We start from the raw sequence: 55,688 nt of genomic DNA on the forward strand, positions 1-55,688 counted from the left end.
CACCACCGCGGGGCGCGCCGTGAGCGGCGACGCGTCCGCCCGCAGCCGGGCGCCGGCCTGCCGGAGCCGGGCGTTCATCGGCACCCCGGCAGCCTCTAGTGCGGCCGCCGTACGGTCGAACACCTCCCTGGCGGCCACTCCGCGGCCGGCGGTGACCAGCGCCTCGATCAGCAGCGCGGCGAAGTTCTCCTGCGTGGGGTCGGCGGTGAGCCGCTCGGTGAGCCCACTGATCGCCTCGGTCACCTCACCGAGCGCGATGTCGACCTCGAACCGTTGCTCCAGCGCGGCGAGCCGGCGTTGCTCGAGCAGTCCGGCGTACCCGGACAGCAGCGGCCCGCGCCCGGTGTCCTGCAGCGCGGAACCGCGCCACAGGGCCAGGCCGGCGCGAAGCTGCCGGCTCGCCTCGGCGAGGTCGCCCCTGGCTGCCGCGCGCTGGCCCGCCTCGGTGCGCCGGAGGAACTCGGTGGCATCGAGCTCGTCGTCGCCGAGCACCAGCGTGTAGCAGCCCTGCCGGGTTCGGATCACCTGCTCGGGAGAGCGGGCCGGCACACCGGGGCAGCACAGCTTGCGCAGCGTCGACACCCTGCCCTGCAGGACGGCCCCCGCGGACTCCGGAACCCGGCCGGACCACAGCTCACCGGCCAGTGTCTCCGTGGTCACCGGCTGGTTGGCCTTGCTAAGCAGCACCGCGAGCACGGTGCGGACCTGGCGGGGGCCGATCGGCGACCCGTCCACGAGCATGGACCCGAGAATGCTGTACCGCACATGCACCGCCGCGAGTAGTTGAAGACTCACCAATCAGGTGCGGGAACGGTGACGTTCCCCCAGTGGCAGTCAGCATCGGCCGTGCTCGATGGGAAATCAAGCGAATCCCGTCAGTGCGGACCGAAAAGGAAAGAATGTTCACCTTTTCGGCCGGAGGTGGCTGAGCCGGGCGCGGGAGCGGGTTGCCCCCCACATGGGAGGTCCGGTCAGGGGCAGGATCCCTCTCCCGGCTTGGGGTTGGAGCACTTCGCCCTGCTCCAGATCGTGGCGAAGTTGTCCGCGAAGCCACGGCCCACCACCGGGTTCTCGATCTTGGTGAGGATCTCGTCGTTGCTGCGCAGCGCGGCGCCGGACAGGTTGTGCGATCCGCTGAACACGATCGACCGATTGGCCGTCTCGTTGTAGTGCCCCCGGTAGATCATGTACTTCGAATGGATGCTCACCTTGCGGCCGTCGATGTTGTCGGCGTCGTTGTCCAGGTACCGCTTGAGCGAGATGTTGGCCCTGCCGCGGAGCTTGCCCAGCGCGTCCGCGCCGATCGCGTCGTAGACGATCCGCACCTTGCAGCCGAGCCGGGCGATCCGGACGATCTCGTCCACCACCGGGGTGCGGGCGTCGCTGATGTGCGCCTGCGCGATGTCCAACGCGCAGCCGGGCTCGGCCCGTTTCACGTAGGACAGGATCTGTGCGTAGGTGTCGGTGCGGTGCTCCTCGGACCGGCCGCCGCGGGAGTCAGCACGCGGCGACATGTAGGTGGTGACCAGGCTGGCCGTCGACTTGTGGTAGCCGCCGTTCGAGAAGTAGCCGTTGTCCTTGCGCTGCGCCAGCATCCGGTCCATGTGCTGCCGGTAGTAGCCGTACAGGCCGGCGTCGCCGGACATGATCACCGCGTGGTTGAACAGGTTGCCCTGCGAGTTCGTCAGGTTGTGCGACGACACCACCACCACGTCGGTGAGGTTCCCGGTCTTCGAGAACATCCAGAGCTTGTTGTGGTTGATGGAGTGCGGTGTCCCACGGTTGGCGATGCACGCCGTGTTGTCCCCGCCCGGCCCGCAGAAGACGAGCCTGGTGAACCCGGCCGCTTTGAGGATCTTGGTGGGCTCGTTGGCCGGGTTGTCGTCGGCGCCGCCGTCGATGGCGATGCGCACCCGCACGCCGCGCTCCCGCGCGCGTTTCAAGGCCTCGGCGACCGGGTTGCGGGTCCACGAGTAGACCGAGAAGTCGATCTGCGCGCCCGCCGGCGTGCCGTCGATCAGCCGGATCAGCCTGGACTCGATCCGGTGGTCCCGGTCGCCCCGGTCCGACGGCTCGTTGAAGACGGTCTCCATCGTGGCCGCCGCTGCGGCCTCGGTGGGCTCGGCGGCGGGAGCGAGCAGGCTGCCGGCGGCGAGCAGCGTGGTGACCCCGAGCACGAGGCCGCGGGCCGTGCGAATCCTGGTCATCGTGCTCCCCGGACTTCCGCGGGCAGGGACGACCAGGAGCCAACCACGCCGCACAGCGCCGGGACCAGACCGATCCCGGCGGCCAACGAATCGCCAACGAAACCCTTCAGCGCCGAGTCGCGTTCTTGCGGGTCCGTGCGGATCAGTTCGGTCAGCGCGGTCAGCGTGGGTCAGTGCGGCCCGGCTCGGCCCAGTAGAGCTCAGCGCCCGCCGGCCAGCCAGCCGACGCCGCGGCAGAGCAGGCAGTCCTGGGCGCTCCGCTCGCCGTACGCCGCGACCATGAGCCCGGTGCCGCCGCAGTCCGGGCACCACCGCCAGCCCAGGCCCACGGCCTCGCCGGTGTCGTTTCGGGTGGACGTGTCGGTACGGGTTGCCATCCACGAACTCCCTTCGCCGTCTCCTCCTCCCGGCCGCGCGTCGCTCCCACCCGAGCTCGGTCGATGCCGGGCGGTCGTCACGTGGCCGGTCCTGCTGGCCGCGGGTGATCCGGTGCCGACGGCGGTGGTTCGCCGGGCACCGCCCGGGCGGGTGCCGGTTGGCCTCCCCAACCGTTATAACGCGTCGTCAGGACGTTGACAACAACGAATGTCGTCCCGATGATGACGTCATGGGCTCGGTGGAGGATCAGGTGTACGGCGACGTCGGCGAGGCGCTGGACCGGGTGCGCGAGGTGGTCCGGCGGGACCTCGGCGAGCTCGACGTACCCGAGGTGGTCACGGCGCTGACCCTGCTGCACCAGCTCCGTTCGGAGCTGAGCGGCTGGGAGCCGGAGCTGATCGGCCGGGCTCGGGAGCTGGGCGCGAGCTGGGCGGAGCTCGCTCCGGCGCTCGGCGTGGCCAGCCGGCAGGCCGCGGAGCGCCGGTACCTGCGGCTACGGCCGTCCGAGAAGGGCGGCGCGACCGGCGAGCAGCGGGTACGCGCGGTCCGGGACCAGCGGGCCGGCGACCGCGCCGTCGGCCAGTGGGCCAGGGACAACTCGGCGACGTTGCGTGGACTCGCCGGCGAGGTGGGTGCGGTGCGCGGACTCTCCCCCGCCGGCCAACGCTCGACCAGGGCAGTGCACCGGGCGCTCGCCGCGGACGACGCGACCGCGCTGCTGCCGCCCCTCGCGGAGGCCCGCCGGCACCTGGCCGAGAGCCACCCCGAGCTCGCCGAGCGGATCGACAGCCTGAGCGACGAGGTCGACCAGCTGCGGCGGAGCGCCACCACCCGGCGCCGCGGCCGGTGAGGACGGTCGCCGCCGAGGTGAACCGCGACGCGGGTGGCCCGGATGCCCGGGCCACCGGCACGCCGTGGTTCGCCGGCCGGGGTGCGGCCGGCACGCCGCACCGGGCGAGCGCGGTCGGCTCCGCCCGCGCGGCGTCACCTCCCCCGGACCCCCAGGACCGGGGGAGGTGACTTCCACCGAAGTGGATCTACGAAGCGCCCATCCGCTTCACACGAGTGGAGCCAGCCATGTTTGGAGCCTAGACTGGAGTCACGTAGGTTTCAACTGGCAAAGAACGCATCGCCCGTGCGGCCGTTTCCCTGAGTGGAAGCTCGCCGACGATCTATGGGGAGGTCGCGATGGTTGAGCAGGGAAGACAGGGCCGCGCACTGGCCGACAAACTCAATCACCTGTTCGTCTACAAGACACCGCGTGACGGGCAGGAGTACAGCAACGAGCAGGTCGCCAACGCCATCTCCGCCCAGGGCGACGTGAAGATCTCGCAGAGCTACATCTGGCAGCTCCGCAAGGGCAAGAAGGACAACCCGACGTTCAAGCACCTGCAGGCGCTGGCCGCGTTCTTCGGCGTCCCGGTGAGCTACTTCTTCGACGACGAGGTCACCGACCGCGTCGACCAGCAGCTCCAGGCGCTGAAGTCGGAGCAGCGACGGCTCAACGAGATCGCGGCCAGCAGCGAGGCGCAGCTCATGGCCATGCGGGCCGGCGAGCTGTCGCCGAGCCGGCGGCGCCTGGTGATGGAGCTGCTCGACGTCGTGTACCGGGAGGAGCAGGCCGGCAGGTCCGACACCGAGGACTAGCACCCGCTCCGGTGGTCCGCACGGCGCGGACACCGGCTACCGTAGTCGGTGCGGTTTGTCCGGAGCGGGCGCTGGGAGTGGTGACCGGTGCGAGAGCGGGAGTTGCGCCGCCGGTGCCGGCGGTTGCTGAACGAGCTGGACATACGTCCACCGCTCGACGTGGTCGAGCTGTGCCGGAAGGTCGGCGAGCAGCGCGGTCGGCCGATCCGGCTGATGGCGCACCCGATTCCGGTACCGGGGCCGTTCGGAGTGTGGATCGCGACGAAGACCGTGGACTACATCCTCTACCAGCAGGAGACCAGTAGGTCCCACCAGTGCCACATCATCCTGCACGAGCTCGGTCACATCATCGCCGGCCACCGCAGTGACCAGGACGACGACGCGCTGATGAGCGAGCTCTACCCGGACGTGAAGCCGGCCACGCTCCGCGAGAGGTACCCGGACCTGGACACCGACGCCGTGCGCCGCGCGCTGCGCCGCACCTCCTACGACACCGACCAGGAACGCGAGGCGGAGACCGTCGCGACGATCATCCTGGAGTGGGCGTCGGTGCTCGACCGGGTGGCGCCGGAGACGTCGGCCGAGGCCGCGGCGCAGCGCATGGAGACGGCGCTCGGCGATCGGCTGGGCTGGCTGTGAGCTCCACCACTCCCGCGGTCGTCATGACCGCCGCGCAGGGCGCGCTGCTCTACGCCGCCCTGTTGTGGAAGCTCTACCAGCTGGTTCGGGCGCCGCGGGACGTGCCGCTGCGAATGGTGACCCTGTGCCTGGCCTGCGCGGCCGCCGCGTTCCCGTTCGGCATCGCGGCCGGCAACGTCGTGCAGCCGGACACCGGGCCGATGCCGCTCACCTATGCCCAGTACGCGCTGCTGGCGCTGGTGGTCTACATGCTGGTCTGCTTCTTCCTGTTCGCCGAGGGGACCAGCCCGCGGGCGGTGTCCGCCGCCCGGCGGCAGGGAGCCGTGGTGGTGGCCGCGCTGGTGGTGATGACGGCCGCCGCGCTGACCGTCCCGCTCGACCTGCCACCGGAGGAGTACCCGGCCGGCAACGTCGCGGTGTTCTACCTCGCCGCCAACGCCTACCTCGGCTTCGGGCTGGCCAGCGCGTTCGTCGGGGCGCGGAGGTACGCCCGCGGGGCGCAGCCGCGGCTGGCCCGCGGCCTGCTGCTGGCCTCGGCCGGCATGGTGCTGATGGTGCTCGGCACGGCGGTGCTGCTGGTGGTCAACGGCGCCACCTGGGCCGGAGCGACCGTGCCGGCGGCGCTGTTCCCCGCGGTGACGTTCACGTTGCTGCCGGGGATCCTGCTGTTCATCGTGGGCGTCAGCTATCCCGGCGTGGCCACCCGGCTCGCCGCGGCGCGGGTGTGGCTGCAGCATCTGCGCATGTACCACCGGCTGGCGCCGCTGTGGCGGGAGCTGAACGCGGCCTTCCCGGAGGACGCGCTGCACCGGGTGCCCGGCCCGGCGTGGCGGGACGCGCTCAACCCGTTCGCGATGAACCGGCGCTACTACCGGCGGGTCATCGAGTGCCGGGACGGGCTGGTGCGGCTCAGCCCGTACCTGCCCGGCGACGAGCCAGCCACCGATCCGGTGGAGCTGGCCCATCGGCTGCGGGCGGCGCTGCGCTCGCGGGCCGAGGGGCGGGCGGTGCGGCCGCGGGCCGTCGCACTGGCGGTGCCGATGAGTGACGCGCTGGAGGACGACGTCCGAGAGCTGGCCGCGCTGTCCCGGGCGCTACGGACGGCGTGATCGGGGACCATGACGCACGCACTGATCATCGGCGGGGGCATCGCGGGACCGGTGACCGCGATGGCGCTGCGGAAGGCCGGCCTTTCCGCCACGGTGTACGAGGCGTACCCGACCGGGGCCGACGACGTCGGCGCGTTCCTGACGATCATGAGCAACGGGCTCGACGCGCTGCGCGCGGTGGACCTGCACGAGCTCGTGCTGGAGCACTCGTTCCGGGCCCGCAGGGTGGAGTTCCTCAGCGGCAGCGGCAAGCGGCTCGGTGAGATGCCGCTGACCGGCGAGGAGTCCGGCCGAATCGGACCGAGGACGTTGAAGCGGGCCACGCTCTACCGGGTGCTGCACGACGAGCTGCGCCGGCGCGGGATCCCGATCGAGCACGGCCGGCGGCTGGTCGACGCGGGGAGCACGCCCGGCGGTGGGGTGGTGGCGACGTTCGCCGACGGCGGCACGGCCGAGGGCGACCTGCTGGTCGGCGCGGACGGTATCCACTCGGCCACGCGGGCACTCGTCGACCCGGCGGCGCCGCGGCCCCGGTACACCGGGCTGCACTCGGTGTACGGCTACACCCGCGACACCACGCACACCGCCGAGCCGAACACCTACCGGATGATCTACGGCAAGCGGGCGTTCTTCGGCTACACCACCGACCCCGACGGGGAGACCTGGTGGTTCGCCAACACGCCGGGACCGGAGCGCGACAGGGCGAGCACCACCGCCGCGCAGTGGCGGGAGTTCGCGGCCGGGTTGTTCACCCGCGACCGGACGCCGGCGGCGGAGATCATCCGGTCCAGCGGCGAGGACGTGATCGGCAGCAACGCCTACGACCTGCCGTCCGTGCCGGCGTGGCATCGGGACGGAATGCTCGTGGTGGGGGACGCCGCGCACGCCGCGTCGCCGAACGCCGGGCAGGGTGCGTCGATGGCCGCCGAGGACGGCGTGGTGCTGGCGCAGTGCCTGCGCGACCTGCCCGACGTGCCGAGCGCGTTCCGAGCCTACGAGCGGCTGCGCCGGGAGCGGGTGGAGCGGCTGGTGGCGGCCAGCGCCAGGATGGGCGACAACAAGATGCCGGGGCTGGTGAAGCGGTTGGTGCGGGACGCGCTGATGCCGCGGATGCTGGCCAGGGGCGGGTCGGACAGCGCCGCGTGGTTGACCCGGCACCACATCGAGTGGTCCGAGCCGGTCTCCTAGGTCTCCTTCTCAGGTCTCCTTCCGCCAGACGTAGGCGGCCGAGACGGGGTGGTGACGGAACCGGGCCCACTTGGGCTTCACCGCGAGCCACGCGTCGTCGACGACGCCCTCGCGCAGCTCGGCCAGCCGCCAGCCGGCCGCGAGCGCGGCGGTGACGTGGTCACTGACCAGGTGGACGTGGGTGGCGATCGCGATCGGCTCGCCGGCGGCGTTGGTGTAGTGGGTGGGCATGCCGGCGACCATGATGAACTGCGGGTGGAACGCGACCAGGGCGAGGACCGCCTTGGGCGCGGCGATTCGCCATGCCTCGCGGTAGAGCGGGCGCAGGTCGGGGAGGTGCTCGTCGATCAGCGAGGCGACCAGCAGGTCGTAGCGGCTGGCGGGCAGGCCGGTGGCGGTGACGTCGGCCTCGACGAGGCGGTCGTGCGCGCCACGGCCACGGGCGGCGGCGAGCATCTCCGGGGTGAGGTCGACGCCGTCGATGGCGGGCACGCCCTTGCCCCGCAGCCAGGCGCCGGTGCGACCGGTGCCGCAGCCGAGGTCCACGGCGTGGGTGGCGTCGGCCCAGGCCGGCTCGGCGAGCCGCTCGAGGAGCGCGATGTCCATCGTGTCCTCGACGGTCCGCTCGTAGGTGGCGACCCACTCGCCGTAACCGGTGCGGACGTCGACGGTCGGGTAGCCGCGGGCGTCGAAGTGATCGAACTGCACCCGGCCAGTATGGGAACGCCGACGGGGACGGCCAACCGGTTTACCCGCCCGGCCCCCTCCGGCCGGCGGTGGGCTGGGTCCGCGACCAGGTGTGGTCGCCGGCCGGGGAGGAGTGGGCGTTACTTGCAACCTCCGCAGCAGCCGCACCCGGGGCCACTGCAGGACGCGCAACAACCGCAACCGGCCATCGGAACCACCATCTCCTTCATTCGCGGGCATACCGCCTTCCCACGGTAGGTACGGCATTCGGTGCCGCACACCGCTTCCCGAGTGACACATGTCGAATTCACTACATGACTGTCTGTGATCGGCGGGCTCGTCCTGTTCGAGGTTCAGCCGAGGGAACGCCAGGACGAAACGCCGAGAAGCTGGTCGACGCCGGCATCCTGACCGAGGTGGAAACGCTTGGCCGCACTCGTCGGTTCGTCGCGGTGGAGATCGTCCGAACGCTCAGCAGCGAGTCGTGAACCACGACAGAGCCGCGAGGGGAAGGCCAACCGAGCCCGACGACCGGCCAAGGCACGAGAAAGGCCCGAGCCGTGTCGACTCGGGCCTTCTACGGAAGCTCTGAGAGAGTGGCCAGGGCCGGGGTCGAACCGGCGACCTTCCGCTTTTCAGGCGGACGCTCGTACCAACTGAGCTACCTGGCCGGAAACGCCGGCAAGGAGCCGAACGCTCTGGCGACCCTGACGGGACTCGAACCCGCGACCTTCGCCGTGACAGGGCGACGCGCTAACCAACTGCGCCACAGGGCCTTGCTTGTACCGCGCACTCCCAACGGGATTCGAACCCGCGTTGCCGCCTTGAAAGGGCGGAGTCCTAGGCCGCTAGACGATGGGAGCCCAGTCGGATCGGCATGCCGGTCGACCGCGCCCTCCAGGTCCCCCTGGGAGCGAACACAAGCATAGGGCACGCCCCGCGGGCACTTCAAAACGGGTACCCCTCACCTGTTTGGATCCCCTCCCACCAGGGCAGACACCTCGACATGTTCGACGGCTTCACTCTCACCCACATCAACGTCGGCGAGGTGACCCTGCGGGTCCGCCACGGCGGGCACGGCCCCGCCGTCCTGCTGCTGCACGGCCACCCGCGCACGCACACCACCTGGCACCGGGTCGCGCCGCTGCTCGCCCGCGACCACACCGTCGTCTGCCCCGACCTGCGCGGCTACGGCAAGTCGACCAAGCCGCCCACCACGTCCGACCACGCGCCGTACGGCAAGCGCGCCATGGCCGGCGACTGCCTTGCCCTCATGCGTGCCCTCGGCCACGACCGGTTCGCCGTCGCCGGTCACGACCGCGGCAGCTACGTGGCCTTCCGGCTCGCCATGGACCACCCCGACGCCGTCCGCGCGCTCGCCGTGCTGGACAGCGTGCCGATCGGCGAGGCCCTCGCCCACTGCGACGCCCGCTTCGCCCGGGCCTGGTACCACTGGTTCTTCTTCGCCCAACCCGACCGGCCCGAGCGGGTCATCAACGCCGACCCGGACGCCTGGTACGACGTCGCCACCAAGAACAGCCCGGAACGGCTCGGTGCCGAGAACTTCGCCGACTTCCACCGCGCCATCCACGACCCCGCGACCGTGCGCGCGATGCTCGAGGACTACCGCGCCGGCCTCGGAGTCGACCGCGCCCACGACGACGCCGACAAGGCCACCGGCCGCCGCCTCCACTGCCCCCTGCTCGCCCTGTGGTCACTGCGCGACGACCTCGGCGACCTGTACGACGACATCGGCGCCATCTGGCGCGAGTGGGCCGACGACGTCCGCACCGGGACCATCGACAGCGGGCACCACATGGCCGAGGAGGCTCCCGACGAGCTGGCCGCCGCGCTCCGCGCCTTCCTCCGGACCACCAAAGAGGACACGTTCACCGAGCGAGAACCCAGCTGGTAATCGATTGTCTGCCAGCAGAATGGCAAGCTACCTTTTCCCGTACTGCCCAGGTGCACAACCAGGGGTGCGCACCTGGGCAGTGCCCTGCACGGGAACCGCCCGCGTGCGCCAGCCCCGAGACCTCCCGACGGTCCCGCCCGATGCCACCGAGACCCGCTGGTGGCATTGAGCGCTCCCCGACCGCGCGGGCTCCACCCTTCTCGCGCAGCGGTGCCCGAGGGGCTTCGGCGGCGGACGTCAGCGCTGCACCGGGCAGTCGCCGTCCTCGTCCGGCACCAGGCCCAGCATGTCCAGCAGCGTCGAGCAGTCCTCGACACCCGTGGCGCCCCGCGCCACCGCCAACCGAGCCCGACGCACCTGGTCGTCCGAGATCCGTGAGGCGTCCGCGGCACCCGACCGCTGCGCCGGCACCCCGCCCGCGTACCCGCCGGGCCCCTCGGCCTCGTACCGCAGGAGGAACTGTCGAACTTCGAGAGAACCGCTCATGACTCCTCCACACGGCTTCCGGGGATCACGTTGGCCGCGAGGCTAGCGAGCGGGCCGAGCCACCCACAGCCCCCCGCAGAGTGAACCTCCCAATACTCAACGTGCACTCGTGCCGCCATCCGGGCGTGGACGCCCCACCGGGGGCACGAACGCCGGATTAACCTCCGGCAACGATGAGATGACAGCTCACGAGGTTTTTTCCGGCCGCCCACTCGCTTAATCCGCCCGTCTCGTGTAACAATCAACGTGCTGACACACCCCCGGTCAGCGCCTGTGGAGATCCCCTCCGGCCCCCGCGTTCCTCCCCCTGGCGCGGGGGCCTCTCCATTGGTGCTCGACGCCTTTGGCGTCTTCGCACCCTCGTGTCTCGATGTGGGGGGCCGAGCCCCCCACACCCCCCACGGTGCGAGCTCCTCGCCTTGGGCGAGCGCTGGTGACGTTGGTCGTGAACCAGCGATGTGCTTGGTCGCTTCGCTCGCTGCGCTCGCTCGCTGGTTCCGCCCGTGGGGGTGGTGGGCGGGCCGGCTGCGTTGGCTGCGGGGTGTGCGGGGGTTGGCTTTGGGACTTCTCGGGCGCTTCGCTCGCTGCGCTCGCTTGCTGGGGCCACGCGTGGGGTTGGGGGGGCTCGCTGGGCTCGCTGGGTGGGTTGGCTGCGGGGTGTGGGTGCTTGGGCTTGGTGTCTTCTTGGTCGCTTCGCTCGCTGCGCTCGCTCGCTGGTGGTGCGCGGCGGGAGCGGTGGGCGGCTGGGTGTGAGTCCTACGTTCGGGTCGGCCAGATCTTCGTTCGGGAGCGCGAGGTTCGTGTTCGGGTTGGCGAGTTCGTTCGGGTCGGGAAGGGCCGCGCTCGCCAGCGTGGGCGCTGGCTGCGGGGCCGAGGTGGGCATGGGTGCGGATGTGGTGCGCAAGGTCGCCTTCGGCTCGCTCAGGGGTGGCTGCAGCCGTTTACGCGCCAGGTCGGGACACGCCCAATCGGGCGCGGGGCACCATCGCACCCGGGTCGGGGCACGCCCCACCCCACGGGTTGCAAGCTCCAGCCATTCCCCCTCCCCACCCCGATCCGAAGCCGCCTTGCGGTCGGGGGTGGCGTGTCAAGGCACTCTTTCCCGCCTTGACACGACGCCCCCGACCGTCAACCCAATCGGGCTTCGGGGTGGGGACCCACCTGGGACGTGGGGGACCACACACCTGGGACGGGGTGGGACCGCACACCCGACAGCGCGGGCAACCTGGCGCGGGCCGAGGCAGCGACGGGCTTTCGGGTGGGACCAGTGGCCGGCTCCGGGGCACTGCGGTGGCGGACTCCCGGATGCGGCCCGCGTACCCAGCTCGCGGCACTGCGACGGCAAACTCCCGGACGGGGTTCGCGTGCCCGGCTCGCGGCGCTGGGCGGCGGACTCCCGGACCGGGCGCGCGTGCCCCGAAGCCCCGCCGCCCACGTGTTGCCTCCGAGCGCGGCGACACGTGGCGCCCCGAGCCCGGGAAGTTGTCCCCATCCACCGGTAGTGATCCACAGATTTCGCGCAGCCCGTCCCAACACCCCCACCGGCGATACGCTGGATCAGCCGCGGGCCCCAGGGGTGGGCGGGCCGTGAGCCGGGACGGGTTCGTCACTGTCCGCGAAGTCGTGGTGTGCTCAGGGGAGTTGGTTGCCCTCCGGGTGGAGTAATGGAGGCACCGGGATCGCGACACGCCGTGTGGGTCGGGTCACATGCGCTGGCTCGTCGAAACCGAACCGTTATCGTATGCCTGTGCCTCTTCCCTCCCTGAGTCGACGCAGCAGCCGGTCCTCCGCCAAGAGCGCGGGCCAGGGCCGCCACCGCGACGCCAAGGACATCGAGCCCACGGTCGACGACCACGAGCTCACCAGCTACCTCGCCGCGCTCGCCCCCGACTCCGACCCGGAGAGCACCGGCAGCGGCCGCCGCTTCGGCGACGCGCAGGTCTACCAGCTCCGGCTCAACCTCATCGCCAGCGAGCAGCTCAAGGAGATCGCCCGCGAGCGCGACACCTCCCCGCAGGCGCTCGCCCAGGAATGGATCCTCGAGCGCCTCTCCTGGGAGGCCCAGGCATCCGCCCAGCAGCGGCACACCGCGCGGCGTCGGCAGCGCGACGACGAGCCGCGCACCGAGGAGCACTTCTTCGACCAGCGCTGGCCCCAGCCGGTTGGCAACGGGCACTGACCGTCCGCGCACCGACCCTCGCACCGCCGGCCCGCCACACCCACCCGGCCCCGAGACCGACGCGCGTGGGGCGCCGAACGACAACCCGGCCGCCGGTACCAGCGGGGCACCAGAACGCCGAAAGGCCCCCGGTGCGGGCACCGGGGGCCTGACGTCAGCAGTCGGTAGCGGCTACAGCGCGCGAACCTTCTGCGCCTGCGGGCCCTTCTGGCCCTGGCCGACCTCGAACTCGACGCGCTGGTTCTCCTCGAGGGTGCGGAAGCCGCGGCCCTCGATCTCGGAGTAGTGCACGAACACGTCGCCCTCGCCACCGTCCTGGGCGATGAAGCCGAAGCCCTTCTCGGCGTTGAACCACTTCACAGTGCCTTGCGCCACCGTCTTTACTCCTCGTTACAGATCCGCATGGCCGCCGCCGAAGCGCCGGCCGGGCCGTCCCGGGCGGTTCCAACGAGTCGAGCAAAGAGCACGCTTTCGGCTCCGGCCCGCGTCAGAAGTTCCGCGAGTGTGAAGCCACGAACACGCAAAACGACGGCCTGACGGCAGCCTACCGGGAAACCCCCGAATCTGACCCCTCCATCCAACCGGTTGGACCAACGAGAAGAAGCCGCCCACTCAGTGTGACCTGAGTCACCCGCACGGTGGCCAACGCCGTCACCCGGTCGGGCGTCAACTGGACGGAACTGGGGAGAAGAGGCATTCGGGGTTCACCGTGACACACAAGGACATCGCGGGCCGGCGGGCAGGACCCGTCGCCCTGCTCGCACTGGCACTGGTCGCCGTGCTCGGGCTCGCCGCCTGCGGCGGCACCGAGTCGGGCGACAACGACCGCGAGTCGGACAGACCACCCGCCGCGGCGGTGGTCGCCCAGCCCGCCGACGGCAGCACCGGGGTGGCCCCGGCCGAGCCGGCGCGGGTGTCGATCACCGACGGCACGATCCAGCAGGTCGCGCTCACCAACCCCGACGGCAAGGCCGTGGAGGGCCAGCTGAGCGAGGACAAGCGCAGCTGGGCCACCACCGAGCCGCTCGGTTACGGCAAGACCTACACCTGGTCGGGCACCGCCGTCGACGCCGACGGCGGCACCGTCCCCATCGCCGGCTCGTTCACCACCGTCACACCGAGGCAGCAGCTGCGCGCCACGGCGAACGTGGGCGACCACGAGACCTACGGCGTCGCCATGCCGGTCGCCATCACCTTCCGCGACGGCGCCAACAACGCGGTGCCGGTCAAGAACAAGGCCGCGGTGGAGAAGGCACTCTCGGTGACCGCCACGCCGAACACGGAGGGCTCGTGGGCCTGGCTGCACAACGACACCTCGGTGCACTGGCGGCCCAAGGAGTACTGGCAGCCGCACACCGAGGTCCACGTCGAGGCGAAGCTGTACGGCGTGGAGCTCGCCGACGGCGTGTACGGCAAGAACGACCTGACCGTCGACTTCACCATCGGCCGGTCGCAGATCGTCAAGGGCAACACCCAGACCCACCGGATGGTCGTCATCCGGGACGGCAAGCAGGTCGCCGACTACCCGGTGAGCTACGGCCTGGACTCCGACCCCGGTCGGGTGACTCGCAGCGGCGTCCACGTGGTGATGTCCAAGCACCCGACCTACTTCATGAACAACCCGGGCTATGGCTACGAGGACTTCGAGGTGCAGTGGGCGGTGCGGATCTCCAACAACGGCGAGTTCACCCACGCCGCCCCGTGGTCGGTCGGCGACCAGGGCAGGCGCAACGTCTCGCACGGCTGCCTGAACCTCGCACCGCGGAACGCCAAGGAGTACTTCGACAGCGCGATGGTCGGCGACCCGGTGGAGATCGAGGGCAGCTCGCAGCGGCTGGGACCGAAGGACGGCGACTACCTCGACTGGACCTACTCCTGGCAGGAGTGGACCGCCATGTCGGCGCTCAACGGCTGAACCTGGTGAGCGCTTGTTCACCTCGGCCGCTTCGGACGAACCGCCTCGGTTAGCGTGAACGGGTGACGAAACAGGCACAACCGTGGCCGCCGGCCGGCGCCGAGCCGGCGCCCGCGCACCCCAAGGCCCCCGGCCCCGGCAGCGAGCTGGGGGTGCACTTCACCGAGTGCTTCGGCTGCGGTGACGAGCTGGAGGGCGGGCTGCACCTGCGCTCGACCGTCGCGGACGGGCTCACCGTGCGCTCCCGGTTCACCGTCACCAAGAACCACCAGGGCGCTCCCGGCCTCGCCCACGGCGGGCTGCTGGCCTGCGCGTTCGACGAGGCGCTCGGCACGACCGTCGGCAACCTGCTGCGCCGGCCGGCCGTCACCGGGCGGTTGGAGACCGACTTCCGCCGGCCGGTGCCGGTCGGCTCGACCCTGCACATCGAGGCCAGGGTGGACGGCGTTGGCGGGCGCAAGATCTACGCCAGCGCGGACGGCCGGCTCGACGCCGAGGACGGGCCGGTGGCGGTGCGGGCCCGCGGGCTGTTCGTGATGGTCGGCCTCGAACACTTCACCTCCCACGGTGACCCCGACGCGATCGAGAAGTTCCGCGAGCAGGGCCGGCCGGTGCGGGAGGACTGGGACATCAACCCGTAGCCCATGTTCCTGGTCGTCCTCAGCAGCCTGGTCGCGCTGCTTCACCTCTACCTGTGGCGCCGGCTGGTCCTGGACACCACCCGGCCAGGGCCGGCGCGGAGGGTCGGGACGGTCGCGCTCGTGCTGGCGGTCGCGGTGATGTTCGCCGCGCTGGCACTGGGCACCCGCACCGACCCGGCGGTCGCCCGCTGGTTCGCCTGGCCCGGCTACCTCTGGCTGGCCGTGTTCTTCTACCTCCTGCTGATCCTGCTGGTGCTCGAGGTTCCCCGGCTCGCGCTGCGCAGCTGGGTCCGCGCGGAGCCGGAGCCGACCGGGCCCGGCCTCAGCCGCCGGACGCTGCTCGCCCGGGGCTCGGCCGCCGTCGCCGGGGTGGCCGCCGCCGGGCTGGTCGGCTACGGCACCGCCGTGGCGATGGGCCCGCCGACCGTCACCCGCGCCCCGATCGCCCTGCGCCGGCTGGACCCCCGGGTCGCCGGTTTCCGGATCGCGCTGCTCAGCGACATCCACCTCGGCCCGATCATCGGCCGGGACCTCACCCGACGGATCGTGGAGATCGTCAACGCCGAGCGACCAGACGCGGTCGCGATCGTCGGCGACCTCGTGGACGGCAGCGTGGCCGACCTGGCCGACGCCGCGGCGCCGCTGGCGGACCTGCGCAGCACGCACGGCACGTTCTTCGTCACCGGCAACCACGAGTACTACAGCGGCTATGCCCAGTGGGTCGAGCACGTGCGGACCCTCGGCATCACCCCGCTGCGCAACGCGCACACCGTCGTCACCCACCACGGCGGGCGGTTCGTGCTGGCCGGGGTCAACGACGCCACCGCGTACCAGTGGCAGGACCCGGCCGACGTGGGCGCGGCCCTGCGCGGGCGCGACCCCGAGCTGCCCGCGGTGCTGCTCGCCCACCAGCCGGTGGACGTCGAGGACGCGGTGCGGCACGGCGTGGACCTGCAGCTGTCCGGGCACACCCACGGCGGCCAGCTCGCGCCGTTCGACCTCGCCGTGCGCCTGCAGCAGGGCGTGGTGGGCGGGCACTACTCCTACGGCGACACGCAGCTCTACGTCACCAGGGGCGCCGGCTTCTGGGGCCCTCCGGTGCGGGTCGGCGCCCCACCGGAGATCACCGTGGTCGAGCTGCGGCCGCTCAGGTGAGCGTGCGCGGCCGCACCGCGTTGGCCCGGTCCACCAGGTCGATCCTGGCGTCGGTGTCGTCGGCGAGCCGGGCCAGCTCCCGATAGCGGCGCTCCAGGCCGAACCGCAGGTCCCGCTCGACCAGCTCGCGGCCGAGCACCCTGGCGCCGGGGTGCTGCCGCGAGCCACCGGCACGCACCCAGTGCAGCGCGACGTCGAGCACCTCCGCGGACAGCCGGGCTCGCCGCTCGGGGTCCAGCGTCAGCCGCTCGAGCCGCTCGGACGCCTCGACCAGGTCGCGTTCGGACAGCGCGGCCAGCTCCCTGCCGTCGTCGCCCACCCTGACCTTGATCTTGATGGCGGCCACCTGCGCGGCCACGTGGTGGGTGGACGACGGGGGGATCGACTCCAGCACCTCGATCGCCCCGGCCCGGGCACCCTGCGCCAGGTACACCCGCGCGAGGCCGAACGCGGCGCTGACGTAGGAGTGGTCGGTGCGCCACACCAGCTCGTAGAACCGCGACGCGGCGAAGTAGTCGCCGTTGGTCTCCGCGCTCACCGCCAGCGCCAGCTTCGGCGCGATCTCCCCGGGCAGCTCGTCGTACACCGCGTCGAACGCGGCCCGCGCCACCCGCGGCCGGCCGCCGGCCAGCTCGATTAGCCCGCGGTACCAGTCGATCCGCCAGTCGTGCGGGAAGCCGGCCTTGATCGCCAGGTACTGCGCGGCCTGCAGCTGCCGGTTGGCCTCGGCGAGCTCGCCGAGCTCGATGCGCGCCCGGACGATGCGCAGCCGCACCTCGATGGACTCGCGCGGCGCGCCGGACAGCGCCTCGATCGCGGTGCGCGGGTCGGTGGCCACCGTGGTGGCCAGCACGCCGGCGGCGGCGTCGGTGGTGTCCACCTGCGGGATGGGCAACCCGGCGATCACCTCGGCCGGATCGGGCAGCGGCACCCGCTGGCCGGGCTCGGGCACGACCATGTCCACGCCGAACGTCCGGGTCTCCGGGCCGAACACCGTGGACGCGCCGGGGCGGGGCTTGCCGGTGCCCAGCGCCATGATCTCCCGCAGCACGCCGGTGAGCTGGTCGGCCATGTCCTCGGCGGAGATGAACCGGCGGTCCGGGTCGGCGTGGGTGGCCCGCTTGAGGAACCGGTGGTAGGAGCCGAACAGCGCGAACAGCGGCACCTCGTCCGGGCCGGGCAGCGACGCCTTGTACGTGTTCGTGTAGCCGGTGAACTCGAACGACAGCACGGCCAGCGTGCGGCCCACCGTGTAGAGGTCGGAGGCCACCGAGGCGCCCCGCTTGGCCAGCTCGGGGGCGCTGTAGCCGGTGGTGAAGAACAGCGGGCTCTCGTAGTCGTCCATCCGGCGCACGGCACCGAGGTCGATCAGCTTCAACTGCTCGTGGGTCTGGATCACGTTGTCCGGCTTGAGGTCGCAGTAGAGCAGGCCCTGGCCGTGCAGGTACCCCAGCGCCGGCAGGATCTCCAGCCCGTAGGCGATGACCTGGCCGATCGGCAGCGGCTCGATCCGTCCGGTGGCGCGGTGGTGCTCCAGCGCGAGCTGGCGCAGCGACCGACCGCCGACGTACTCCATGACGATGTAGCCGACCAGGTTCCCGGTGTCCGGGTCGGGGTGCTGGACGAAGTTGTAGATCTTGACGATGTTCGGGTGCTCGACCTCGGCGAGGAACCGCGTCTCGTTCATCGCGGCGGCCAGCGCCGTGGCGTCCCCGGTGTCGATCAGTCCCTTGAGGACCACCCAGCGGTCGCTGACGTTGTGGTCCTGGGCGAGGTAGATCCAGCCCAACCCGCCGTAGGCGAGGGCGCCGAGCACCTCGTACTGCCCGCCGACGATCTCGTGCGGGCGCAGCTTCGGCACGAACGAGTACGGGGTGCCGCACTTGTCGCACACGCCCTGCGGATCGCCGGGCTTGCCGTCCCGGGTGCGGCCGACCTTGGCGCCGCAGTTGCCACAGAACCGCTTCTCCTCGGCGACGACCGGGTTGGCGAGCACCGCCTCCGTGGGGTCCCGGTAGGGCACCGGTGGGACCTCCACCAGCCCGGCGCCGAGTCGCCCGCGGCGCGACCGGCGGGAGGAGGTCCGCCGGGACGTGCCGGGGAAGGCTCCCGAGCCGGTCCGCTCGCCCGTACCGGTGCCGGTTCCCGGGCCGGTGCCGCGGTCGGAGCCGGGATGCATGCCGTCGCTGGTGCTCCGCGGCAGCACGCTCGCGGTGCCGGGGTCGGGCAGCGGCACGTCCTCGCTCGGCTCCGGGCGCGGGGGCGGCGGGGTGATGGTCTGGGTGTGCGGCGCCGGCATCGCGAGCACGCTGGTGGCCTGCGGCTCGGCCGGGTGTGCCGGCTGGTGGCGAGCGGGACGCTGCTCCCCGGGGCGGGAAGGGGCGCCGCCTTGGTCGGGCGGCTGTCCGCCGGCCGCCGGCCGCGCGGGGCTCGGCTCGGCGGGCCGTTGCCCCGAACCGGCCTCCGGCGGTCGGGCGGGCTGGCCGGATGGCTCACCTGGGCGCGGGCCGGTTCCCGGCCCCACCGACCAGTCCGGCGCCGGCTGGTCCGGGGGCCGGGCGGAGGTCGCGCCCGAGCCCGGGTGGACGGGCGGCTGACCGGTCGCCGGCGGCGCCGGCGGCGCGGGCGACCGGGGCGCGGAGCCTGACCCTGCCTCGGCGGGCGGGCGCCCCGCTCCCGCGTCGGACCGCTGGCCGGGTCCCGGGTCAGCCGGTGGAGTGGGCCGCTGGGCGCCGGCCTGCTCGGCCGGTGGCGAGGCGGGCCGGGACGCGTCCGGGGGCTGCCACACCTGGGGCTGCTGCTGCCGGGGTGCCGGGCCGAGCACGCCGGGCGGCTGGGTCCAGCCGCTGCCGGTCTCCTCCTCGAACGGGCCCTCCCCGTCCGGCGTGGCGTGCCGGGGGCGGCGTGGTTCGTCCGTCACTGCTTCCTCCCAGCCGGGTGCGGGACGTGTGGCGGTGCCGTGGGGCGCACGGCGGTCACCGGTAGGTCGGCGCCGGCGGGGTCGCCGGCCCGAGCCGCGGCGCGAGCCAGGTGTCGTAGCTGCGCTGCCATGTTCCCGCACGCACCTCCTCGAGCACCGCGTTGACGAACCGCACCATGTCCTCGTCGCCCTTCGGGATGCCGATACCGTAGGGCTCCTGGGTGAACTTCTCCCCCACGATCTTCGTGGTCGGGTCCTGCTGGGCCATGCCGGCGAGGATGGTGTCGTCGGTGGAGATCGCCGCCACCTGGCCCTGCTGCAGCAGCACCAGGCAGTCCGACCAGTCGTCCACCTGCACCGGCACCGGTTTGGCCGGCGAGCGAGCGATGTTCTTCAGCGAGGTGGACCCGCGGCTGGCGCACACCCGCTGCCCCCCGAGGTCGGCGAGGCTGCCGACGTCGGAGTTCTCGTGCACCAGCACCCGCTGACCGGCGATGTAGTACACGGAGGAGAAGTTGACCTTCTTCAGCCGCTCGCAGTTGATCGTGTAGGTGCGCACGACGATGTCGACCTCGCGGTTCTCCAGCATCGGCTCGCGCTGCGCGGAGGTGATCGCTCGGAAACGGATCTTCTCCGGGTCACCGAAGATGGCCCTGGCCACCTCCTTGGCGATGTCGACGTCGAAGCCCTCGAGCTTGCCGGTGGTCGGGTTGCGGAAGCCGAACAGGAAGGTGTTCTGGTCCACCCCGGCGATCAGATGACCCCGCTTGCGGATCTTGTCCATAGTGGATCCGGCGGGAATGCCGGGCTGGGGCGGAAGGCTCGCCGTGGCGTCGCAGTCCTCCGCCGCCGTGCCGGACACGTCCACTGTGGCCACTCCAGCGTTGGGCGGCATCGGCCGCTGCACCGACCCGACCGGCGCCGGGTCCACCGGAGCGCCCGGCGAGCCGCAGCCCGCGACGACCAGGCCCAGCGCGGCGAGCACCGCCGCCGTTCGCAACCTCATCGGTACTCCCGAAGCCGTTCCCGAATGCCCATGGTGGCGCCCAGCGCCGCGACCACCGCCAGCACCGCGAAGCCCGGTGCGAGCAGGGTCAGCGCGCGGGAGCCGTTGGTGGTGTCGTCGAGGAAGCCCTGCCGGCCCACCGCGATCGCCTCGGCCAGGCTCGCGTCGAGCCGGGAGAACGCGGCCGCGGCACTGGCCGGGTCCTGGACGTCGATCGCCAGCGCGACGGCCTCGGCGTGGTCGCCGGTCTCGTCCCGCTCGCGGACCTCGCTGTGCGCGGCCAGCCACGCGGCCGCGCTCTCCGCGGCGTCCTCCACCGGCTCGGCCAACGCGGACCCAGCGGCCCGCTCGCCCGCCTCGCCGAGCAGGCCGCCGCGGCCGTCCGGTCCGGTGAGCTCCTCCGCGAGCCGGGCGAACTCCTGCTCGTACTCCGCGCCGCCCCCGCGGGCGACCAGGGTGAGCGTCTCGTCGGCGCGGGCCTGCAGCGCGGCGATCCTGGCGCGGACCAGCACGTCCACCTGCTCGGTGCCGTCCTCCGCCCCGTCGTCCACCAGCACGCTCTGCACGGTCATCGCGACCGCGCTCCACAGGATGGCGACGCCGACGGCGACCGTGGCGACGCCGAGGCCGACGTTGAACAGCCGGTTGGTCTTCCTGCGCAGGTACACCTGGGTGTAGAGCAACGCCCCGAGCAGCGCGAGCGACAGGATCGTGACCAGCCACGGGAATCCGGAGGCGTCGTCCTGCTCGGCGGAAAGGCGCTCGGTGTCGACGCGGTAGAGGTCGTGCGCCGCGGGCAGGATGGTCGCGCGCATCAGCTCGGACGCCTCCCGCAGGTAGGACGCGCCGACCGGGAAGCCCTGTCGGTTGTTCGCCCGCGCGGTCTCGACCAGGCCGGTGTAGACGGGTAGCCGCTGGCTGATGACATCGACCTGCTCGGCCGCCTCCGGCACACCGGCGGAGTCCGAGGCGGCCTTGGCCAGCGCGGCGCCGGCCTTGGCGAGGTCGAGCTCGTAGCGCTCGCGCAGCTCCGGCGGCTCGGCGCCGGTGGAGAGGAAGGCGCTGGCGGCGGTGGCGTCGGCGTCGGACAGCGAGCGGTAGACCTCCTGCGCCGCGGCGGCGAGGGGCTCGCGATGGTCGATGAGGCCGTTGATGGTGTCCTTGCGGTCCTGCACGGCGAGGCCGCCGGCCAGCGCGGTGAGCAGGGCGAGCGCGACCAGCCCGACGGCGATCAGGGACAGCCGGCCGGGGGTACGCGCGGCGGAGCGGACGATCTGGCGGTAGGCGTTGGCCGGAAGGTCGAGCAGGCCCGCGAGTCCGGAGCGGGAGTCACGCCGCGGCGCGGGTGGGATGCCGGGCGCTGCGTGCCCGACCGCGTGGCCGGGCCCCGGGCTCCCGGCGCGCGTCGCGGTGCTCGTCATCGTGTCCCTTCCTCCGCTGCTGTGCCAGGGCAGAACGCGCGGGGCGTGCGCCGGCCGCCCGCGCGGCACGTCCTCCCCACCGTCACACCCGGAAGAAGGTAGTCGAGTCGGACCCGACACGAACCAGATACCTGCGGATCGGTCCCCCATGCGTCCGGATCGTTGCAAAGCCAGCGAGCCCAACGACCAGGACCACGAGAGCTACGTCCGGGAGCGCGGAACCTCACGTTGGGGATCTCCACGCCGACGGGAACGGCCAACACGCCGACGGGGACGGCGAACACGGTGCCGGGGACGGCCAACACGGGCGCACAGGGTGCGGACGCGCCGGAGCCGCCACCTCGAGGAGGTGGCGGCTCCGGGCAAGTGAAGCGTTGGGGTCGGGTCAGATGACCGTGACCGAGGTGGCCTGCGGGCCCTTCTGGCCCTGGCCGACCTCGAACTCAACGCGGGCGTTCTCCTCCAGGGAACGGAAGCCGTTGCCCTGGATCTCCGAGTAGTGGACGAAGACGTCGCCACCACCGTTGTCCGGGGTGATGAAGCCGAAGCCCTTCTCGGAGTTGAACCACTTGACAGTGCCCTGCGTCATAAAAAATCTCCTGTATCAAAAATATCGACAACGCCGATCTGTAACCGGCGTCCAGTTCAGTTAACCACAGCCGGCCGGAAAAACCAACCGAGATCATCCGAAAGTGGGGCGGGTTACTTCTTTTCCGCCCGGCCGGCGAACGCCGGCGGGGTGAACGGTGAGCGACTGGCCGGCCGGCCGGCCAGCTCGCGGGTCGGCCAGACCGGCTCGGCGGTCTCGGCCGCGCTGAAGCGCACCGGCGCCACGCGCGAGCGGCCGCCCGTTTCGGTGGATTTGTACTCTGTGGACGTAGGCGTGGACATAGGTCCTCCCAGTGTGTGTGTTGATTGTCGGCACCAAGGCCGGAGTCAGTGGCTCGCCGTGATGCGGTGGAGCCGGGCCGGGGTCGGCCAGCGGACGTTGGTCGCCCAACCGAGCTTCTCGAAGATCCAGATCAGCCGCGCGGAGATGTCGATCTGGCCGCGCAGCACGCCGTGTCGGGCGCAGGTCGGGTCGGCGTGGTGCAGGTTGTGCCACGACTCGCCGAAGGAGAAGATCGCCAGCGGCCAGAAGTTCGCCGCCTTGTCCCGGCTGCTGAACGGGCGCTCGCCGATCATGTGGCAGATCGAGTTCACCGACCAGGTGACGTGGTGCAGCAGGGCGACCCGGACGAACCCGGCCCAGAACAGCGCCGTGACACCGCCCCACACCGACCACGTGGCCAGCCCGCCGATCAGCGCGGGCAGCAGGAACGTGGCCGCCGTCCACACCGGAAACAGCCGGTCGACGGCGCGGATGTCCGGGTCGGCCACCAGGTCGGGGGCGAACCGCTCGGCGTTGGTGACGTCGCGGTTGAACAGCCAGCCCATGTGCGCGTGCCAGAAGCCCTTGGCCAGCGCCCTGGCGCCGGTGCCGTACCGCCACGGCGAGTGCGGGTCGCCGGCCCGGTCGGAGAAGGCGTGGTGCCGCCGGTGGTCGGCGACCCACGTGGTGGTCGAGCCCTGCGCGGCCATGTTGCCGGCGATCGCCAGAGCGATCTTCAGCGGCCGCTTGGCCTTGAACGACCCGTGCGTGAAGTGCCGGTGGTAGCCCACCGTGACGCCGAGCCCGGTGAGCACGAAGAAGGCGACGCCGAGGCCGATGTCCAGCCAGCTCAGACCCCACCCCCACGCGAAGGGAACCGCGGCCGCGAGCGTCAGCAGCGGAAGGATGACGAAGATCGACACCGTCACGTGCTCGGGGAGCGACGTGCGGCCGGACAGAATGGGTTTCGGCCGCCGGGCGGTCGACGGGTCGGGCTTGGTCGGGGTCTGGGTAGCAGACATGCACACCTCGTATTGGGGGGTCTGGCGAACAGGAAACAGGCTTGGGGGAACCGGCGTCAAGAACGGATTCGGCCCGCCGCCGAATTGCGGGTAGCACGAAATCGGGTACCGGGAAAATGAGGAAAAGCCTCGGCGACCGCGCCGGACAACAACTGGGACGTCGCGGGCGCCGGCAGCTACGCCGGGGGCGTACACCGCGCCGCGGGGAACTCCGATCTATCTCCAGCGGTTCCGCCCGAGAGGTTCCGTCTCCCACCGGCCGAGCCGCAACTGCTTACACTCCTGACGGTACCCGACGCGGGGGCCGGGCGCCATGCGGCACCGCTGCGCCGGCAGGGTGAGACGCACGTCACGCCCACCGCCGGCGTCCCTGCCGGGACACTGCCGGCATGTCGTCGACCGACTACCCGCACTGGGAACGGGTGTCCACCCGGTGGAAGGACAACGACGTGTACGGGCACCTGAACAACGTCGTCCACTACTCCCTGATGGACACCGTCATCAACAACTGGTTGATCCGCCGTGGTGGGCTGGACATCCACGACGGCGCGGTGATCGGCCTGTGCGTCGAGTCGCGGTGCAGCTACCACCAGGCCGCGGCGTACCCGGAGGCCCTCGAGCTCGGGCTGCGGGTGGGGCATCTCGGCCGGTCCAGCGTGCGCTACGAGGTCGGCATCCACCGGGCGGACCGGGAGACGCTCGTCGCCGAAGGGCTGTTCACGCACGTGTTCGTCGACAGGGCGAGCCGCCGGCCGCGGGAGATCACCGGCGAGCTGCGGGCGGCGCTGGAAGAGCTGCGGCCGCCCTCGGCGGGGTGACCGTTTCCCACGCCCGCATGAGCTCGGCGTAGCGGGCCGAGCGGCGGAGCAGCTCCTCGTGGTCGCCGAGCAGCGTGTCGCGGCCGTCCAGCACGAGCACCCGCCGCGCCCGCAGCGCCGAGCTGAGCCGGTGCGCGATCACCACGAGCACCCCACCCCGCGCGGCGAAGGCCCGCTCCGCGGTCGCCTCGGCGTGCGCGTCGACGTGCGCGGTCGCCTCGTCGAGCACCACCACCCGCGCCGGGCTCGCGTACACCCTGGCCAGCGCCAGCAGCTCGCGCTGGCCGGCGGACAGCTCCGCCCCGGAGTGCCCGATCCGCCCTTCCAGCCCGCCGAGCCGCCGCACCAGGTCACCCGCGCCGACCGCCTCGGCCGCGCGCAGCAGCCGCTCGTCGCTCGCCGCCGGGTCGAGCAGCGCCAGGTTCTCCCGCACCGTGCCCGCGAACAAGTAGGACTCCTGCGGGGTGAACGCCACCAGCCGGCGGCGCACGTCTGGGTCGAGCCGGGTCACCGGGACGCCGCCGAGCAGCACCCGGCCCCGCTGCGGGGCGAGCGTGCCGGTCAGCAACCCGGCCAATGTCGACTTGCCGATTCCGCTCGGGCCGACGACGGCGAGGTGGTCACCGGGCACCAGGTCGAGGTCGAGGTCGCGGAGCACCGGCTCGGCATGCTCGCCCCACCGGTGGGTGAGGCCGCGCGCGGTGACCGTCCCGTCCGGCGGCGCCGGGGCGGTCGGCTCGGCGCCGACGTGGTCCGCGGCGCCGGTCTCGTCGAGCCGGCGCAGCGCCACCAGCAGCCGCAGCACCACGGTGCTGGCCGTCGCGGCGAGGCCCTGCAACGCGGGCTGCAGGGTGCCGGACAGGTAGACGAGCGTGCCGAGCGCCGCGCCCGCCGTGAGCTGCCCCGCGGCGATCCGGCCCGGCGCGAGCAGCAGCACGAGCAGCAGCGGGAGGAACCCGCCGACCGAGATCACCAGGGTGCGCAGCGCGGTGGCGGTGGCCATCCGGACCGCGGCGGTGGCCTGGGCGTCCACCGTGGTGTGCACCTGCCCGACGGCGGCCGGCTCGGCACCGCAGGCCGCGACATCGCGCAGGCCGGAGAGCACCTCGCCGGCGGACTCGGCGGTGCGCTCGTCGGCCAGCGCCAGCGCCCGCTGCCGGGTGGCCAGGGTGGGCAGCAGGGCGGTGAACAGCAGCAGCGCCGCGACCACCGGGCCGGCCACCGCCCACGCCAGCGTTCCGGCGACGGTGAACACGCCGGCGAGCGCGCCCACGGTGGTCACCACCATGCCCCTGGCCTGCACCAGCAGCCCGGCGGTGGCGTCACGGACGGTCTCGACGTGCTGGGTGATCCTGGCGACGCCGCTGGCGTCCGGACCGGTGCGCCGCGGGGTGGTGTCCCGCAGCACGCCCCGCACGACGACGCCGACCAGCGCGTCCCGCAGCGGCTCGATGATCGTGCCGAGGCGTTGCCAGACCAGGCGGGCGCCGAACGCGCCGAGCGCCGCGACGGCCCCGAACACCAGCAGCCAGGCCACGCCGCGCACGGGGTCACCCGCGGCGAAGCCGCCGTCGACGGAGGCCTGCACCAGCCGCCCGGACAGGAACGCGGGCAGGCTCTCCAACGCCGAGCAGCCGAGCAGCACCAGCCAGCCGCGCCACTGCCCGCCGAGGGTGCGCCAGTACAGCCGGGGAACGCTCACGCCCCCTCCTCGCTGGCGCTCGTCGGCGGCGTTCGCCAGGGCTGCTGTGTTCAACGGTTCGCTCCGCACGCTCCGCTCACGCCGCCGCCTCCCCGGAATCAACCCTGTTGGTCGCGTTGGGCAGTGAGCGTTCGGCTCGGTCACGTACTTGTGGCCGGGTTGCGTCACGTTCCCCTGAGGTGACGGTTCCCGAGGTTGACAGAAGGTGTCTCACCGGAGTTCCCCACCGTTGCCCGGCGCGCTGCCGTTCGGGGAGGAGGCCGCGCGCTCCTCGGTGAACACCGCGCGGTAGTCCGGGTCCGTCCACAGCACCGCGTGCGGCGCCACCGCGCGCAGCCGGCCACCATCCAGCCAGGCCACCAGGTCGGCGCGGGCCGCGGTGGCCACCCGATGGGTCACGATCACCCGGGTCCGGTCGGGCAGCGCCGTGGCGAGCGCGCGATCCACCCTGGCCTCGGTGATCGTGTCCAGGCTGGCCGTGGCGTCGTCCAGCACGAGCACCCGCGGCCGGCGGACCAGCGCCCGCGCCAGCCCGAGCCGCTGGGCCTCGCCGCCGGAGAGCGGGGTGCGGGACAGCGGGGTCTCGTACCCCTCGGGCAGCCGCACCACCAGGTCGTGCACCTGCGCGGCCCGGCACGCCTCCCGCACCGCCACGGTGCCCGCCCAGCAGCCGTAGGCGACCGCGTCGCGCACCGTCTCACCCAGCAGCACCGGCCGCTCGAACGCGTAGCCCACCGCGGCCCGCAGGTCCTCGGCCGGCAGCAGGCGCACCGGAACGCCGTCGAGCAGCACCTCGCCGCGGTCCGGCTCGACCAGCCCACCGAGCACCGCGGTCAGCGCGGACTTGCCCGCCCCCGACCGGCCCACCACGGCCAGCACGCCGCCACCGGGCACGGCGAGGTCGACGTCGCGGAGCGCGCCGTCGAGCCCCACCCCGCGCAACCGCACGGTCCCCCGCCCCCTCGGCAACCGGAATGTCCCTTCTGGACGGACCTGGGCGGCGAGCACCTCGGTGATCCTGGTGGCGCACGACCGGGCCCTGGACAGCGCGGTGAGCAGCGGAACCTGCCGGACCATGCCCATGCCGAGCATCGTGTAACCGAGCGCGGCCAGCACGTCACCGACGCTGAGCCGGCCGGCGAGCACGCCGAACCCGGCGGCGACCAGCACCGCCAGCTGCACCGCCGGCAGCAGCAACCCGGCCCGCCACACCATCCGCGCCTGCGTCCGCCACATCCCGGCGCCGGCGGCGCTGAGCCGGGGCAGCGGGCGCAGCACCCGCGCGGCCTCCTGGTCGGCGATGCCGGCGGCGGCGATGGTCCGCAACCCCGCGACGGCGTCCAGCAGCCGCGCGCCCAGCTCGCCGGACACCTCCTGGTAGGTGGTGACGTCGGCGGCGGTGCGGCGCAGGTGGGACCGGGCGAGCAGGAGCCCGACCGGCACGCTGGCCACGAAGACCACGGCCAGCCGCCAGTCGAGCAAGGCCAGCGCGGTGATCGCACCGGCGGAGATCAGCAGCGCCGTGCCGAGCTGCACGACGATCGACGCGACCTGGCCGGCTCCCGTGCAGTCGCTGGTGAGCCGGCTGACCGCGTCGCCAGGGGCGAACTCGGAACGGGTGCCCAGCCGCACCAGGTGCCGGGACAGCCGCCGGCGCAGCCGCGCGGTCGCCGCCGCGGTCAGCCGCGCGGTGAGCAGCACGCCCACGACGTCGGCGCCGATCTCCGCCACCCCCAGTAGGAGCAGCCACAGCACCGGTCCCCACGCCGACCCTCCGGAGAGCACGGCGTCCACCGCCCCGGCGAGCGCGCTCGGCAGCAGCAGCCCGGCCGCGGCGGCCACCAGCGCGGTCAGCACCAGCAGCGCCACCCGACCGCGGTCCTCGGCGGCGACCGCGCGGAGCAGCTGGTCACCGGACTCGGCCATCGGCCACCTTTCGTGACGGTGTCGACCCTTCGGTGGCGCCGAGTTGCTGCCGGTGCCACCGAAACTGGCGGACAATGGGGGAGCGCGGGAGCGGCGCACCAGTCCTGTGCCGCTCCCGCGCCCTGTTCAGCCGTTCGTTACGGCCTCAGTGGCAGGTCAGCAGGCTGACCGTGCTGTTCGCGCAGGAGGCGACCAGGCTCAGGTTGCTGCCGCCGCCGTTGCTCGGGTCGCCGTAGGACATCTCCTCGGGCGCCTCGAGGCTCTGCAGTTCGAGAACGTGCTCCATAGCGTTGTTCCCTTCTCGTTGTTTCTCTTGTCCACCGGCCGGGGCCCGGCCGGAGGTCAGTGGGACGGCGCCGGCCGCGATCCGCCCAGGAAGGGCAGCACCGCGCCGTGTCCGTCGAGGGTCGCGGCGAGGGCGAGCAGCACGCCCGCGCCGCCGGTGTTGACGTCCATGGACAGCCGCAGCAGCTGGTTGCCGGGCACGGCGATGCCGCCCTCGCCATACGGGATCGCGTACAGCGCCAGCCGGGACAGGTGCAGCGCCACCGCGTCGGCGAGCGCGGGGTCGGGGTCGCGCCGGCGCGCCGCGGCGAGCGCCGCCAGCAGTCCGCACCGGCCGAAAAGCAGGCCGGGGTGGATGACGAACTCGCCCCGGCAGGCCCGCAGCAACGCCGGCTGGTGGGCCAGGCTCGGCGCGTCCGGCGCGTGCGCGGCGAGCTCCTCGGCCACCAGCGCGATCCCGGCGCTGCCGACCGCGGCGTACGGCAGGGTGCGCGCCCCGCCGTCGCGGACCTGCAGCGCGCCGTCGTCGGTCTCGACGCACTCGGCGACGTCCCTGGCCAGCGCCCGGTCGGCGTGCTCGAGCCAGGCACGGTCGCCGGTGTGCTCGTACAGCCGGACGAACAGCAGCGCGGGGCCGGACCAGCCGCCGAGCAGCCCGGCGCGGCCCACATCGTCCGGCGGCGGCGCCGTGCCGAGCGCGCCGAGCAGCCGCTCGCCCAGCTCGGTCGCCCGCGCGGCGTACTCGGGGTCCCGCCGGGTGCCGGCGAAGTGCAGCAGGTTCAGCGCGATGCCGGACAGCCCGCCGCCGAGGCCGTGGTCCCGGGTCTGCTCGACGAGGGTCGCGGCGCCGGCGAGCAGCTCGTCGGCCGCGTCGTGGTGACCGAGGTTCTCCAGCACGTGGGCGATGCCGTGCGCGCCGTCGACGAAGCCGGGCCGGGTGGGCGGCTCGCGGTGCACGGCGGCCAGTAACCACCGCTCGTGCTCGGGGTAGCGGCCGGCGCCGGCGACGTCCAGAGCGTGCAGCACCCCGGCCGCGCCGTAGCCGAAGCCGGCGCCGCCGACCCGGAACTGCTCGATGTCACCGGGGAAGAGCCGGTCGGTGCGGTGGGGCGTGGCACTGGCGAGGATGGCGGTGGCGAGTGACTTGCGCACCACGCCCCAGTCCGGGTCCGGCTGGTCGAGCTCGGTGGTGGCCGGGGGCACCGGCTTCCTCGGCGCCAGCTCCCGCAGGATCTCCGCGCCGTAATCGGCGGGCAGCGGGAAGCGGCGCTCGACGAAGTCGACCAGTGCCGGCAGCTTTCCCGGGGCGAGCTCGAGCAGCGGGTTGAGTGGCAGGAAGATCCACAGCTTGAGTGCGGCCAGCGCGTGGTGGTCGATGGCGAAGCCGGTGCGGTCCCGCGGGGCGCGGAAGCCGGGGGCGCCGAGCGCGGGCCGGCCCGGCGAGTCGACCGGGAAGGCCATCTCGAAGTCGATCAAGGAGACCGAGCTGACCGTGTCGTCGCCGTCCTCGTCGACCAGGATGTTCAGCGCGTGCAGGTCGCCGAAGACCACGCCGCGCTCGTGCACCCGGTCGAGCAGCCGGGCCACCCGGTCCACCAGCGCGAGCGCCCTGCGGGTGTAGTCGGCGATCTCCCGCTCGCCGGGCTCGTGCCGGATGAGCGGGTAGTGGCGGGCCAGCCAGGGACCGAGCGCCCGACCCTCGACCTTCTCCATGGCCAGGAACAGGTGCTCCCACACGGCGAACAGGTCGTGGGCCGCCGGGATGCCGGGGATGCCCCGCAGCCGGTACAGCACCTCGTACTCCCGGCGCAGCCGGGCGACCGCGTCCGTCCGGTCGCGGTCGAGGCCGGCGTAGGGGCGGGCCTCCTTCAGCACGACCTCCTGATCGTCGGCCAGCCGGCGGGCCAGGTACACCCCACCGCCGTTGGAGAAGTGCAGCGACGAGGTCACCCGGTACGGGAACGCGGCCGGGTCCCCCGCCCTGCGCGCGGCGACGTGCGGGGCGAGGCACTCGGGCAGCTCGACCCAGTCGGGCACGGAGAAGCGGGGCTCGCGCCGGTCCGGCACGAGGGTGCCGTCCGGCCTGCTGATCGCCAGCACCCTGGCGCCGTCGGCCTCCATCCAGCGCTGGAGGAATCCGCCGTACCGCACGAACAACGGCCCCGCGCCGTACCGGAGATCGCTCAGAATGTAGGGTCCCGGCTCGCCGTCGAGCGCGGCCGACAGCTCGGCGAGCACCCGGGAGAACTGCTCGTCGTCCACCGGGTAAATGGTGATCAATTTTCCACTGGCCGCTCGCGGCGCGTATTTCGAGTTGCGGGACAGCAGGATCGACCGGGTGCGGAGATGCTTGAAAGCGATGCCCCGATCCAGGCAATAGCGATGGGCCGTACGGAGTACCCGATCGGCATTGTCCAGTCCCGCGGAAACGTGGATCTTCCAACCCTGGGCGGGCAACGCGGCCGATTCGGGGCGTAGCGACCGCCAAATACCGAGCTGCTCCTCCCGCCAGCCTTCCGGAGGCAGCGGCAGCGTGGCGGCGAACGCATCGCCCTGGTCAGCCGCCTGGCGCTGCTCGTCGAAGAAGAGCGGATCGGCGAAGCAGAAAGCCTCGTACCGGAGATCCATCCCGCTCCTTTCGAATTCATTCGACGACTCGGGGAAGCAGCGCGAACCGTTTCCATTCCCGCACACGGCACGCTGTATCGCCAATCCGCCATTACGGCGGTTCGGTTGCGCTGATCAGGGTAGGTCGATTCTCCGGCTACCCCCAGGTAGCTCAACCCTGGGTACCACCCGAAAGCGCGAACATCACCCGATGGAGACGTAACGCTGCCGACCTCGTCCGCGACATGCTGATTTCTACCCGAATGCCTACCACTCGTGCGACAAAAACAGCACTGCCTGTATGTCACCTGATCGCGGGTGGACAGTCGAGCCGGCACGTGGACCACGCCCCAATGTGGTCCCGGACCACGGCCAGGGACCGCGCGGGTCGCCTCCACAGTGGAAAGAGCTGGACAAGCTGGACGAGAGCGCGACAACGACCTCGGCCGCCGAACCGGTCCCGGCCGCCGGTCCGGTGCCGAATAGACTGCGACCGACCGGCGGAGGGAGGACGGGGTGCTCACGGGGTTCGCGGTGGTGGTCGCGCTGGCCTCGCTGGCGGTCGCCGGATGGTGCTTCGTCCAGGCCGCGCGCAACCGGCCACCGCGCCGGCCGCTGCTGATCGGTCTGGCGGTGGTCGAGCTGCTGCTGGCGGCGCAGGTGGTAATCGCGGTCGTACTGCTGCTGTCCGGGCAGCGGCCCGGCAGCATGGTGACGTTCCTGGCGTACCTGGTGGGCTCCCTGCTGGTGCTACCGCTCGGCGCGATGTGGGCGCTGGCCGAGCGCAGCCGGTCCAGCACCGTGGTGCTCGGCGTCGCGTGCGTGACCGTGCCGGTGCTGGTGCTGCGGATGCACGAGGTGTGGGGAGGTGCCGGTGCCTGAGCACGAGACCCCCGACCCCGCCGCGCACCACCCGGCCGCGGGCCGGCCGGACGGGCCGGACGGGCGGGCCGGCTCGGCTACCGCGGGACCGGCCGTGCCGACCACCGCCACGGGGCCGGGCCGGGTGCTGATCGCGGTCTACGCGATCTTCGCGGTGGCCGCCACGTCCCGCGCGACCGTGCAGATCCTCACCCGGTTCGACGAGGCACCGGTGCCGTACCTGCTCTCCGCCTTCGCCGCCGTGGTGTACGTGCTCGCCACCGTCGCGCTCGCCCGCTCCCGCGCCGTGTGGTGGCGGGTCGCGCTGGTGGCGTGCACGGTCGAGCTGGTCGGGGTGCTCACCGTGGGCATGCTCACCGTGTTCGACGCGGCCGCCTTCCCGGACGCCACCGTGTGGTCGAACTTCGGGCGGGGTTACCTGTTCATCCCACTGGTGCTGCCGGTGATCGGCCTGCTCTGGCTGCGCCGGACCCGCCCGGCCCGGGCCTGAGCCCTCACCAGAGGACGGCGATCACCACGTTCGCCACGGCCAGCCCACCGACGACGTAGACCCCCTGCCGGCGAATCTCGGTCCGGCGCCACAGCACGAGCGCGTGCACGAACACGCCGAGCGCGATGACCAGCTTGACCGCGATCTTGACGTTGTTCACCGGGGTGTCCACCAGGTCGGCGGAGGCGATCCCGACCAGCGCCAGCCCGGTGAGCAGCTGCAGCCCGCCACTGTAGGTGGTGATCCCCAGGCCGGTGCGGCTGCCCGCGACGAAATAGGTGACGACGCCGGCGAGGATGCCGGCCATGCCGAGCAGGTGCAGGAGCACGAGAAGGTCGTAGACGAAGTCCATGCCGGAAACTTACTACATGTCGTAGTAAACGCTAGGCCGGCACGACGAACAGGCTCGCCGATGTCGCCAGCGCGAGCAGCGCGACGCCGAGCAGGCCCGCCGGCGTCACTGACCGCGCCGGGTGCCGCAGCCGGTGGATGCGGGCCGCCAGCGCGCGGTCCGTCGCGGCGAGCGCGCCGGTCGGGGCCGCACCCGGCCCGCTGGCCGCGAACCGCTCCAGCGCGCTGGCCAGCGGCTCCCGCCCGTGCTGGCGGGCCGCGCGGTCGTCGGCGCACATCTCGACCAGCATCTGGATGGAGGCACAGATCCGCTCGAGCACCCGCACCCTGGCGGCCAGCGCGGAGAACGGCGCGAGCACGAGGTCGTGCCGCTCCCTGGCGTGCGCCCGCTCGTGCGCGAGGACGGCGGCCAGCTCGACGTCGGTGAGCAACCGGCGGGCGCCGGCGCTGACCACGATCCGCGGGTGCCGGCCGGGCACGCAGTAGGCCACCGCCGCCGGGTGGTCCACCACCAGCGCGTCCTGCTCCGCGCTCGCCACGATGTCGAGCAGCGTCCGGTGCCGGGACCGCGCCCGCGCGGTGCGCACCAGGGACACCGCCTGGTTGCCGGCCAGCCAGCCGGCCAGGGCGAGCCCGGCGGCCACCGCCGCGAGCCGCACCGGCCCGAGTACCTCGACCGCGCGACCGTCCCGCACGGCCGCGACCAGCTCGCCGAGCCCCGGCAGCACGCCGCGGCCGAAGGGCGCGAGGCCGGCGCCGAGCAGTGTGCCGACCACCGACAGCACCACGGTCAGCCCCACGACCTGCCACAGCACCAGCGCGGTACGCGGGCACGCGTGCGGCCAGCCGCCCGCCCGGCCCCGCCACAGCAGCCACAGCACCACCGCCGCGGCCAGCACGAACGCGCCGAGATGGTGCAGCACGAAGGTCATGACCGCCCCGGCTCCGTTCCCGGCTCGCCGGCCGACCCACCCGGCCCGTCCGCCCGCGGGTCGGGCACGGGGTCCACGGTGGGCGCGGTCCCGGTGGGCGGCTCGACGAGCGCCGCTCGCAGCGCCGCCGCCTCGTCGCTGCTCACCGAGTGGGCGAACCGGACCAGCGCCGACCCGCGGTCGCCGGTGAGCGCCAGCGCCTCCAGCATCAGCTCGGCCACGTAATCCTCCCGGCTGGCCGCCGGCGCGTATCGCCAGGCCCGGCCGGCGCGCTCGCGCCGCACGACCTTCTTCCCGGCCAACCGGGTGAGTACGGTCATCACGGTCGTGTAGGCCAGATCGCGGTCGGCGAGCCGCTCGTGCACGGCGCGCACGGTCATCGGCTCGTCGTGCGCCCAGAGGACGTCCATCACCGCCCGCTCGAGCTCACCGAGTCTGCCCACACCCGCCCCTTGTCCTGCCTCGTCCACGTATCCATGGGCCGCACTCCTCCCACCTGCGCTCCTCCCTCGCTGGCGCTCGGTCGATGCTCGGTGGTCGTCGCGCGGCCGCACCATCTTCGCACTGGTGTCCACCGACTCTCGTCGGTCGGGACCGGGGTCAGGCCCTGGCGGCCAGCAGCAGCTGCAGGTGGCAGAACAGGCGCTGGGCCGGGTCGGCCAGCTCGATCTCGCCCACGGCGGCGGCCCTGCGGACGCGGTACCGCAGCGTGTTCGGGTGGACGTGCACCGCGGCGGCCGCGGACCGGACGTCGCCCAGCGCGTCGAGGTAGGCCAGCAGCGAGGGCGCCAGCTCGGTACCGTGCTCGGCGTCGTGCGCGGTGAGCGCGGCGACCCCGGGGTCGCGCAGGTCCGGCCGGTCGGCCAGCAGGGCCAGCGTCTCGCCGAGCAGCACCTCGGCGCGCAGGTCGGCGATCGTGGCCACCCGCCCACCCGTCTCCCCCCACGGCCCAAATGGAGACGCTGTGCGCCACCGTGCTCGATCCCGGCCCATGACGTCGAGCACCCGGTCGGCGTCGGCGCGCGACTCGGGGACCTCGCCGAGCGTGCCGACCGGCGCGCCGATCCCGGCCCGCACCGGCCCGCCGGTCCGGCGGCGGAGCACGTCCACCACCTCCTCGGCGAGAGCGGTGAGCGCGGGCTCCACCCGCCGCGCCGGCACGTCCGGCAGCACCGCGTACACCCGCCGGCCGAGCGCGCCGACCAGCGCGGCCCGCCGGTACGCCGCCGCGTGCACCGCCACCACGTTCAGCGTCTCCACCCGGTGCAGCTCGCCGGCGGACTGGTCCGGCCCGGCCGGTCCGCCGAACGCCACCACCACCGCCGGCGCGCCGGGGTCGAGGCCGAGCTGCCCGGCGACCAGGTCCGCGCTGGCCTGCCCGGCGAGCAGCGCGGCGGCCAGGTCGCGCCGGTGCCGGCCGGGAGCCAGCTCGACACGGTGCCGCAGCAGGTAGCCGGCGGCCGTCCGCGCCGCACCGAGCAGCACGCTCTCCGCCCGCTCGGCGAACGCCTCGCGGCCCTCCTGCACCCAGATCACGCCGAGGTGGTGCGCCCCGGCGCGGATGCCTACGGCCAGCCTGCGCCGGATGCCGTGCTCGGGGTGCTCGGCGACGTGCACCACTTCCTCGCCGGCGCGCAGCCGCTGGTACACGCCCCACCGGCGGAGCATCGCGAGGTAGCTCTCCGGGCCGCGCCAGCCGAGGATGGACAGCCGGCGCAGCTCGTCCACCTCGTGCTCGTCGGAGCGGGAGTAGGCGAGCACGCGGTTGCCGGCGTCCTCGATGCTCACGATGCCGCCGGTGAGCACGGCGACCGTCTGCGCCAGGGCGAACAGGTCGGCGGGATCGTCGGCGCCGGCCTGCCCCGCGGCCAGCTCAGCGCCCTCCAGCACCTCCCGGACCAGGGTCTCCAGCTGCTCCCAGCGCACCTTCGGCCGCACCGCGAGCAGCGCGACACCGACGTCGGCGGCCGCCGCGCGCAGGGTGGCGACGTCGCCGTCCCGGTCGACCTTCACCGCGACGGCCGTGGCCCCACCGGCCGCGGCCGCGCGGACCGGCCGGACCGCGGCGCGACCCCTGGCGCCGACGACGAGGACCAGCTCGTCCGGATAGCCACCGGCCGCGTCGTCCGGGTCGAGGATGGCCACGCCGCGCACCGGCGCGTCCAGGCCGGAGGCGGGGACGTCCAGGTCGACCAGCGGCTCGCCGACGGCCACCAGCAGCTGGCGCAGGGTCGTGCCGCGCGCCTCCCGCTGGTCTGCCCACTGGCCAGCGCGCTCGTTGTCCGATCGACCAACCATCACCCCGAAACATTAGCCGATCGGACAAGCCGGCGCGGTGCGGCGCTGCCTAGCGTGAGCGGGAACGACCCGCTGGCGGAAAGGCATCCCGAATGGACGCGATCACCACCACGCCCACCCCGCGCAACGAGCCCGTGCGGGACTACGCCCCCGGCTCCCCCGAGCGGGCGAGCCTGGCGGCGGCGCTGACCGAGCTGGCCGGCCGGCGGCACGAGCTCACCCTCACCATCGACGGTGAGCAGCGGATGGGTGGCGGCCGGGAGATCGACGTCGTGCAGCCACACCGGCACGGGCACGTGCTGGGCACCCTGCGCAACGCGACCCAGGAGGACGCGAAGGCCGCGATCGAGGCGGCGCTGCGGGCCGGCCGGGAGTGGCGGCGCATGCCGTTCGACGAGCGGGCCGCGGTGCTGCTGCGCGCGGCCGACCTGCTCTCCGGCCCGTGGCGGGACACCCTCAACGCCGCCACCATGCTCGGCCAGTCGAAGACCGTCGTGCAGGCCGAGATCGACTCCGCGTGCGAGCTGGCCGACTTCTGGCGGTTCAACGTGCACTACGCGCGGCGGATCCACGAGGAGCAGCCGAACAGCGCGCCGGGCACCTGGAACCGGCTGGACTACCGGCCGCTGGAGGGCTTCGTCTACGCGATCACGCCGTTCAACTTCACCGCGATCGCCGGGAACCTGCCCACCGCGCCCGCGCTGATGGGCAACGCCGTGGTGTGGAAGCCGTCGCCGACGCAGACGCTGGCCGCGCACCTCACCATGCGGCTGCTCGAGGAGGCCGGCCTGCCGCCGGGGGTGATCAACCTGGTCACCGGCGACGGGCTCGCCGTGTCCGAGGTGGCGCTGGCCGACCCGGCGTTGGCCGGGCTGCACTTCACCGGCTCGTCGCGGACCTTCCAGCACCTGTGGGCCACCGTGGGCGCCAACATCGCCACCTACCGCACCTATCCCCGGCTGGTCGGCGAGACCGGCGGCAAGGACTTCGTGCTCGCCCACCCCAGCGCCGACCTCGACGTGCTGCGCACCGCGCTGGTCCGCGGCGCCTTCGAGTACCAGGGGCAGAAGTGCTCCGCGGCGTCGCGGGCGTTCGTCCCGCGCTCGGTGTGGACCCGGCTCCGCGACGACCTGGTGTCCGAAGTGGAGTCGCTGGCGATGGGCGATGTCACCGACTTCCGCAACTTCCTCGGCGCGGTGATCGACCGGCGCAGCTTCGACCGGCTGGTCGCCGTGCAGCGACAGGCGCACGAGGACCCGACGCTGAAGGTCGTCGCCGGCGGCACCGCCGACGGCGACGAGGGCTACTTCGTTCGGCCCACCGTCGTGGTCGGCAGCGACCCGACGCACGAGGTGTTCACCACCGAGTTCTTCGGCCCCTTCCTGGCCGTGCACGTCTACGACGACGCCGACTTCGACCGGGTGCTGGAGAAGGTCGACAGCGGCGCCGCGTACGGGCTGACCGGCGCGGTGATCGCCACCGACAGGACGGCGATCACGCGAGCCAGCGAGGCACTGCGGTTCACCGCTGGCAACTTCTACGTCAACGACAAGCCGACCGGCGCGGTCGTCGGGCAGCAGCCGTTCGGCGGCGCCAGGGCGTCCGGCACCAACGACAAGGCCGGCTCGATCTACAACCTGCTGCGCTGGGTCAGCCCGCGCACGATCAAGGAGACCTTCGTCCCGCCGGTGTCCACCGGCTACCCGCACCAGCAGTAGGGGAGTCCCGCCATGCTCCTGTCGCCCCAGCTCCGTTCCGCCCTGCTCGCCGCGGCCGGGTCGCCGACGTGCCGGTCCCTGGTCGAGAACACGGGTGCGCTGCGGCCGATCGTCGACCGCTTCGTGGCCGCCCCGGACGTCGACGGCGCGGTCCGGGTGGCCGCCGAGCTCGCCACCGACCGGCTGGTGTCACTGGACCACCTCGGGGAGGACACCACCGACCGGGACCGGGCCGACGCGACCGTCGACGCCTACCGCGAGCTGCTGACCCGGCTCGGCGGGGCGGGGCTGGCCGACCGGGCCGAGGTCTCGGTGAAGCTGTCCGCGCTCGGCCGGGCGCTGCCGGTGGACGGGGAGAAGATCGCGCTGGACAACGCGCGGCGGGTCTGCGCGGCCGCGGCCGAGGTGGGCACCGCGGTGACCGTGGACATGGAGGACCACACCACCACCGACGTCACCCTCGCCATCGTCCGCGACCTGCGGGTGGACTTCCCGGAGACGGGCGCCGTGGTGCAGGCGTACCTGCGGCGCACCGAGGCCGACTGCGCCGACCTCGCCGGGCCAGGGTCGCGGGTACGGCTGTGCAAGGGCGCCTACGCCGAGCCGCGCTCGGTGGCGTTCACCGAGAAGGCCGACGTGGACGCCTCCTACGTGCGCTGCCTCAGGGTGTTGATGGCCGGCGAGGGCTACCCGATGGTCGCCACGCACGACCACCGGCTGGTGGAGATCGCCGAGCATCTCGCGCTGCGCGCCGGCCGCACCAACGCCAGCTACGAGCTGCAGATGCTGTACGGGGTGCGGCCGCGGCTGCAGGAGGCACTCGCCGCGCGCGGGCTGCGGATGCGGGTGTACGTGCCCTACGGCGGCGAGTGGTACCCCTACTTCACGCGCCGGCTCGCCGAGCGCCCGGCCAACCTGGCCTTCTTCGCCCGCTCCCTCGTCGGCCGCACCTGAGCCTCAGCTGGTGGTCACCGCGTCGCGGATCTCGCGGCTGCCGACCGTGCTGTTGCGGGCGCAGTGCGCGCAGCAGAAGAAGTGGCCGTCGACCTGCACCCCGTGGCCGACCACCCGGCACTGGCAGTGCTCGCAGATCGGGGCGAGCTGGTGGATGGCGCACTCGAACGAGTCGAAGGTGTGCGCGGCGCCGTCCCTGGTGCGCACCTCGAAGGCGAGGTCGTACTCGTTGCCGCAGACTTCACAGGTACCCATAGTCGGTTGCCTCCCTGCCTCGGGCGGGTCCAGCCGGATGCACGGATAGGCATTCCCGCATGGGTGGGCGCCAAACTCACCGTCCGGTGAACCGGGCCTCCCTGCGCTCCACGAAGCTCCGCACGCCCTCCTCGGCGTCCTCGCTGCCGAGGATGCCCGGCAGCAGGCCGCGCAGGTGCTCCGCGGCGGCCCGCTCGGCGTCGGCGCGCAGCGCGACCCGCGCGTTGGCCAGGGTGCCCTGGACCCCCAGCGGCGCCTGGGCGGCGACCAGCCGGGCCAGCTCGACCGCCCGGTCGAGCTGGCGGCCGGCCGGGACGACCTCCTGGACCAGGCCGATCCGGTGCGCCTCGGCGGCGCCGAACTCCTCGCCGGTGAGCAGGAAGCGCATGGCGTTGCCCCAGCCGAGCTGGGCCGGGGCACGCAGGGTGGCGCCGCCGAAGGGCAGGATGCCGCGGCCGACCTCGAGCTGGCGGAACCGCACGTCGTCGGCCGCCACCACGATGTCGCTGGCCAGCGCGAGCTCGATGGACAGCGTGAAGGCGATGCCCTGCACGGCGAGCACGACCGGCTTGCCCACCGGCTCCTTCCACAGCCCGAACGGGTCGTGCCGGCCGGCGCCGGAGAGCGCCTCGGGGCCGTGCTCGCTGACCGCGGGGAACACGTCGGCGAGGTCGAGCCCGGCGCAGAAGTGGTCGCCGTGGCCGAACACCACGCCGACCCTGGCCTCGGAGTCGTCGGCCAGCCGGTCGTAGGCCGCGCCGACCTCCTCGATCGTCCGCCGGTCCCACGCGTTGCGCTTCTCGGGTCGGTTGACCCCGATGAGCAGGACATGGCCGTCGCGCTCGACGCTGACCCGGTCGGACATGGCGCTCCTAAGGCTACTGGTCGGTAACTTTCCCTTCACTGTAGCCGCGCGCCGGCCGACTTCGCCAGGCGCGGTCAGCGGGTGGGCACGAGGACGACCTTGCCGGCCGTGGCCCTCGACTCCAACGCTCGATGCGCGGCGGCCGCCTCGGCCAGCGGGAACGGCTCGTTGACCAGCGGCTCCCACTCGCCGGCGGCGAGCCCGGCCAGCGCCTCGGCGGCCATCGGGTACAGCCCGCCCGGCTGGCGCAGCAGCCGAGGGCCGATCGCCCACGACGCGGTGAGCCCGCGGGAGGCGAGGATGTCGGTGCTCACCTGGGTCGGCTCACCGGCGGACCAGCCGAACAGCAGGATCCGGCCGCCGACGCCGAGCAGCTCCAGGGCGAACCGGCCGACCGCGCCGCCGACGCCGTCGAGCACCACGGTCACCTCGCGATCGCCCAGCTCGGCGCGCACCGCGCCGGGCCACGCCGGGTCGGTGTAGTCGACGCCGACCACCCCGAGCTTGCGCACCAGGGCGACCTTGTCCTCGCCACCGGCGAGGCCGATCGCGGTGGCGCCGACGTTGCGGGCGTGCTGCACCAGCAGGCCGCCGATGCCGCCGGCGGCGGCCGGGACGAGGACCACGTCGGCGGCGGTGAGCTGGGCGAAGCGCAGGATGCCGACCGCCGTGCGGCCGGTGCCGACCATGGCCACGGCCGCGGTGAAGGGGACGTGGTCGGGCAACTCGTGCAGGGCGGCGACGTCGGCGACGGCGAGCTCGGCGTAGCCGCCGCTGCCACCGGGTCCGAGATGAACCACGACACGCCGGCCCAGCCAGCGCTCCGGTACGCCGGGGCCGAGGGCGTCGACCACCCCGGCGACCTCGCGGCCCGGGGTCATCGGCAGCTCCGGCAGCGGGAACGGACCCCCGGACGTTCCCGAGCGGATGGTGGTGTCGAGGAGGTGCACCCCGGCCGCGGCGACGGCGACCCGGACCTGCCCCGCACCGGGGCTCGGGTCGGGCATCTCCTCGTAGCGGAGCTCCTCCGGCCCACCGAAGGCGTACTGGCGAATGGCGTGCATGCGGTCTCCCGTGCTCGTCGCGTCGCGCGGCCCATGGCCCGCTCGTGTCGCCCGCGACGCTATGACCTCGAGTTGACTGGATGTCAACGGCTCGGTGACGTTGCCGGCCAACACGACGACGGGGCGGGCAAACACGCGGACACGGCAGGAGCTGTCGTGTCCGCGCGTCATGTACGGGTGTCGGCGCCGCGCGACGCGGACACGCGTGCACAGCGCGCGGACACGTGTGCACGGGGCGCGGACACGTGTGCACAGAGCGCGGACACATGTGTCGGCGGGTCGTCCTCAGTGGACGGTCAGGGCCTGGTACACGCCGTCGATGGCGCGCAGGACCCGGCGGCGGGCCTTCTCGAGGTCCGGCTGCCCGGCGTCCAGCCAGGCCATGATCGCCTCGATGGCCACGGTGGTCGCGAGGCCGGCCGCCCAGTCGGCCCACGCCTCGCTGTCGGCCTCGGCGGCCAGGTGCGGGCGCAGCGTCCTCGCCATGCCGGCCCGCAGCTGGTCGATGTCGCCGCGGAACTCGGGCTCCCGGACCGCGTGGTGGAACAGCAGCCGGAAGGCGTCCGGCTCGGCGGCGGCCCAGTCCATCATCGCCGGCACCGTCTCCTCGCTCAGCCCGCCCCGCGCCGTGGCCGCGGCGTGCAACCGCTCGGCCGCGCGGTCGATCACCGCCTGGTACAGCTCGGTCTTCGACGCGAAGTGCCGGTAGAGGATCATCCGGGTCACCCCGGCCTCGGCGGCGATGTCGTCCAGGCTCGTGGCGGTGAACCCGCCGGACCGGGCGAACGCCGTGGTCGCGGCGTCGAGGATCTGCTCGCGGCGCTCCGGCCGCCGCATCCGCCGCACCGGCCGACCCTCCTGCCGTTCCTGCTCAGGACGCTGTACCGGCATCGTCTCCCGATCGTCTGAGGGCGGGACGCGTCGAGTGTACGGACCCCTTTTGTATACCTTGTGGTATATATCCTTGAGTCTACTACGGGAGGCGACGATGCCCATCGACCTCGCGGTCCGCGCGGACGGGCTGCGCAAGAGATTCGGCTCCACCACCGCGCTCGACGGCGTCGACCTCGCGGTGCCGAGGGGCACGGTGCACGGCCTGCTCGGCCCGAACGGCGCCGGCAAGTCCACGGTGGTGCGGATCCTGGCGACACTGCTGCGTCCGGACGGCGGCCGGGCCGAGGTCGGCGGCGTCGACGTCGTGTGCGAGCCGATGGCCGTGCGGTACCGGATCGGGCTCACCGGTCAGCACTCCGCGGTGGACGAGGTGCTCAGCGCGCGGGCGAACCTCGAGCTGTTCGGCCGGCTCTACCACCTGGGCGCGCGGGCCGCCCGGCGGCGGGCCGACGAGCTGCTGGAGCAGTTCGGGCTGGCCGCCGACGCCCACCGGCCACCGAGGACGTTCTCCGGGGGAATGCGCCGGCGGCTGGACCTCGCCGCCAGCTTCGTCATGGCGCCGCCGGTGCTGTTCCTCGACGAGCCGACCACCGGACTCGACGCGCGGCACCGGGCCGGAGTCTGGGCGGCCGTGCGCGCGCTGGTGGCGGGCGGCAGCACCGTCCTGCTCACCACCCACTACCTCGACGAGGCCGACCAGCTCAGCGACCGGATCTCGGTGATCGACCGGGGACACGTCGTCGCGGAGGGCACGCCGGACGAGCTGAAGGCCGCGCTCGGCGCCGACCACGTCGACGTCGTCCTCACCGAGCCGGCCGACCTCGGCAGGGCGGCCGGCATGGTCGCCGAGGTGACCGGCGCGGTGCCCGACGTCGACCACGCCGCCGGCCGGCTCACCGCCCCGGTGCGCGACCGGGTGCGGGCGCTGGCCGGCACGCTGCGGGTGCTGGAGTCGGCGGGTGTGGGGGTGCGGGACATCGGCCTGCGCCGGCCCACGCTCGACGAGGTGATCGTGAGCCTCACCGGCCGGCAGGAGGTGCCCGCGTGAACCCACCGGCCCACTCGCCGCCCTGGTCGGCCCGGCCGCGCTGGGCGGCGGTCGACGGCTGGCTCATGACCCGCCGCAATCTCACCTACTGGCTGCGCTCACCCGAGGAGGTCGTCGGCGGCCTGGCGTTCCCGATCGTGTCCGTGCTGCTGTTCGGCTACGTCTTCGGCAGCGCGATCACCGTTCCCGGCGACGGGAGCTACCGGGAGTTCCTGCTGCCCGGTCTGTTCGGCATGACCATGGTGTTCGGCGTCGTGATTACCGCCAGCGCGATGGCGGCCGACACCGCGCGCGGGGTGACCGACCGGTTCCGGTCCATGCCCATCGCGCCGTCGGCCGTGGTGACCGGCCGCTGTGCCGCGGACATGCTGCGGGCCGCCGCCGACCTTGCCGCGCTGGTCGGGTGCGGGCTGCTCGTCGGGTGGCGGGCCCATGGCGGCCTCGGGGCGATCCTCGCGGCGATCGGGCTGTTGCTGCTGCTCCGGTTCGCGCTGATCTGGGTGGGCATCTACCTGGGTTTGCGGTTGCGCACCCCGGAGAGTGTGAGCGTGCTGATCCCGCTGGTGCTGCCGGTCAGCATGATCGCCAACGCGTTCGTGGCGCCGGCGTTGATGCCGGCGTGGCTGGGCTTCGTGGCCGACCTGAACCCGACGTCGGCCACGGTCGCGGCGACCCGCGAGCTGTTCGGCAACCCCGCGGTGGCCGGGGAGACGTGGTTCGCGCGGCACTCGCTGTTGCTGGCGGTGCTGTGGCCGGTGGTCCTCGTGGCGGTGTTCTTCCCGCTCTCCGTGCGCCGCTACCGGAACCTCTCCACATGACTTCCCGGCAGGACCGACCGGCGGGCGCCGGGCCGACCGGGGTGCGGGAGCGCGAGCCGGCGCTGGACGTGCTGCGCGGCTTCGCGCTGTTCGGGATCCTGGTGGCCAACGTCGGGCGTTCGTGCACCCGGGCTACCCGTACGCGACGCCGGAGCAGCACGGGCTGGACGCGGTGACCCGGTGGCTGGTCGCGTTCGGCTTCGAGGCGAAGTTCTACGTGCTGTTCGGGTTCCTGTTCGGCTACGGGCTCGCGCTGCAGCTCGGCCGGTCGGCGGACGGGCTGGGTGGGCGGATGGCGCGGCGGTTGCCGCTGCTGTTCGCGCTCGGCGCGCTGCACGGGGTGCTGCTGTTCTCCGGCGACATCCTGATGATCTACGCGATCGCCGGCGCGGCGCTGGTGCTGCTGCGTCGGGTGTCGGTCCGGCAGGCGGTGTGGCTCGGCGTTGGCCTGTTCGGGCTCGTGGCCGCGTTCTTGCTGCTGGCCGTGGTCACCGGGGACTCGGGTCCCGGTGCTCCCGCGGCGGATCCCGAGCAGGTGGCGCGGAACTACCGCGGCGGGTTCGCCGAGGTCGTGGGCCAGCGGGTGGCGGACCTGGCGTACGGGATGTCCGAGTGGCCGGTGATCGTGCCGATCGTGCTCGGATACTTCCTGTTCGGGTTGGCCGCGGGCAAGGCCGGGCTGTTGCACCGGCGGCGGATCGGGTCGCGGGCACTGGCCCGGGCCTGCGTGGTCGGCGCGCTGGTCGGGGTGCCCGCCGCCGCGGTGTACGCGTCCACTTCGGACGCCGAGGGCCGGCTGGGGCTGGCGATGGCCGGGCTCGGGTACTACACCGCGCCGGTGCTGACGGCGGCGTACGCGGCCGGGCTGCTGCTGCTCGGCCGGACCCGGTGGGGCCGCCGGCTGCACGCCGCGCTGGCGCCGGTGGGGCGGCTCGCGCTGACCAACTACCTCGGCGCGTCACTGGTGTGCGCGGTGGTGTTCACCGGGTACGGCCTCGCCCTGGCCGGCCGGGTCGGCCTCACCGTCGGGGTCCTCGTGGCGGTCGGGATCTACCTGGCGCAGGTGCCGCTCAGCCGGTGGTGGTCGCGGCGGCACGCGTTCGGTCCCGCCGAGTGGCTGCTCCGGTCGTTCACCTACCTGCGCCGGCAGCCCTGGCGCCGGCAGTCCTGGCGACCCCCGAACGGGTCGACAACGGAACGAATGGACCATCCGGTCACCTGAACCCCGCCGAAGTTGTCCACAGATTTCCACACCACCCTTCCGCGCCCCGGAAAACCGATAGAATCGAAATTGGGGGGGACCCCCGGGCCGTCGATCGGTTATTCGAAGCCTGGGCGGTGGATCGCGTTGTTCGGGGACCGGGCCGGTGGGCGCGTTGTCGGGGCCCGGGTCGATTCACAGGTTGTGGGGGCCGGGTCGGTGAGCCGCGTTTCTCCCGGCTGGTCGCCGCGGCGGGGGCGCCACGACCCGCGGCCGGATGGCTGTTGGGCAGCCGTTCGCGGCGACCATGTGACGTGTTTCCCACCGGCGAAGCACCGCGGCTCCGTAAGATCGGCCGCCGTGGCGAGCACCTCGGGGGCCCGGCATCCGGCCGGGACCAGGACGAACCGGTGGCACACCGTGCCGAGCGACCGGCTGGTGCTGGCGGTCGTGCACAACGTCACCGCCGCCACCAGGCTGCTCGACGTCCTTCCCGCCATCGTCGCCGACCCCCGGGTGCAGGTGGTGTTCACCTGTCCCGGGTCGAGCGCGTTCACCGCCGGCACCGAGGATTTCCTGCGCGACCGCGACGTCGCGGTGCTCGACTGGTCGGACGCCCGCGCCGCCCCGGCCGACCTCGCGGTCACCGCCAGCTTCGGCGGGGAACTGCACACCCTCCGCGCACCACTGCTCACCCTTCCGCACGGAATGGGATACAATAAGTACTTGGAAACCGGAAACCGGAAACCGGAAACCGGAAACCGGAAACCGGAAACCGGAAACCGGAAACCGGAAACCGGAAACCGGAAACCGGAAACCGGTCTTCGGGCTGTCGCCGGAGTGGTTGCTGGCCGACGGTGAGCCCATTCCCTCGGTGCTGGTGCTCTCCCACGAGGAGCAGCGCGAACGGCTGCGCTCGGCCTGCCCGCGCGCCGATGGCGTGGCCGTCGTCGCCGGTGACCCCTGCCTCGACCGGATGCTGGCCAGCCGCCCGCTGCGCGAGACCTATCGCCAGGCACTGGGCGTCGCCCCGCACCAGCGGCTGGTGATGGTGTCGTCGACCTGGGGCGGCGACTCGCTGCACGGCACCGACCCCCACCTCGTCCACCGCCTGGCCGCCCGGCTCCCGGTCGACACCCACCGGGTCGCGGTCGCCCTGCACCCGAACATCGTCCACGGCCACTCCCGGTGGCAGGTCGACGTGTGGCTCGCGGACTGCGCCCGCGCCGGCGTGCTCGTGCTGTCCGACGAGGACGCGTGGCGGGCCGCGCTGGTGGCCGCCGACGTCACCGTCGGCGACCACGGCTCGGTGACGTTCTACTCGGCGGCGCTCGGCACCCCGGTCCTGCTCGCCGCCGCGCCGGCCGGCGCCGTCGACCCCGACTCGCCGATCGGCCGGCTGCTCGCCACGGCCCCGAGGATCCGCGCCGCCGACGACCCACTCGCGCGGATCGAACGGGCCATCCGCGACCACGATCCCGCCGCGCTCGCCCCCATCACCGCGCTGGCGACCTCCTGCCCCGGCACGTCCCTGGAGCGGTTGCGCGAGGTCGTCTACCGCATGCTGGACCTGCACCCGCCGCCAGGACCGGTTCCCGCGCGGGCGCTGCCACTGCCGACCACCCCGGTACCGCGGCCGCGGGCCGTCCTGGCCCGCGCGGACGGCCTCCGCGCCACCGGCGAGTACGCCTCGGCCACGGTCAGCCGGTTCCCGGCCGTGTCCCTGCGCGCGCCCGACCTGATGCCGGCCGGCACGCACCTCGTCGTCGACGTGGACGAACCGGAGATCGGGCTGCTCGACCTCGCCGACGTCATCGTCCACACCGGACCAACACACCCGATGCCGTGGCTGACCGAGACGTTGCGCGCGCTGCCGGGGTGCCTGCTCGCCGTCGCCAGGGAGAACGGCGACCACTGGCTGCTCGGCACCGCCGGCGGCGCGCTGGTCCGGCTCACCACCGACGACCCGGTGGCGATCACGGCGCTGGTGCACGCGTGGCTCACCGCCGAGCGCCCGGTCGACCGGCTGCCGCGCCAGCTCCGGGTCATGGCCGGCGTCGAGCACGTGGCGGACGCGGTGGTGCTGCGGGCGCCGGTCACTCCGCGGCCAGCCGTGCCTCCACCGCGGCCGCCTGCGCGGTGAACCCGCGCAGCCGGTAGATGTCGAGCGCGTCCCGCAGGTGCGTGCGCGCCACCTCGGGCTCACCCCGGGCCAGCGCCAGGTCGGCCAGCGCCGTGCACACCTGGGCCCGCTCGAGGTGCCATGCGCCCGCGTCGGCGGCGGCCGCCGCGTCGGCGAGCGCGTCGGCCGCCTCGGCGAGCCGGCTCGGGTCCTCGATCAGCTTCCGGCCACGCCAGAGCGCGATCTTGGTCAGCGTGTAGCCCTCGTTGCCGTTCGACGCCAGGAGCCCGGCGCGGGCGAGGTCGAGCAACGCCACCGCCTCGGCGACCGGCTCGACCTTGGCCAGGTGGAAGCGCGCCATGGCGAGGCGCCGCTCCCCACCGATCCGCTCGGCCAGCGCGAGGTTGCGCCCCAGCAGCTCGGCGGCCTCGGCGCGGCGGCCCTGGTCCAGCCGCACGAGGCCGAGGGACTCGACCGCGGTGGCCTCGGCCTCGAGCGAGCCGGACCGGCGCGCCGCCTCCTCGGCGGCGGCGAAGCGCTCCGCGGCCTCGTCGAACCGCTCCCGCTGCCGGTAGGCGAAGCCGAGCTGGCAGCCGAGCACCGCCGCCCCGACGTCGGATCCCAGCTCCCGCGCGGCGGCAACGCCCATCTCGGCGGTGGCGGCCATGTCGTCGGCGAACTTGCCCTGGTCGTGCAACGGCCACAACGCGACGCCGAGCTGACAGACCCGTTCGTGCTCGCCCGCCCGGTACGCGGCCTCGACGGCGGCCCGCAGGTTGGCCCGCTCCGCCTCCATCCACCGGCGCGCCGTGTGCTCGCCGAACCCACCGGGTCCGATGTCGAGGTTCGGCCAGATCGCCTCGAACCAGCCGCGGCGGGGCATCCACGCCCGCGACGCGGCCACGGCGCGGCGGTGGTAGTGCCGCACGATCGCCGCGCGCAGCGACTCGGCGTTCACGCCGGCCGCCGCCCGGGCGTGCTGGCGGATCAGACCGGAGACGAGGTACCGGTCCTCGGTGGTCTCGACCACCAGCATGGCGCGCAGCAGGACCCGCAGCGCGTCGTCCACCTCGTCCGGCGACTCGCCCAGCGCGGCGGCGACGGTGTCCAGCGCCACGTCACCGCCGCCAGGGTGCACGCCGAGCACCTGGTAGCACCGCTGGGCCAGCGGGGGCAGCCGGTCGTGGGCGGCGTCGAACACCACGGTGAGCGAGAAGTCCTCGTCCCGGGACAGCTCGGGCAACGCCCGCTCCGCCCTGGCCAGCTTGGTGGCCAACCGGGCGATGGGGCGGTCCGGGAACTCGGCCAGCATCGCGCCCACGACGCACAGCGCGGCCGCCGAGCCACCGCAGAGGTCGACCAGGGTGGTCACCGCGTCGGGCTCGGCGGCGACCCGGTCCGCGCCGGCCATGCGGCCGAGCAGCAGGCGCGCGGAGTCGTCACTGAGCGGGTCGATGGTGACTTCCGCGGTGGACACGCGGGCCCGCAGCCCGCGGAGCTGCCCGGCCTCGACGACCAGCACCGCGGACGGGCCGGGACCGGGCAACAGGGGAACGACCTGGCTGGCCAGCACCGCGTCGTCGATGATCAGGGCGATGGCCTTGCCGGCGGTGAACGACTGCCACACCGCCACCCGGCCGTCCAGGCTGGCCGGGATCTGCGACTCGGCGAAGCCGTGCCAGGTGAGCAACTCCCGCAGGGCCTCCCTGGTGCGGTCGGCGCCGCCACCGCCGAGTCGCACGACGAGGTGACCGTCGGCGTAGCGGTCGCGGTGGTGGTGGACCCAGGTGGTGGCCAGGCTGCTGCGACCGCTGCCGGGCGCACCGCGGATGACGGCGACGCACGGGCCGTCGCCGGCGCGGAGCAGAATGTCGTCCAGTTTTGCCAGTTGCGGCTCGTTGTTGGTGTAGTGGGCCGGCGGCGGCAGCACCATCCGCGGCGGCGGGACCGGTCGTTCCGGGACGTGATAGTGCGTGTGCACGTCGCCGTGTACGTCGCGTGCCTGGAACACCGTGTGTGCCTCGCCGTCGAACCGGTTGGACATGTCCGGCACGTGCTCGCCCACGAACGCTCCCCACCCGAGTGGCCTGAACCAGGCCAGGTTACCGCAAATTGTGGGAACGAAGCGGGGGTGCGTGGTACGAAAGGCCCATCGGGACCAAGTCCCCATACTGGCACGCCAAGTCCGCGTCGTCCCCCGCCCACGTTCGGTGGTATTCTCCCCGAACAGAATGTTCCCACCTCGGCATTCCGCGCCGAGACGTCGGACAAGGAACCAGGAAGGACCTCAATGGCACAGAAAGTGGTCGTCGAACTGATCGACGACATCGACGGCACGGAGGCCGCGGAGACGGTCGAGTTCGGGCTCGACGGGGTGACCTACCAGATCGACCTGTCCGAGGAGAACGCCGAGGAGCTCAGGGAAGCGCTGGCGCAGTACATCGAGCACGCGCGCAGGGCCGGTGGGCGGAAGCGGGCCGCGGGGGGCCGCAACGGGCAGCGCACACCGATCGACCGGGAGCAGAACCAGGCCATTCGGGCGTGGGCGCGGGAGAACGGATACGAGATCTCCGACCGTGGCCGCATTCCCAGCGAGGTGGTCGAGGCCTATCACGCCGCGAACAACACCAACGGGAAGAAGCGCTGACACCTCGCGCGGCCGATCGCGTCGCCGACCCTCCACGGCGGAGCAAGGGGAGACGGCAGCCGCTCGTGTTCGCGTAGCACGTTTGCGTGGCCCGGGTGCGGTATGTGTCGGAGGGTCGCCGCGCAGCGTGTGCCGCGGTGTTTCCAGGGAGCACGTGCGTCCTCGGTGTTCCGGCGTCTACGGTCGGTCCCGGCACCTCTCACCGCCACACACATCAAGTTCTCTCGAGTCGGCACCCCACCTGCGCCAACCGCCCAGTTCGTTGGCTTCGACTTTCCGCGGCCATCCCGGGCGACGAGATGCGGGCAGCCACGTCGATTCGCGCATCGGGCTTCGTCCGTCGACGTGCCTTCTGCCGTGAGCGGTCTCGTCGCGGCCCGCCGGGTGCGCCCGGTCGGACCCACTGTCGTCGACTCGGGGCGGCACGGGACCATCCGGAGAGTCCCGGAGCCGCCCGCTAGACTCCGGGGTGCGGGCCGTTAGCTCAATTGGTAGAGCTGCGGACTTTTAATCCGTAGGTTCTGGGTTCGAGCCCCAGGCGGCCCACTCGCGAGTGGGCGAGGTGTGCTCGCGAAGGGCGCTCGCCTCGCTCGCTCGTCGTGTCGTCTGGGGGTGCAACCCCCAGACCCCGCCCGGGGACACGCCCCCGGACCCCCACTGCGGTTGCGCTGGCATGGTTCGCATGCTGACGCGTCAGGCCCACCAAATCCTCACGTCAGAGCCACCGCAGGGGGACACCTCCAAGATCAGCCCACAGGTTTCCCACAGGAAACGTGGTCCGACCGTCGAAGTCCCGGAACAGCGTCCCCGCGATCCAGCCCCGAGCCCGCGTGGCCCATCGCGCCCTGCCTCGCCCGGTCAGCCAGGGACCGGGTGGTCAGGTAGAGGCACTTCAGGGTGGCCTGTTTCCTTCGCGGCGGCTCGGTCGGGGCGTGTAGACAGGCCGCGCGTCGCGGGCCTTCACGTGGATCGCGTCGACGAAGATCACCTGGCAGACGCTTGATCAGACAGTCCGCTTCCTGGTCAGGTGGGCACGAGTCGTGGGCACGGTCAAACCTTTCGTCGAGCCGGTGCGACAGCGGCATTGATCATGCTTCGGACGACGATGTGGTGGAATGGCCGGACGATCGCGAAGTACAGGCGCCCGGTCCAGCGCCGGTAGCGGACGACAGTGGTGGTGTGTACGCGTTCCGCGGCGGGTTCCGCGACGACGGCCAGGTATCCGACCAGGTGGGTGTCCCCAGCCTCCAGCAGCAGGAACCTGTCCTCCTCGGCCGCGAGGACGGTGAAGAACCCGACCTTGCTCCCGGGCGCGAACTTGATCTCCTCGGGACGCACCTGCATCTCGGGGACGTGCGTTTCGCGCAGCCGCAGCGCGGTGGCGAGCACAGCCCTGGCCCGCCACAGGAGCCGTATCCACACCGGTTGCCAGCTCAGCGCGGCGGCGACGAACTCCCGCAGCGGCACGGTGGTGTGCACGGTCTTGGTGTCGACGTGATCGGCACCAACAAGGAGTCGTTCGAGCTCAGGTGCGGTCATCGGGGGCCTCTCCCTTCGAGTGTGTGCCGAGTCGCAGCAGCTGACGGAACAGCCTGTGCAAATCGTCGGGTTTGACCGGCGGCACGAGGTGCCCGGCACCGATCACCGTCAGGTAGAGCAGGTCGGCTAGATCCGCGGCCGTCTCCGCGTCGATGTCCAGGCCGGTGGTCAGCGACCGCAGGTAGTCGAACCGCGTCCGGTCGACCCGCTGCTGGATGCGCCGGGCCTCGTCGTCCTGTAGCGCCCAGGCCCGCATGCCGACCTCGAGCTCGGGACCGGTCTCGTGTTCCGCGGACGCCACGAGATCGGCGAGGTGTTCAAGCTTGGCCATCGGGGTCGCGGCCGGGCCGCCCTCGACCTCGTCGATGAGCCGGGTGGTGAACGCGGTCTCGAAGTGCTCCAACAGCGCCGTCCGGTACCCCCGCATGCCTCGGAAGTGGTGGTAGAAGGAGCCCTTCGTCACGCCGAGCCGCTGGCAGAGCCGTTCGATCGTGATGGACGGTGCGCCGAGCTCGGCCAGGATCGCCAAGCCCTCGTCGAGCCATTCCCGCCTACTTGCCATACCAACCCGCCCATTCCATACCGTTTGGTACGCGACCATACCCTACCGTATGGAATGGACGAGTGAGTTGGTCGTCACCGGCCGCCATGCCTCGCCGCGCAACCGGCTGGATCCTGACCTCAGGACCTTCAGCCGTGAGGGGTTCGTGCTCTGCAGCGTCAAGCTGGCGAAACTGCTGGTCAGCGTGCGAGCTCGGCGTTTGTACGTGTCTTGTATGCGGGGGCGTCAGTGTGCCCGCATGGTTCAGCCACCGGAATCACGGGCGACTCACACGAGACGCCGCCTGCTGGCGGCCGTGCCGGCGCTGGCCGTGTCGGCGTTGTTGGGCAAACCGGCCGTCGTCAGGGCCGAGGCGGCCGCGTTGGCCACGGTGGACATGGAGTTGGTGTTGCTCGCGTGCCAGGTGGATCCGCCGAAGGCGGGCACGGGCACAACGCCGGGTGCCGAGGCGCACGTGCTCGCGGTGGAGCAAGCGTTGCAGGCCAAGGGGCTGCTCGCCGCGGCGCAGACCGACGGGCACTACGGCACCTCGACCCTGGACGCGTACGCCGCGTGGCAGCGCAGTCTGGGATACACGGGACTCGACGCCAACGGCGTGCCCGGGCGCACCTCGCTGACCCAGTTGGGCTCCGGCCGGTTCGACGTGACACGCACGGTGGCGACCGGCTCCCGCACCGACTCCTACGGCGGCAAGCGGGTCAACACCCGAACCGCTGACATGCTGCGGGCCGCGGACAGCGCGCTCTCCTGGAGCCTGGTTCTGACCCAGGGCTCCTACACGTCGAGCAATCCCGGCTCCGCCGGCACCCACGACGGTGGTGGGGTGGTCGACATCAGCGTCAGCGGCCTGACGACCACTCAGCGATGGCACACCGTCCGCGCGCTGCGCACGGTGGGCTTCGCCGCGTGGCTGCGCACTCCCGATGACGGGTTCGCCTACCACATCCACGCCGCCGCGGTCTCCGACCCGGACATGTCCCGGCCGGCCCGCAACCAGATCCACGACTACTACTTCGGCAGGAACGGCCTGGCCAACCACGCCGCGGACAACACCCCGCAGGCTTACCGCGTGCCGTTCACCTGGTGGGAGAGGTACCGGCGCGGCTGAACACCACGGCGAGACGCTGCACCCCGCCCGCCGGTGATGGAACAGGTGCGACAACCACCACGGGCATGCACCGAAGCCGCCGCCGACCCCGTCGGTCACGCGCGAGCGCCTGGCGAGCCGGAGTCATCTCGTGACGGCGGCGGTCATCCGGTGGACGGCCTCGGTGATCAGCTCGGGCGAGGTCGCCAGGTTCATCCGGACGAAACCGGCGCCGCCGGTGCCGAAGTCCGGGCCGGAGTTCAGCGCGACCCGGCCGCGGCGCAGGAACACGGCGGCCGGATCGTCGCCCAGGTCGAGCGCCCCGCAGTCGAGCCACGCCAGGTAGGTGGCCTCCGCCGGTTCGTAACGCACGGCGGGCAGATGCTCGCCCAGCAGCTTGGCCAGCAGGCGGCGGTTGTCGTCGAGGGCGGCCAGCAGGGCGTCGAGCCAGTCGCCGCCGTCGCGAAGGGCCGCGGTGTGCGCGATGATGCCGACGTGGCTCGGGCCGTGGCTGACCACCTCGGGCATCCGGGCGAGGTCGCCGGCCGCGGCGGGGCCGGCGATCGCCAGGGCGGCCTTCAGCCCGGCCAGGTTCCACGCCTTGGACGCCGACATCAGCGACAGCCCGCTCTCCGCGCCCGGCACCGTCAGGTACGGCACGAAGGTGGCGCCCTCGGCCACGATCGGCGCGTGGATCTCGTCCGCCACGACGCGGACGCCGCGGGCTCGGGCCAACCGCGCGACCTCCGCCAGCTCGGCGGCGGTGTGCACCGTGCCGGTCGGGTTATGCGGGCTGCACAGCAGATACGCCGGCCGGCTCCCGCCCGCGAGCGCGCGCACGAACGCCGCGTCCAGCTCGGCGAAGTCGATCCGCCCTCCCGGGTCCAGCGGGGCCTCGACGACGGGACGCCCCATGCTCTCGATGAACTGGTAGAAGGGCGGGTAGACGGGGCAGTTGACGACCACGGGATCGCCCGGCCCGGAGACCAGCTTCAGCATCTCGACGACGCCCAGCATCACGTCGGGCACGATCGCGGTCCGCTCCACCGCGAACCCGTCCCAGCCCCACCGCGCGCGGGCGAACTCGGCCAGCGCCTCCGCGTACGCCGTCCCGACCGGATAGCCGGTGTCACCCAGCTCCACCGCCGCCACGATCGCCCGCGCGATCGGCTCGGCCAGCGGAACGTCCATCTCGGCCACCCACAGCGGCAGCACGTCGTCCGGATAGGTACGCCATTTCATGCTCGTCCGCCGCCGAAGCTGCTCGAGGGACAGCTGACGCAGCGGGTTGGCGTCGGCGTTGATGTCGCGAGGCACAGTGACCATGAGCCCCACGGTAGCCGGAGCGCCGTGCCGCGCTGTCGCTCGTGCTACCGCACCCGGACGAGACGCCGTGCACGGCCGCGGACGCCACAGCGGACTTTCGGCGGGAGACGCGACCACGAGTCGCGGTCGCGCTAGGCGGGAGCCACGTCGGGGCGGAGGCAGGTCCGATTCCGGCCGCTCCGCTTCGCCGAGTACACCGCCGCGTCCGCGGCCAGCAGCACGTCGTCGAGCGTGGCGAGGCCGCCGCCCGGGTACACCGCGCCGCCGAGGGACACCGTGATGCCACCGACCCGACGGGGAGCACCGCCCGTGGGCAGGTCCACCTCGAGCAGCTCCACGCGGCGCCGCACCCGCTCGGCGATCTCGCGCAGCTCGCCGGCACCGTCGACGCCGGGGATCAACACCGCGAACTCCTCGCCACCGAACCGGCAGCACGTGTCGTCACCCCGGGTCTCCGCGCGCAGGGTGGCCGCCACCGCCGCGAGGACGACATCACCCGCGAGGTGGCCGTACGTGTCGTTGACCCGCTTGAAGTGGTCGATGTCGAGGACGAGCACACCGACCGCGTCACCACCGGCCTCGGCCCGTTCCAGCGCCCTTCCGGCCACCTGCCGCCACCAGCCGACCGTGGCGAGCCCGGTCTTGGCGTCGGTCCTGGCCGCCTGCTGGTACTGCCGCACCAGCAGCCCGCGGTGCATCACGCCCAGCGACAGCACGATGCCCACCAGCGCGACGGGATTGACCACGACCAGCACCGCGACCGCGAGTCCGAGCCCCATCGCACCGGCCTCAAGCAGCTGCTCGGAGAAGTCCGCGAACAGGTCCCGCACCGACCGAACCGGCTGGGACAGCGCGATCGCGACCATCACCAGCCCGCAGTTCAGCCCCCACCGGACCGCGGCGGCCACCGCGACGACGGCCAGGTCGCGCAGGCCGGGCAGCAACGCCGACTGCGGGAGGCCGGGATACTCCGCCATCCCGAGCGACAGCACCAGCGCCGCGGCCTGGGTGCCGATCAACACGGTCGCGCAGGAGAACACGCAGCGGTAGGGCACCAGCGGGCGCTGCCGGGGCCAGGCCCGCCACCACCACGGCAGCGTGCAGGTGAGCACGACCATGGCCGAGGCCAGCAGCGGAGGGAGCACGAGCACCGCGGCGAACGACCACAACCCGGTGCCGTCCACGTGGGCGACCGGCGCGGGCCGGACCCGGTCGCGCTGCCGTTCGACGCCACGGGTCAGCCAGATCGTCACCGCGGCGCAGAGCGCGAGGATCAAGAACCGCGGGAGATCCGAGGGGCGCGCCGGGACCGCGGTGGCCGCGCCGACGACACCGGCGAGGGCGGCCACCTCGACGACGAGCACGTAGCGCACCACGCGAGCCGGCGAGCGCCACAGGTCCCAGCTCGCTACCCATGCGTACGGCCGTGGGAAGGACATGGACACCGGGGTTCAGCACCTACGAGGAATGTTCCGGGTGGTGCCGTCACGGTAACGCGGTGTGGCCGGCGTGGGCGGGCGCCTTTTCCGAGGTATACCCGGTTGGCCCAACCGGCGCCGGTCCGATCAACTGGGGCTCAGCGGCCGACGCCGGCGAGGGCGAAGAACTCCTGGCGGGACCGGCCGTCCTCGCGCAGCACGCCGTGCAGCGCGGAGGTCACCGTGCGGGAGCCGCCGGCCCGCACGCCGCGCAGCGACATGCACAGGTGCTCGGCCTCGACCACCACGCCGACCCCCTTCGGGCTCAGCCGCTCCCGCAGCCACCGGGCGACCTGCGTCGTCAGCCGCTCCTGCACCTGCAGGTCGCGCGCGAACAGCTCCACCACCCTGGCCAGCTTCGACAGCCCGAGGATGCGCTCCCCCGGCAGGTAGCCGACGTGCGCCACACCGTGGAACGGCAGCATGTGGTGCT

At 72.9% G+C, this 55,688-nt stretch carries 53 protein-coding genes and 4 tRNA genes (2 of these 57 cut by a window edge); 24 read left to right on the forward strand and 33 right to left on the reverse strand.

Features of this window, described 5'->3' with window-relative positions:
- From BM051_RS10175 to BM051_RS28975, 3 genes are all read right to left on the reverse strand, one after another.
- A protein-coding gene (locus BM051_RS10175) for an ATP-binding protein (protein WP_092529842.1) crosses the window boundary here: on the reverse strand, positions 1 to 741 show its start. It extends 2,172 nt beyond the left edge of the window; 741 of the gene's 2,913 nt are visible here — the first part of the coding sequence; its start codon is at positions 739 to 741; the stop codon falls past the left edge of the window.
- 230 nt (positions 742 to 971) lie between these two features.
- Entirely contained in the window at positions 972 to 2,207 is a 1,236-nt protein-coding gene (locus tag BM051_RS10180; protein WP_092529843.1) for a phospholipase D-like domain-containing protein, read from the reverse strand.
- 200 nt (positions 2,208 to 2,407) lie between these two features.
- The gene (locus BM051_RS28975; protein WP_166677675.1) at positions 2,408 to 2,584 is read right to left on the reverse strand and encodes a hypothetical protein; all 177 of its coding nucleotides are present in this window, start codon (positions 2,582 to 2,584) and stop codon (positions 2,408 to 2,410) included.
- Between the two features lie 230 nt (positions 2,585 to 2,814).
- Between BM051_RS28975 and BM051_RS10185 the strand changes: the two genes are divergently transcribed.
- The 5 genes from BM051_RS10185 to BM051_RS10205 all read left to right on the forward strand — a co-directional run bounded on the left by BM051_RS10185 (position 2,815) and on the right by BM051_RS10205 (position 7,168).
- The gene (locus BM051_RS10185; protein WP_092529844.1) at positions 2,815 to 3,435 is read left to right on the forward strand and encodes a hypothetical protein; all 621 of its coding nucleotides are present in this window, start codon (positions 2,815 to 2,817) and stop codon (positions 3,433 to 3,435) included.
- A gap of 338 nt (positions 3,436 to 3,773) precedes the next feature.
- Positions 3,774 to 4,232 carry a helix-turn-helix domain-containing protein gene (locus tag BM051_RS10190; RefSeq protein ID WP_092529845.1) on the forward strand — a complete coding sequence of 153 codons (459 nt, stop codon included), beginning with the start codon at positions 3,774 to 3,776 and terminating at the stop codon, positions 4,230 to 4,232.
- Between the two features lie 87 nt (positions 4,233 to 4,319).
- Positions 4,320 to 4,871, forward strand: coding sequence for a hypothetical protein (locus tag BM051_RS10195; RefSeq protein ID WP_092529846.1), 552 nt, complete (start codon positions 4,320 to 4,322; stop codon positions 4,869 to 4,871).
- A 23-nt stretch (positions 4,872 to 4,894) separates the two neighbouring features.
- Entirely contained in the window at positions 4,895 to 5,980 is a 1,086-nt protein-coding gene (locus BM051_RS10200; RefSeq protein ID WP_092530349.1) for an MAB_1171c family putative transporter, read from the forward strand.
- 9 nt (positions 5,981 to 5,989) lie between these two features.
- Positions 5,990 to 7,168, forward strand: coding sequence for an FAD-dependent oxidoreductase (locus BM051_RS10205; RefSeq protein WP_092529847.1), 1,179 nt, complete (start codon positions 5,990 to 5,992; stop codon positions 7,166 to 7,168).
- 9 nt (positions 7,169 to 7,177) lie between these two features.
- Here BM051_RS10205 and BM051_RS10210 read toward each other — a convergent pair whose 3' ends face one another.
- From BM051_RS10210 to BM051_RS10225, 4 genes are all read right to left on the reverse strand, one after another.
- Positions 7,178 to 7,876 (reverse strand): class I SAM-dependent DNA methyltransferase, encoded by a 699-nt coding sequence (locus tag BM051_RS10210; RefSeq protein WP_208325909.1) that lies wholly within the window; start codon positions 7,874 to 7,876, stop codon positions 7,178 to 7,180.
- A 576-nt stretch (positions 7,877 to 8,452) separates the two neighbouring features.
- Positions 8,453 to 8,526 (reverse strand) — tRNA-Phe (locus BM051_RS10215).
- Between the two features lie 28 nt (positions 8,527 to 8,554).
- Positions 8,555 to 8,631: transfer RNA gene (locus BM051_RS10220), tRNA-Asp, on the reverse strand.
- Positions 8,632 to 8,645: 14 nt separating this feature from the next.
- Positions 8,646 to 8,718 (reverse strand) — tRNA-Glu (locus tag BM051_RS10225).
- Positions 8,719 to 8,861: 143 nt separating this feature from the next.
- Here BM051_RS10225 and BM051_RS10230 point away from each other — a divergent pair.
- Positions 8,862 to 9,770, forward strand: coding sequence for an alpha/beta fold hydrolase (locus tag BM051_RS10230; RefSeq protein WP_092529849.1), 909 nt, complete (start codon positions 8,862 to 8,864; stop codon positions 9,768 to 9,770).
- Between the two features lie 237 nt (positions 9,771 to 10,007).
- On the opposite strand, the gene BM051_RS10235 is transcribed toward BM051_RS10230, so the two are convergent.
- The gene (locus tag BM051_RS10235; protein ID WP_092529850.1) at positions 10,008 to 10,256 is read right to left on the reverse strand and encodes a hypothetical protein; all 249 of its coding nucleotides are present in this window, start codon (positions 10,254 to 10,256) and stop codon (positions 10,008 to 10,010) included.
- Between the two features lie 1,747 nt (positions 10,257 to 12,003).
- Between BM051_RS10235 and BM051_RS10240 the strand changes: the two genes are divergently transcribed.
- Positions 12,004 to 12,435, forward strand: a complete 432-nt coding sequence (locus tag BM051_RS10240) for a hypothetical protein (protein ID WP_092530350.1) — start codon at positions 12,004 to 12,006, stop codon at positions 12,433 to 12,435.
- Positions 12,436 to 12,606: 171 nt separating this feature from the next.
- On the opposite strand, the gene BM051_RS10245 is transcribed toward BM051_RS10240, so the two are convergent.
- A complete protein-coding gene (locus tag BM051_RS10245) occupies positions 12,607 to 12,810 on the reverse strand; it encodes a cold-shock protein (protein WP_009156738.1) in 204 nt (67 codons plus the stop codon).
- A 334-nt stretch (positions 12,811 to 13,144) separates the two neighbouring features.
- On the opposite strand from BM051_RS10245, the gene BM051_RS10250 reads away from it, so the two are divergent.
- The 3 genes from BM051_RS10250 (at position 13,145) to BM051_RS10260 (ending at position 16,146) form a co-directional block, all read left to right on the forward strand.
- Positions 13,145 to 14,350 (forward strand): L,D-transpeptidase, encoded by a 1,206-nt coding sequence (locus tag BM051_RS10250; protein ID WP_092529851.1) that lies wholly within the window; start codon positions 13,145 to 13,147, stop codon positions 14,348 to 14,350.
- A gap of 62 nt (positions 14,351 to 14,412) precedes the next feature.
- The gene (locus tag BM051_RS10255; RefSeq protein ID WP_092529852.1) at positions 14,413 to 14,991 is read left to right on the forward strand and encodes a PaaI family thioesterase; all 579 of its coding nucleotides are present in this window, start codon (positions 14,413 to 14,415) and stop codon (positions 14,989 to 14,991) included.
- A 3-nt stretch (positions 14,992 to 14,994) separates the two neighbouring features.
- On the forward strand, positions 14,995 to 16,146 hold the full coding sequence (locus BM051_RS10260) for a metallophosphoesterase (protein WP_092529853.1): 1,152 nt from the start codon (positions 14,995 to 14,997) through the stop codon (positions 16,144 to 16,146).
- Here the strand turns inward: BM051_RS10260 and BM051_RS10265 are convergent.
- The 6 genes from BM051_RS10265 to BM051_RS10285 form a co-directional block, all read right to left on the reverse strand.
- Complete coding sequence (locus tag BM051_RS10265) at positions 16,139 to 18,445, reverse strand: serine/threonine-protein kinase (protein WP_243859493.1); 2,307 nt, start codon at positions 18,443 to 18,445, stop codon at positions 16,139 to 16,141. The two genes, BM051_RS10260 and BM051_RS10265, sit on opposite strands and share 8 nt — an antisense overlap.
- Positions 18,446 to 19,121: 676 nt before the next feature.
- Complete coding sequence (locus BM051_RS10270) at positions 19,122 to 20,072, reverse strand: glutamate ABC transporter substrate-binding protein (protein ID WP_092529854.1); 951 nt, start codon at positions 20,070 to 20,072, stop codon at positions 19,122 to 19,124.
- Positions 20,069 to 21,493 (reverse strand): hypothetical protein, encoded by a 1,425-nt coding sequence (locus tag BM051_RS10275; protein WP_092529855.1) that lies wholly within the window; start codon positions 21,491 to 21,493, stop codon positions 20,069 to 20,071. Before BM051_RS10275 ends, BM051_RS10270 begins: the two co-directional genes overlap by 4 nt.
- A 385-nt stretch (positions 21,494 to 21,878) precedes the next feature.
- On the reverse strand, positions 21,879 to 22,082 hold the full coding sequence (locus BM051_RS10280) for a cold-shock protein (RefSeq protein WP_092529856.1): 204 nt from the start codon (positions 22,080 to 22,082) through the stop codon (positions 21,879 to 21,881).
- Positions 22,083 to 22,195: 113 nt separating this feature from the next.
- Positions 22,196 to 22,318 (reverse strand): hypothetical protein, encoded by a 123-nt coding sequence (locus BM051_RS30320; protein ID WP_279587034.1) that lies wholly within the window; start codon positions 22,316 to 22,318, stop codon positions 22,196 to 22,198.
- A gap of 111 nt (positions 22,319 to 22,429) precedes the next feature.
- Positions 22,430 to 23,386: an acyl-CoA desaturase gene (locus tag BM051_RS10285; protein WP_092529857.1), complete on the reverse strand. Its 957-nt coding sequence runs from the start codon at positions 23,384 to 23,386 to the stop codon at positions 22,430 to 22,432.
- A gap of 389 nt (positions 23,387 to 23,775) precedes the next feature.
- On the opposite strand from BM051_RS10285, the gene BM051_RS10290 reads away from it, so the two are divergent.
- Positions 23,776 to 24,204, forward strand: coding sequence for an acyl-CoA thioesterase (locus BM051_RS10290; protein WP_092529858.1), 429 nt, complete (start codon positions 23,776 to 23,778; stop codon positions 24,202 to 24,204).
- On the opposite strand, the gene BM051_RS10295 is transcribed toward BM051_RS10290, so the two are convergent.
- The 4 genes from BM051_RS10295 to lanKC form a co-directional block, all read right to left on the reverse strand.
- Positions 24,149 to 25,906, reverse strand: coding sequence for an ABC transporter ATP-binding protein (locus tag BM051_RS10295; RefSeq protein ID WP_092529859.1), 1,758 nt, complete (start codon positions 25,904 to 25,906; stop codon positions 24,149 to 24,151). The two genes, BM051_RS10290 and BM051_RS10295, sit on opposite strands and share 56 nt — an antisense overlap.
- A 210-nt stretch (positions 25,907 to 26,116) precedes the next feature.
- Positions 26,117 to 27,832 carry an ABC transporter ATP-binding protein gene (locus BM051_RS10300; protein WP_092529860.1) on the reverse strand — a complete coding sequence of 572 codons (1,716 nt, stop codon included), beginning with the start codon at positions 27,830 to 27,832 and terminating at the stop codon, positions 26,117 to 26,119.
- 145 nt (positions 27,833 to 27,977) lie between these two features.
- A complete protein-coding gene (locus BM051_RS10305; RefSeq protein ID WP_092529861.1) occupies positions 27,978 to 28,118 on the reverse strand; it encodes a SapB/AmfS family lanthipeptide in 141 nt (46 codons plus the stop codon).
- Between the two features lie 56 nt (positions 28,119 to 28,174).
- Positions 28,175 to 30,745, reverse strand: a complete 2,571-nt coding sequence (gene lanKC, locus BM051_RS10310) for a class III lanthionine synthetase LanKC (protein ID WP_092529862.1) — start codon at positions 30,743 to 30,745, stop codon at positions 28,175 to 28,177.
- Positions 30,746 to 31,240: 495 nt separating this feature from the next.
- Between lanKC and BM051_RS10315 the strand changes: the two genes are divergently transcribed.
- Complete coding sequence (locus BM051_RS10315) at positions 31,241 to 31,606, forward strand: hypothetical protein (protein WP_092529863.1); 366 nt, start codon at positions 31,241 to 31,243, stop codon at positions 31,604 to 31,606.
- A 94-nt stretch (positions 31,607 to 31,700) separates the two neighbouring features.
- Entirely contained in the window at positions 31,701 to 32,096 is a 396-nt protein-coding gene (locus BM051_RS10320; RefSeq protein WP_092530352.1) for a hypothetical protein, read from the forward strand.
- Positions 32,097 to 32,100: 4 nt separating this feature from the next.
- On the opposite strand, the gene BM051_RS10325 is transcribed toward BM051_RS10320, so the two are convergent.
- The 4 genes from BM051_RS10325 to BM051_RS10340 all read right to left on the reverse strand — a co-directional run bounded on the left by BM051_RS10325 (position 32,101) and on the right by BM051_RS10340 (position 35,677).
- The gene (locus BM051_RS10325; RefSeq protein WP_092529864.1) at positions 32,101 to 32,448 is read right to left on the reverse strand and encodes a hypothetical protein; all 348 of its coding nucleotides are present in this window, start codon (positions 32,446 to 32,448) and stop codon (positions 32,101 to 32,103) included.
- Positions 32,449 to 32,479: 31 nt separating this feature from the next.
- Positions 32,480 to 33,379 (reverse strand): M56 family metallopeptidase, encoded by a 900-nt coding sequence (locus BM051_RS10330; RefSeq protein ID WP_092529865.1) that lies wholly within the window; start codon positions 33,377 to 33,379, stop codon positions 32,480 to 32,482.
- Positions 33,376 to 33,822, reverse strand: a complete 447-nt coding sequence (locus BM051_RS10335; protein ID WP_424923267.1) for a BlaI/MecI/CopY family transcriptional regulator — start codon at positions 33,820 to 33,822, stop codon at positions 33,376 to 33,378. The genes BM051_RS10330 and BM051_RS10335 overlap by 4 nt, the downstream gene beginning before the upstream one ends.
- A 157-nt stretch (positions 33,823 to 33,979) precedes the next feature.
- Positions 33,980 to 35,677: a PucR family transcriptional regulator gene (locus BM051_RS10340; protein ID WP_092529866.1), complete on the reverse strand. Its 1,698-nt coding sequence runs from the start codon at positions 35,675 to 35,677 to the stop codon at positions 33,980 to 33,982.
- A gap of 92 nt (positions 35,678 to 35,769) precedes the next feature.
- Between BM051_RS10340 and pruA the strand changes: the two genes are divergently transcribed.
- Positions 35,770 to 37,395 carry an L-glutamate gamma-semialdehyde dehydrogenase gene (pruA, locus tag BM051_RS10345; protein WP_092529867.1) on the forward strand — a complete coding sequence of 542 codons (1,626 nt, stop codon included), beginning with the start codon at positions 35,770 to 35,772 and terminating at the stop codon, positions 37,393 to 37,395.
- 12 nt (positions 37,396 to 37,407) lie between these two features.
- Positions 37,408 to 38,349: a proline dehydrogenase family protein gene (locus tag BM051_RS10350; RefSeq protein ID WP_092529868.1), complete on the forward strand. Its 942-nt coding sequence runs from the start codon at positions 37,408 to 37,410 to the stop codon at positions 38,347 to 38,349.
- Positions 38,350 to 38,352: 3 nt separating this feature from the next.
- Here the strand turns inward: BM051_RS10350 and BM051_RS10355 are convergent, their stop codons facing one another.
- The 4 genes from BM051_RS10355 to BM051_RS10370 all read right to left on the reverse strand — a co-directional run bounded on the left by BM051_RS10355 (position 38,353) and on the right by BM051_RS10370 (position 41,424).
- Entirely contained in the window at positions 38,353 to 38,604 is a 252-nt protein-coding gene (locus BM051_RS10355; RefSeq protein WP_092529869.1) for a Prokaryotic metallothionein, read from the reverse strand.
- A gap of 76 nt (positions 38,605 to 38,680) precedes the next feature.
- Positions 38,681 to 39,469, reverse strand: a complete 789-nt coding sequence (locus BM051_RS10360; protein WP_092529870.1) for a crotonase/enoyl-CoA hydratase family protein — start codon at positions 39,467 to 39,469, stop codon at positions 38,681 to 38,683.
- 74 nt (positions 39,470 to 39,543) lie between these two features.
- A complete protein-coding gene (locus BM051_RS10365) occupies positions 39,544 to 40,533 on the reverse strand; it encodes a zinc-binding dehydrogenase (protein WP_092529871.1) in 990 nt (329 codons plus the stop codon).
- Positions 40,534 to 40,818: 285 nt separating this feature from the next.
- Complete coding sequence (locus tag BM051_RS10370; RefSeq protein WP_092529872.1) at positions 40,819 to 41,424, reverse strand: TetR/AcrR family transcriptional regulator; 606 nt, start codon at positions 41,422 to 41,424, stop codon at positions 40,819 to 40,821.
- A gap of 97 nt (positions 41,425 to 41,521) precedes the next feature.
- Here BM051_RS10370 and BM051_RS10375 point away from each other — a divergent pair, with 97 nt between their 5' ends.
- The 6 genes from BM051_RS10375 to BM051_RS10395 all read left to right on the forward strand — a co-directional run bounded on the left by BM051_RS10375 (position 41,522) and on the right by BM051_RS10395 (position 46,637).
- Complete coding sequence (locus BM051_RS10375; RefSeq protein ID WP_092529873.1) at positions 41,522 to 42,475, forward strand: ATP-binding cassette domain-containing protein; 954 nt, start codon at positions 41,522 to 41,524, stop codon at positions 42,473 to 42,475.
- Positions 42,472 to 43,293 carry an ABC transporter permease gene (locus BM051_RS10380; RefSeq protein WP_341770791.1) on the forward strand — a complete coding sequence of 274 codons (822 nt, stop codon included), beginning with the start codon at positions 42,472 to 42,474 and terminating at the stop codon, positions 43,291 to 43,293. The genes BM051_RS10375 and BM051_RS10380 overlap by 4 nt, the downstream gene beginning before the upstream one ends.
- A complete protein-coding gene (locus tag BM051_RS28410; RefSeq protein WP_134046104.1) occupies positions 43,290 to 43,469 on the forward strand; it encodes a hypothetical protein in 180 nt (59 codons plus the stop codon). Before BM051_RS10380 ends, BM051_RS28410 begins: the two co-directional genes overlap by 4 nt.
- Positions 43,415 to 44,515 (forward strand): DUF418 domain-containing protein, encoded by a 1,101-nt coding sequence (locus BM051_RS10385; protein WP_092529874.1) that lies wholly within the window; start codon positions 43,415 to 43,417, stop codon positions 44,513 to 44,515. Before BM051_RS28410 ends, BM051_RS10385 begins: the two co-directional genes overlap by 55 nt.
- A 399-nt stretch (positions 44,516 to 44,914) precedes the next feature.
- Positions 44,915 to 45,355: a hypothetical protein gene (locus BM051_RS10390; protein WP_134046100.1), complete on the forward strand. Its 441-nt coding sequence runs from the start codon at positions 44,915 to 44,917 to the stop codon at positions 45,353 to 45,355.
- A complete protein-coding gene (locus tag BM051_RS10395) occupies positions 45,339 to 46,637 on the forward strand; it encodes a hypothetical protein (RefSeq protein WP_092529876.1) in 1,299 nt (432 codons plus the stop codon). The genes BM051_RS10390 and BM051_RS10395 overlap by 17 nt, the downstream gene beginning before the upstream one ends.
- Here BM051_RS10395 and BM051_RS10400 read toward each other — a convergent pair.
- A complete protein-coding gene (locus BM051_RS10400) occupies positions 46,591 to 48,681 on the reverse strand; it encodes an ATP-binding protein (RefSeq protein WP_092529877.1) in 2,091 nt (696 codons plus the stop codon). The two genes, BM051_RS10395 and BM051_RS10400, sit on opposite strands and share 47 nt — an antisense overlap.
- A gap of 225 nt (positions 48,682 to 48,906) precedes the next feature.
- On the opposite strand from BM051_RS10400, the gene BM051_RS10405 reads away from it, so the two are divergent.
- Positions 48,907 to 49,263: a histone-like nucleoid-structuring protein Lsr2 gene (locus BM051_RS10405; protein WP_092529878.1), complete on the forward strand. Its 357-nt coding sequence runs from the start codon at positions 48,907 to 48,909 to the stop codon at positions 49,261 to 49,263.
- 473 nt (positions 49,264 to 49,736) lie between these two features.
- Positions 49,737 to 49,809: transfer RNA gene (locus tag BM051_RS10410), tRNA-Lys, on the forward strand.
- Positions 49,810 to 50,313: 504 nt separating this feature from the next.
- Here the strand turns inward: BM051_RS10410 and BM051_RS10415 are convergent.
- Both BM051_RS10415 and BM051_RS10420 read right to left on the reverse strand, forming a co-directional pair.
- Entirely contained in the window at positions 50,314 to 50,802 is a 489-nt protein-coding gene (locus BM051_RS10415; RefSeq protein ID WP_092529879.1) for a DUF2867 domain-containing protein, read from the reverse strand.
- Positions 50,789 to 51,364 carry a TetR/AcrR family transcriptional regulator gene (locus BM051_RS10420; RefSeq protein ID WP_243859471.1) on the reverse strand — a complete coding sequence of 192 codons (576 nt, stop codon included), beginning with the start codon at positions 51,362 to 51,364 and terminating at the stop codon, positions 50,789 to 50,791. Before BM051_RS10420 ends, BM051_RS10415 begins: the two co-directional genes overlap by 14 nt.
- 238 nt (positions 51,365 to 51,602) lie before the next feature.
- Here BM051_RS10420 and BM051_RS10425 point away from each other — a divergent pair, with 238 nt between their 5' ends.
- Positions 51,603 to 52,472, forward strand: coding sequence for a peptidoglycan-binding protein (locus tag BM051_RS10425; RefSeq protein ID WP_092529881.1), 870 nt, complete (start codon positions 51,603 to 51,605; stop codon positions 52,470 to 52,472).
- A 123-nt stretch (positions 52,473 to 52,595) separates the two neighbouring features.
- On the opposite strand, the gene BM051_RS10430 is transcribed toward BM051_RS10425, so the two are convergent.
- The 3 genes from BM051_RS10430 to folE form a co-directional block, all read right to left on the reverse strand.
- On the reverse strand, positions 52,596 to 53,777 hold the full coding sequence (locus BM051_RS10430) for a MalY/PatB family protein (RefSeq protein ID WP_092530355.1): 1,182 nt from the start codon (positions 53,775 to 53,777) through the stop codon (positions 52,596 to 52,598).
- 131 nt (positions 53,778 to 53,908) lie between these two features.
- On the reverse strand, positions 53,909 to 55,216 hold the full coding sequence (locus BM051_RS10435; RefSeq protein WP_092529882.1) for a GGDEF domain-containing protein: 1,308 nt from the start codon (positions 55,214 to 55,216) through the stop codon (positions 53,909 to 53,911).
- Between the two features lie 137 nt (positions 55,217 to 55,353).
- A protein-coding gene (folE, locus tag BM051_RS10440) for a GTP cyclohydrolase I FolE (protein ID WP_092529883.1) crosses the window boundary here: on the reverse strand, positions 55,354 to 55,688 show its 3' portion. 304 nt of this gene lie beyond the right edge of the window; the window shows 335 of its 639 coding nt (coding positions 305-639); its start codon lies off the right edge, out of view; the stop codon is at positions 55,354 to 55,356.

Origin of the sequence: Amycolatopsis arida (genome assembly GCF_900115565.1) — a bacterium.
In the GTDB taxonomy this organism is placed as follows: domain Bacteria; phylum Actinomycetota; class Actinomycetes; order Mycobacteriales; family Pseudonocardiaceae; genus Yuhushiella; species Yuhushiella arida.

Bases quoted from the DNA above. Each gene is read 5' to 3' on its own strand.
- BM051_RS10180 (WP_092529843.1), bottom strand. From the start codon at position 2,207: ATGACCAGGATTCGCACGGCCCGCGGCCTCGTGCTCGGGGTCACCACG.
- BM051_RS28975 (WP_166677675.1), bottom strand. From the start codon at position 2,584: ATGGCAACCCGTACCGACACGTCCACCCGAAACGACACCGGCGAGGCC.
- BM051_RS10185 (WP_092529844.1), top strand. From the start codon at position 2,815: ATGGGCTCGGTGGAGGATCAGGTGTACGGCGACGTCGGCGAGGCGCTG.
- BM051_RS10190 (WP_092529845.1), top strand. From the start codon at position 3,774: ATGGTTGAGCAGGGAAGACAGGGCCGCGCACTGGCCGACAAACTCAAT.
- BM051_RS10200 (WP_092530349.1), top strand. From the start codon at position 4,895: ATGACCGCCGCGCAGGGCGCGCTGCTCTACGCCGCCCTGTTGTGGAAG.
- BM051_RS10205 (WP_092529847.1), top strand. From the start codon at position 5,990: ATGACGCACGCACTGATCATCGGCGGGGGCATCGCGGGACCGGTGACC.
- BM051_RS10230 (WP_092529849.1), top strand. From the start codon at position 8,862: ATGTTCGACGGCTTCACTCTCACCCACATCAACGTCGGCGAGGTGACC.
- BM051_RS10235 (WP_092529850.1), bottom strand. From the start codon at position 10,256: ATGAGCGGTTCTCTCGAAGTTCGACAGTTCCTCCTGCGGTACGAGGCC.
- BM051_RS10260 (WP_092529853.1), top strand. From the start codon at position 14,995: ATGTTCCTGGTCGTCCTCAGCAGCCTGGTCGCGCTGCTTCACCTCTAC.
- BM051_RS10265 (WP_243859493.1), bottom strand. From the start codon at position 18,445: ATGCCGGCGCCGCACACCCAGACCATCACCCCGCCGCCCCCGCGCCCG.
- BM051_RS10270 (WP_092529854.1), bottom strand. From the start codon at position 20,072: ATGAGGTTGCGAACGGCGGCGGTGCTCGCCGCGCTGGGCCTGGTCGTC.
- BM051_RS10275 (WP_092529855.1), bottom strand. From the start codon at position 21,493: ATGACGAGCACCGCGACGCGCGCCGGGAGCCCGGGGCCCGGCCACGCG.
- BM051_RS10280 (WP_092529856.1), bottom strand. From the start codon at position 22,082: ATGACGCAGGGCACTGTCAAGTGGTTCAACTCCGAGAAGGGCTTCGGC.
- BM051_RS10285 (WP_092529857.1), bottom strand. From the start codon at position 23,386: ATGTCTGCTACCCAGACCCCGACCAAGCCCGACCCGTCGACCGCCCGG.
- BM051_RS10290 (WP_092529858.1), top strand. From the start codon at position 23,776: ATGTCGTCGACCGACTACCCGCACTGGGAACGGGTGTCCACCCGGTGG.
- BM051_RS10300 (WP_092529860.1), bottom strand. From the start codon at position 27,832: ATGGCCGAGTCCGGTGACCAGCTGCTCCGCGCGGTCGCCGCCGAGGAC.
- BM051_RS10305 (WP_092529861.1), bottom strand. From the start codon at position 28,118: ATGGAGCACGTTCTCGAACTGCAGAGCCTCGAGGCGCCCGAGGAGATG.
- lanKC (WP_092529862.1), bottom strand. From the start codon at position 30,745: ATGGATCTCCGGTACGAGGCTTTCTGCTTCGCCGATCCGCTCTTCTTC.
- BM051_RS10325 (WP_092529864.1), bottom strand. From the start codon at position 32,448: ATGGACTTCGTCTACGACCTTCTCGTGCTCCTGCACCTGCTCGGCATG.
- BM051_RS10330 (WP_092529865.1), bottom strand. From the start codon at position 33,379: ATGACCTTCGTGCTGCACCATCTCGGCGCGTTCGTGCTGGCCGCGGCG.
- BM051_RS10340 (WP_092529866.1), bottom strand. From the start codon at position 35,677: ATGGTTGGTCGATCGGACAACGAGCGCGCTGGCCAGTGGGCAGACCAG.
- pruA (WP_092529867.1), top strand. From the start codon at position 35,770: ATGGACGCGATCACCACCACGCCCACCCCGCGCAACGAGCCCGTGCGG.
- BM051_RS10350 (WP_092529868.1), top strand. From the start codon at position 37,408: ATGCTCCTGTCGCCCCAGCTCCGTTCCGCCCTGCTCGCCGCGGCCGGG.
- BM051_RS10355 (WP_092529869.1), bottom strand. From the start codon at position 38,604: ATGGGTACCTGTGAAGTCTGCGGCAACGAGTACGACCTCGCCTTCGAG.
- BM051_RS10360 (WP_092529870.1), bottom strand. From the start codon at position 39,469: ATGTCCGACCGGGTCAGCGTCGAGCGCGACGGCCATGTCCTGCTCATC.
- BM051_RS10365 (WP_092529871.1), bottom strand. From the start codon at position 40,533: ATGCACGCCATTCGCCAGTACGCCTTCGGTGGGCCGGAGGAGCTCCGC.
- BM051_RS10370 (WP_092529872.1), bottom strand. From the start codon at position 41,424: ATGCCGGTACAGCGTCCTGAGCAGGAACGGCAGGAGGGTCGGCCGGTG.
- BM051_RS10375 (WP_092529873.1), top strand. From the start codon at position 41,522: ATGCCCATCGACCTCGCGGTCCGCGCGGACGGGCTGCGCAAGAGATTC.
- BM051_RS28410 (WP_134046104.1), top strand. From the start codon at position 43,290: ATGACTTCCCGGCAGGACCGACCGGCGGGCGCCGGGCCGACCGGGGTG.
- BM051_RS10405 (WP_092529878.1), top strand. From the start codon at position 48,907: ATGGCACAGAAAGTGGTCGTCGAACTGATCGACGACATCGACGGCACG.
- BM051_RS10415 (WP_092529879.1), bottom strand. From the start codon at position 50,802: ATGACCGCACCTGAGCTCGAACGACTCCTTGTTGGTGCCGATCACGTC.
- BM051_RS10420 (WP_243859471.1), bottom strand. From the start codon at position 51,364: ATGGCAAGTAGGCGGGAATGGCTCGACGAGGGCTTGGCGATCCTGGCC.
- BM051_RS10425 (WP_092529881.1), top strand. From the start codon at position 51,603: ATGGTTCAGCCACCGGAATCACGGGCGACTCACACGAGACGCCGCCTG.
- BM051_RS10430 (WP_092530355.1), bottom strand. From the start codon at position 53,777: ATGGTCACTGTGCCTCGCGACATCAACGCCGACGCCAACCCGCTGCGT.
- BM051_RS10435 (WP_092529882.1), bottom strand. From the start codon at position 55,216: ATGTCCTTCCCACGGCCGTACGCATGGGTAGCGAGCTGGGACCTGTGG.